Origin of the sequence: Geitlerinema sp. PCC 9228, from assembly GCF_001870905.1 — a bacterium.
Taxonomy (GTDB): Bacteria; Cyanobacteriota; Cyanobacteriia; order Cyanobacteriales; family PCC-9228; genus PCC-9228.
The window spans coordinates 1-57671 of sequence record NZ_LNDC01000101.1; the positions used below are offsets into that span (position 1 = coordinate 1).

The window sequence follows — 57671 nt, forward strand, 5'->3', positions numbered from 1 at the left end:
CGAGAACAATCCCTACCTCCCTCCCATCCTGACCTCGCTACCAACTACAACAATCTCGCAGAGTTGTACCGAACCCAAGGCAAATACGACGATGCCGAACCTCTCCATCTTAAAGCTGTTCAAATCTACGAACAATCCCTACCTCCCTCCCATCCTCACCTCGCTACCAGCTACCACAATCTCGCAGCGTTGTACTATCTCCAAGGCAAACTTGATGATGCCGAACCTCTCTATCTTAAAGCTATTCAAATCTGGGAACAATCCCTACCTCCCTCCCATCACAGCCTCGCTACCAGCTACAACAATCTCGCAGGGTTGTACTATCTCCAAGGCAAATACGACGATGCCGAACCTCTGTTTTTAAAAGCTTGGCAAATTCTAGAAGAAAAATTGGGTGCGGAACATCCCCATACGCTCGCTGCCAAAGGAAATTACGAAATTGTGCAACAACGGCGCAAACAGTAAAAATAACCAACAATCCAGACTGGAAAAACGATCGCACAGCTGCTGTCAATATCCCAACACAAGTGTAAAATCTTCTAAAACCAGAACAGTTCTTTCGTTTGTGGCACAATCGGGGAAAAGCAATGCTTCGGTGCAGCTCAGCACTAACCCAACTTCAAAACAACCATGCAAACAGGCACGCAACCGATTGTTCGCGATTTGGTGATGGTGGGTGGCGGTCACAGCCATGCGATCGCTTTAAAATTGTGGGGAACCCATCCCATACCAGGCGTACGAGTAACTTTACTGACCGATACGTCCCACACCCCCTATTCTGGCATGTTGCCTGGCTATGTCGCTGGCTTTTATACTTACGACGAGTGCCACATCGACCTACACCAACTGGCGAATTTTGCCGGGGCGCACATGATTCGCGATCGCGCTGTTGGTCTGGATTTGCAGGAAAATCGGGTTTTGTGTGCCGAACATCCCCCCATTCGCTTCGATGTTCTGTCGTTGGATATTGACAGCACGCCCCAACAATCTACCATACCCGGTGCTGCGGAATACGCCATTCCGATTAAACCCGTCACGCAATTTTTGCAAGTTTGGCAGCAAATTACCGAAAGCATACAATCTGCCAGCGGCTTTGTCGAAACCTTGCCCTATCCCTTACGCTTGGCAATTGTGGGTGGTGGTGTCGGTGGGGTGGAACTGGCTTTATCCATGGATGCCTGTTTGCGAAGGTTGAAACACCCGGCGGAGGTGCATTTGTTCCAGCGACGGCAGGAATTGGTTCCCCAACAAAACGCTGCTACCCGCCGTCGCTTGCATCGGTGGTTACAACACCGCCGCATTCGAGTACACACATCAGCTACCATCAGCCAAATTACCAAACAAAGAAGAATTTATCAGCTGCAATGTCAGTCTGGGAAGTCCTGGCAGTGCGATCGCGTTTTTTGGGTAACCAATGCCAGCGCTCCCCCTTGGATTGCTGAGTCAGGATTGGATACCGACCGCGAAGGATTTGTTTTGGTGCGGGATACCCTGCAATCCGTTTCCCATCCCCAAGTATTTGCTGCCGGCGATATTGCCACCATGCAACGCTACCCCCGACCCAAAGCCGGTGTCTTTGCGGTACGTCAGGGCAAACCCCTGTTCCAAAACCTCCAGCGAGCTTTGTTAGAAAAACCCCTGCAACCCTTTACCCCCCAAAAGAAATATCTGATTCTTATCGGTACAGGACAAGGAAAAGCCATTGCTTCCCGGGGCAGCTGTGCCTGGGGACCGTCTCCCTGGCTGTGGCATTGGAAAGACCGCATCGACCGCCAGTTTGTGGCCAGGTTCCAGAATCTTGCGGCAACCCAACCGCCTGTCCAATCCTCCAAAGCCTTTCCCTATACCGACAGTGGAAACGATGGCATTTCTCTGTCTTCTGCCTTTATCCAACGAGTGCTGGTGCGGGTAGAACGGGATGCTGCTATTTGGAAACCTCCGACCCAGCAGCAACGAACCATGGATCCTACTGCCGCTCGCAGCTGTAAAGTTTTTCAAGTTTCTTCGGAGTCTTCTATACTAGAAACTATAGATTACTTGTATGCGGTAGTGGGCGATGGGTTTCTTTTCGGGAAAATTGTTGCCCGGCACTGTCTCAGCCAACAGTGGGCAATGGGGGCTACACCGCAGCATGCCATGGCGATCGCGGTAGTTACTCACGGGAATGATTTAGTTACCGCAGAAAGTCTGTATCAACTGGTTAACGGTACCATTCAAGGTTTATCCCCTGTCCCTCTATTTGGCATTCAAGCCAGCAAAAGTCGGCGTATGGCTTTGGGATTAGCCATTCAGGGGAAAATGCCTGGGGAAAATGTTGGGGTATCCAATCGCTTGTACCCAGAACAAACCATATTTGTCACCAAAGCTTTGGGGGTAGGAACGTTGCTGGCTGCCGATTGCCAGTTACAAGCCAAAGGACGGTGGGTGGAAACTGCGATCGCTTCCATGTTGCTTGCCAACGAGAATGCCGCTCTCTGCTTGCGGCAGCACGGGGCAACCGCTTGCGTATCCCTTGGGGAAGAGGGGTTGGCGGGTTATTTGTGGGAGTTGGTGCGGGTATCTCGCGTGGGGGTAGAGCTAATTTTAGGGACACTTCCCAGTTTGGAAGGTGCGATCGCTACTTTAGAAGCAGGCATTGTCAGTCCCCGCCACCAGGAAAATCAGAAAATAGCCCTACATCTGCGCAACGCCGACCGATTTATGGGAGACCCCCAAACGGAACCGCAATATCATTTATTGTTCGATCCCCAAATTTCGGGAGGATTGCTGGCAGCTGTTCCTAACGAACGAGCCAATGCTTGCTTGCAGGCATTGTACGAGTTAGGATATACCGACAGTACCATGGTGGCTCAGGTGGTTGACCAGTCCCAGGGCATTCGATTGAAATAAATCCAAAAAGTTAGGAAATGGAAATGAAAAAGACCCCCGTCACCATTAAAAGAGCGGCACTCATGCGAGTTTTAAATCCCGGTTCTGCAAAAAATAAATGTCCCCAAAGTACGCCCCACAAAACGCTGGTGCGTTTGATAGAAATCACATTGACCACCGTAGTTAAGTTAATAGCACTCATTTGGCAAGTAACGGTGAGCGCGTTAAACATCCCCACGGCAACCAGAAAAAAGCGCTGCGGCCAAATTTGCTGCCAGGAAATTTTTGATTTGAACCAAACAATGGGACTCAAGACCAGGGCAATATATCCGTAGGAAGCGATCGCCCAAAAAAGCGGCGAAGAATTTTGCACCCCCATCTTATCAAAATTGGCTGTCAAACTCCACAACAAAGCCACCCCCAGCATAAACCGCGGTCCGGCTTCCCGCAGCAAAGCTTGAAAAGGCACCAACCATCCTTCCTTTCTAACTTGAAAATTGAGCGTGTAGGTGCCCACCACCAAAAAAACCACACCAACCAGATCGAAAACCTGGGGAGATTCCCCCACAATCAACGGCGAAGTCACCAACAAAAACAGCGGGGTTAATGTTATCATAGGCAAGGATAGGGACATATCCGAACGTTGCAGAGCATGTAGGTACAGCAAGGTTGCCAAAACGTTCAAACTGCCACTAGCAAGCAAAGCCAACCCAAAGCGATCGCCGAGAGGAGGAATGGGAACCACCAAAAGCAAAGGGAGCAAAAAGAAAAACGTCAGCGCGGCAAACATCCAGGAGATAAAATAGCCGTCAAAAATGCGCAAGTTTCTCTTGCTAAAAACATCCTTCAGAGATTCCGAAAAAGCCGTACAATTGGCCAGCAAAAACCAAACCATAATGTAATTTTCTGTTTTTGTAAGTTATTCTACATGGATGAGGGAATTTATCATTTATAAAGGGAAACGGCGATCCATGTAAAGGACGTTTCGTGTCAATACGCAAATATTTTTCCAACCTTGTTCAGGAATTGGGGCAGCAATGATTCTTAATTCGGAAAACAAAGTTTTGATTCAGGGGATTGCCGACCCCCAGGGAACCACTCACGCCGCATTCATGCAAGCCTACGGAACCAACGTGGTGGCTGGTGTTCATCCCGGTCAGGGAGGGCAAACTTTACATAACATTCCCGTTTTTGATATGGTAGAGCAAGCGATCGCGAGAGTGGGGGAACTACACACCAGCATTATTTTCGTCTCCCCCTTCGATGCTGTGGATGCTGCCTTAGAAGCGATCGCGGCTGGGATTCGCCAGTTGGTTTTGGTCACCGAAGGCATTCCCCCATTGGATATGGTGCGCCTGATTCGGCAAGCGGAAGTTACCGAAACCTCCATCATTGGACCCAGTTCCCCCGGCATCATCATTCCCGGTGAAGTTTTGCTGGGAACCCATCCCACCGAATTTTACACCCCCGGCAACATTGGCATCGTCTCCCGCAGCGATACCCTAACCTACGAAATCGCCGGCGAACTCACCCGACAAAAAATGGGGCAATCCATCGGCATCGGCATCGGTAGCGACACCATCGTCGGTTCATCCTTCCACCAATGGTTGCAAATTTTAGACGAAGACGATCGCACCGAAGTAATTATTTTAATTGGCGAAATTGGCGGTACCAGCGAAGAATCCGCAGCACAATACATCCGCGATACCATTGACAAACCCGTAGTCGCCTATATTGCCGGTCGCTACGCACCCCAAGGGAAAACCATCGGTCACGCCGGCGCTGCCATTGCCGCACAAACTACCAGTTCTGACCCCTACGTCAACTTCTTCCCAGACGCCAACCGCGGCACCGCCGACACCAAACTGGCTGCCTTTCAGCAAGCGGAAATTCCCGTCGCCGAAACCCCCTCGCAAATTCCCCACCTGGTGAAAAAATTCCGCAAAAAAGGGGGTCGCCGCCAAAAATAAACTTCCCGGCCCAGCCACTAGCCAAACCAGCAATTTCGTGTTACGATACCTTTCTGGAGCGGTTGGGAAAAACTCGATCGTCAAGGGCATGTAGCTCAGCGGATAGAGCACCAGATTCCGGTTCTGGGTGTCGGGGGTTCAAGTCCTCCCATGCCCGTTTTTGATTGATTTTCTGCAGATCAAAAATTTCAAGCGATCGCAACTTGCCCCATTTTCTGCGATCGCGCTTTCCTCTATAGTAGAAAAACAAATACCGAACTTCCCAACCCAAATCGTGGAACTCGGTAGACCGTTCTTGCCATACAAACCAACTCGGCTACTGGAGACAAAAACGCCAAGATGGAAGCAACCAACTTTAAACCTGGTTTAGAAGGAATTCCCGCAGCCAAATCCGAAATTTGCTACGTAGACGGCGAACAAGGCATTCTCCAATATCGCGGCATTCCCATCGAAGCACTCGCAGAACACAGCAGCTTCCTAGAAACCACTTACTTGCTAATCTGGGGAGACCTTCCCAACCAAAAAGAACTGGCTGACTTCGAATACCAAATTTACCACCACCGGCGGGTCAAATCCAAAATCCGCGACATGATGAAATGGTTTCCCGAAGCCGGTCATCCCATGGATGCCTTGCAAGCCGCCGCCGCCTCCCTGGGATTGTTCCATTCCCGCCGCGTCTTAGACGACCCGGAATACATCCGCAAAGCCGTGGTTCGCCTCATCGCCAAAATCCCCACCATGGTGGCAGCCTTCAAACTCATGCGTAAAGGCAACGACCCCATCACCCCCAGAGACGACCTCAATTACGCCGCCAACTTCCTCTACATGCTAACCGAACAAGAACCCGACCCCCTCGCTGCCAGGGTGTTTGACGTTTGTTTGATTCTCCATGCCGAACATGGCATGAACGCCTCTACCTTCTCTTCCCGGGTTACCGCCTCTACATTAACCGACCCCTATTCCGTCATTGCCTCTGCCGTGGGAACCTTAGCCGGTCCTTTGCATGGCGGCGCTAGCGAAGAAGTGGTGGATATGCTAGAAAAAATTGGCTCTTGCGACAACGTAGAACCCTACATCGAACATCGCATCGCCAACGGTGAAAAAATCATGGGATTCGGTCATCGGGTCTATCGCGTGAAAGACCCCCGCGCCACCATTTTACAGAACCTCGCCGACCAACTGTTTAATAAATTTGGTGCCGACCCAGTGTACGATATCGCCTTGGAAGTAGAACGGGTAACCACCGAAAAACTGGGGAACAAAGGCATTTATCCCAACGTAGAATTTTACTCCGGCATGGTCTTTCGACAATTGGGCATTCCCCGGGATATGTTTAGTACAATATTTGCGATCGCGCGAGTAGCCGGTTGGCTAGCACACTGGAAAGAACAGCTAGCGGTCAATCGCATTTACCGTCCCAAACAAGTATACACCGGCGGTCACCACGACCCGTACCTTCCCCTAGACCAACGATAAGCGTTTATGGCTTGGAAACCACAACCCCTAGCCAACCTGTTAGATAGCGACAGGCAAGCCGCAGCGATTTTCCTATTCCCAGCATTTTTGTTATTGGGAATCTTTGTCTTTTTCCCCATTGTTTACCTGTTCTACCTCAGTTTTACCACCGATAACTTCACCGTTACCGGAACCCGCTGGGTAGGATGGCAAAACTACTGGCGGTTGCTGGTGACCCCAGAATTTGCCAAAGTAGTCGCCAATACGGTTTATTTCACCGTTGCCACAGTAATTCCCAGTTTGGTAATTCCTTTGGGATTGGCAGCATTGCTCGATCGCAAGGTAGCATTACGGGGATGGCTGCGTACCGCCTATTTTATTCCTTCCATCACCTCCATGGTTGCCGTGGGGTTGGGATGGCGCTGGCTGTTTCAAAACGAAGGACCGGTGAATGCCCTGTTAGAATGGATGGGATTGCCATCTGTTTCCTGGTTGGGAAGTACGGTGTGGGCCATGCCGGTTATTATTTTATTAAGCACTTGGAAGCAGTTGGGATTTAATATGGTGGTATTCCTCGCTGGCTTGCAAGTGATTCCCCAACAACGCTACGAAGCCGCCGAACTCGATGGCGCTGGGGAATGGCAAAAGTTCTGGCATGTTACGTTACCGGGGTTGCGACCGACGCTGGTGTTTGCCACCATTACCACTGCTATTTTTACTTTACGCAGTTTCGAGCAAATTTATATTGTCACCGGCGGCGGTCCTTTAAATTCCACCAATATTTTGGTGTACTATGTTTACGAACAGGCATTTGCCCAGTTTGATTTTGGATATGCCGGGGCAGCGGCTACGGTATTATTGCTTGTAACTCTGATATTGGTTTATATCCAACTGCGCGTTTGGCGGGAGTAGAACCTTTATGGTTGCTTTTTTACTGGTTACGGATTTAGACAATACCTTGGTTGGCGACCGAGAAGCAACAAACGAGTTAAACCAAATTTTGCAGCAACATCGCCAAAACCACGGGAGTAAGTTGGTTTATGCCAGCGGTCGTTCCCGCCATCTGTTTCGACAGCTACAACAAGAACAGTCTTTGTTGGAACCGGATATATTTGTGGGTTCGGTGGGAACGGATATGTACTATCCTAGCAGCAACCAAAGCGAACCGGAATGGCAGGAAAAATTGCGCAGCCACTGGCACCGAGATCGAGTTTTATCCATAGCGGCGCATTTTGCAGATTTAACGCCGCAACCCGATAGCGAACAGGGAGAGTTTAAGGTTAGCTACTATATTACCCAACCGGCGGCGCAGGAGGTACTTCCCCGTTTGGAACAATTGCTGCAAGAAGCAGGTTTGGATATACGGTTGGTTTACAGTAGCGATCGCGATTTGGATATTTTACCACGGCAAGGAAATAAAGGCACGGCGATGGCGTTTGTGCGTCGCAAGTTGGGATTTTCCCCAGAGAATACCATTGTTTGCGGCGATTCGGGAAACGATATTGGTTTGTTTGAATCGGGTATCGAACGGGGTATTATTGTCGGCAATGCGCGGGAGGAGTTGTTACAGTGGCATGAGAAAAATCCCAACCCCCATCGCTATTTAGCGAAAGCGGCTTGCGCTGGCGGAATTTTGGAAGGATTGCGCTATTTTGGATTTATTTGAATTGCGGCGATGATTGGTTCGGTTCGGGGATATGTAACCCACATTAGCAAAAGCCAGCAGCGGGTGATGGTGTTGTTGGATGTAGGTGGGGTAGGATATGAAGTGCAAGTTCCTTCCCATTTGGTGGAGGAACTGCCATCGGAAAATACAGAGGTACAGGTTTTTACCCATTTACAGGTTAGCGACGATCGCTTGATTTTGTATGGGTTTGGTTCCCTTTCGGAGAGGGAATTGTTTCGCCAGTTGGTGAAGGTGAATGGGATTGGCGCGCAATTAGCGATCGCGTTGTTGGATACGTTGGGATTTTCCCAATTATTGCAAGCTATTGTAACCGAAAATACGCGCTTGTTGGTACAAACGCCAGGGGTGGGCAAGAAAACTGCCGAACGCATTGCCTTAGAATTAAAAAGTAAGTTGGCGCAGTGGCGAGAAGAGTCGGGGGTTAGCATTTCTCCCACGGCGGGATTGTCGGCGCAGTTGCAGGAAGAGGTGGAAATGACCTTGCTGGCTTTGGGATATACTGCCAACGAGGTGATGGATGCTTTTCAAAATTTGAGCCAAAATAAAGAAGTAGCAGATAGTAGCGATGTGGAAGATTGGATTCGGGCTGCGATCGCCTATTTAAGCTGACCTCCTCGTGCAAAAAATTCCTCCATCCTAGGGAGCAAGCCACCCTTCCTTGCCCTAGGAAATATGCTATGATAGCCAATTGCTGCATTCAAAAACCGACATCTTATGACCCTAACCAAAGAGCGCAAACAAGAGATTATCTCTGAATTCCAAGTACACGAAACCGACACCGGTTCTTCCGACTTGCAAGTCGCGGTTTTGACGGCGAGAATCGAACGTCTCAGCCAACACATGCAACAACATAAAAAAGACTACGCTTCCCGCAGAGGATTGATGAAACTAATCGGTCAGCGCAAGCGTTTGTTGAAATACATTCGTCGCCAAGACCCCCAACACTACCAACAACTCATCCAACGCTTGGGAATCCGCGGTTAAGCAAGAACCTTCTTTCCTTCTTCCCACTTTCCGATTTCCTCAAACCTTCGTTTCAGCGAGCGACTTATGGCTTCCGAACCCAAACGCAACTCCATCCCCTTTGAACCCAGGCAGCGTTCCAAAAAAAATAAGAAAAGCCAACCGGCTAGCGATGGCCAACCCAGCACCAGCAAGCCATCCCAAAAGGATAATAGCACGAACAGCCCCCCAAAAGAGGAAACTGCCAGTTCCCAACCCACCCATACCAATCGCAAAGCCGACCGCGCCATTCCCCAAGTGGTCAGCCGGCGGATGATTCGGCGGATGGGGGTTTTCTCTGGCGTTCCCATGGTGGTTGGTATGCTGGTCCTCATCTCCAGCTACTTCATCACCACCCAGGTGGTAGAATTGCCCCACAGTGCTGTCATTTTGGTTAGCATGGCGTTTCTGGGGATGAGCGTTGTGGGTCTTTCCTACGGCGTCATTTCAGCTTCCTGGGACGAACAAATGGCGGGAAGCTTGCTGGGATGGCAGGAATTTACCACCAATTTCCGGCGACTGCGGCAAGCCTGGCGTTCGCATTCCCAAAATTCCACCCAAAACGATTAGCATACAAATAGCACGCTATGTTCAAAAATAACGATCCAGCGAAGGTGGTCAAACTATGATTGTGGTTACCAGAGTCGGAACGCCAGAAGCAGAAATCAATCGCATTAGCGAAGAATTCCGCAGCTGGGGATTGACTCCAGAAAAAATCGTCGGGCGGTATAAAGTGGTAATTGGGTTGGTAGGCGATACCGCCGATTTAAACCCGGAACGCATGGAAGAAATTAGTCCGTGGATTGAAAGTGTGGTGCGGGTGGAACAACCTTTCAAACGCGCCAGCCGCGAGTTTCGCCACGGAGAAGCCAGCGAGGTCTGGGTGAATACGCCGAATGGCAAGGTTCCTTTTGGCGAAAACCATCCCATTGTAACCGTAGCCGGACCTTGTTCGGTGGAAGATGAAACGTCCATCGTGCAAACGGCGTTGCGGGTGAAAGCGGCAGGAGCGAAATTTTTACGCGGCGGGGCCTACAAACCCCGCACTTCTCCCTATTCGTTTCAAGGTCACGGAGAAAGTGCGTTGGACCTGCTGGCAGAAGCGAGAAGAGCCAGCGGTTTGGGAATTATTACCGAAGTCATGGACTCGGAAGATATTGAGAAGGTAGCACAAGTGGCTGATGTCTTGCAGGTGGGAGCGCGCAACATGCAAAATTTCTCCCTCCTGAAGAAAATTGGCGCTCAATCGAAACCAATTCTGCTCAAGCGCGGCATGTCGGCTACCATTGAAGAATGGTTGATGGCGGCTGAGTATATTTTATCGGCTGGCAACAACCAAATTATTTTATGCGAGCGCGGGATTCGTACCTTCGATCGCAAGTATACACGCAATATGTTGGATTTGGCAGCGGTTCCCGTGTTGCGCAGTTTAACCCACTTACCCATTATGGTAGACCCCAGCCACGGTACGGGATGGTCTTCCTACGTTCCAGCTATGAGCAAAGCTGCAGTAGCCGCAGGAACCGATGCGTTGATGGTGGAAGTGCATCCCAACCCGTCGAAGGCACTTTCCGACGGACCGCAATCGCTGACTCTGGAAGGCTTTGAGCAACTGATGCAGGAACTGGCGGTTTTGGGAAAAACCTTCAATCGCTGGGAAGAGGAAACGCCGGTAACGGCCTAGGGATGGCATTGAGGATTTGAATGTTTGGGATGGGAAATTGATTTTGGCTTTCCTATCCCTTTTCTATATGTTGTTCCTGCTGGCTGCGATCGCTATTTCCTTGGGATTGGTAGCGGATTTCTTGCAATTCTTGAATTTGTGTTTTTACATGCATAAGCAGCTGGTCCAACGCTGGTAGGTTTTCTAGGTCGTTGGGACTGAGGGAAGGGATAGAACGCGCTTGGTTGCGGATTTCTGTAACTTTTAATTGTAGCTGTCGTGCGAGGTTTAATGCGTCTTGACTGAGCTGGTCGAGCTTGCGTTGCTTATGAAATTTTAAGGCAGCTCCCCGTAAAACTTGCAAAGTGGCCCTTTCGCCATACTCGCCTGGGGTCAAGCGTAAAATGAGCAAAATTTGACTTTGGTTGTACGTCCGTTCGATTTCCACCTGTTTGTTTTTGTTGACGGGAATCAACGGTAAGCCGTACATTAATTTCAGTTCCTTGACGATTGCCTGAAATCGGGAGGGGTCTAAATCTTCTAAAATGGATTTGACGACGCCGCTTTCACTCCAGAGGATGCGGCAGTTGGTTTCGTTGCGGTCGAAGTACAACCGACCAATACCTCCCAACAAGACCCTGGCTAGCAACTCCTGCAATAGTTGTTTGGGTTCGAGGGTAGCCAGTAGTTCGATGGGGGTGGATAGGTGGTAGGCTTCGATATGAAGTTTCGGGGGTTGTTGGTCCCGTATGGGTTGCGACATAGGGGATTTCGATGGCTGTTTTGGCGAATGGGATGGTTCAGCCGATTGTTGTTGGTGTTTTTGTTTGCCAGTGACTTTGGCTAGGGAAGCAATGAGCTTCGCCTGTTTGCTGGGGGTTTTTTGCTGGTTGCGGGATTTGAGGTAGGCGGATAGGGTTTCCTGGTGAACTTCCGAGGAAATCGGCCGCGATACCAACGAGCAATGTAGATATCCTAGCATTTTCCGTATGTAGTCTAAAGCCCCTCGATCGGAAACATCTACCATTCCTAAGTTCAAACGGCTACCTTCTAATGATAGGGGTAAGACGCGGTGGTACAAACAGACCTCAAAAGGTAGGACGCTATCAATTAATTCAAACACTTGTTCTTTATTCATGGATATCGAGGAGGATGCTTGTATAGGTGTTTTCATGGAACTTTACGACCGACCGAGAGCATACAAGAGAATATAAATATTTATATAGAGGAATCCCTCTTGATGTCCTTTATAGCATCTCAGTTCTACAACTGACCTATCCATAACTTGATTCCTTCGATCTCGTGGAAACCACGGAAGAAACTGCGATCGTGACAACGAACCTTGTTACCATCCCTAATATATATACAGCGATCGCTGCCTCCAATCGGGAAATTTATCTGTTCGTAGCCACCAAAAATTGATTTTTTCAGCTATAGCGATCGCACAAGATTCGGTCACGCGGAAAGAGAAATGGCAAGCGTTCTCCCTATTTCCCTATTGGCCACAGATTAATAGAACTGATATATGCTTCCAATCGCTCGAGGCATTCCTGATTGCCTGCCAAACAGCGATCGCTCTCAAAACGGCAGATGCCACGCTTGAATAGAAAAACTTTTGCAACTGCGCAATCCCCCCGATGGCACCGTCAAAAAAGCAAGGTCTGATGGCTTCTATTCCCTTATCTAAGGGACAGGCATAATGGCGGCCTGTTTGGGATGGCGGAACCGATTTCCTCTACCTGTTATTGTACTAGAATAACATTTTTTTGCAGGGAGCATGTAGGTATGCAGTTGGGTTGGCAAGCGTCAGAAAAAAAACTCCAGCTACGCAGCTGGAGATCCTATCAGGGAAAAACATAAAAAATATAAGGCTCGAAAAAAGGCAAGAATTTTCTATCCGGCCATGTACTGAATGATATAATCGAAATAAGGTGCTGTCGCTTCGGCATCTTCCACACTTAGAAGTGCCAAAGAAGCTTCCTTGAGAGAACGCATGGCCTCTACCATGCCAGGCATGGGAACGTCGAGGGAATTGTACATTTCCCGTACGCCTACCAAGCCAATTTTTTCAATCACTTCGGTGTCGCCAGCGAGAACGCCGTAGGTCACCAAACGCAGGTACCAGCGAAAATCCCGCAGGCATTGGTTGCGTTCGCGGTTGCCGTAGGCGTTGCCGCCGGGAGAAATAAAATCAGGACGTTTTTGCCAGAGTCTTTTACTAGCTTCGTCTACGATTTTCTTTTCGCTTTCGGCGAGGGTGGAAGCAATGCGCATCCGTTGTTCGCCAGTTTGCAAAAAAGCTCTGATATTATTGAGTTCCCCGCTAGAAGGATAGCGGAGTTCGTCGTCGGCTTTGAGAATTACCTGTTCAACTACACTAGACATAGGAGTAGCCACTCTGCCTAAAAAATAACACTCTGTAGTTTATCGAGTTTGTGGTACACAAAGAAAGGGAGTTTGTGCTTGTCTACAAATTTCTCAATGAAATCCCAGACATGGAACAACCACGACCACCGTTGGCAACCAGGTCAGCAAGTAGAAATACTCATTACCGACGTGGCTGACAGCGGTGATGGGGTTGGTAGGGTCAACCAACAAGTGGTGTTCGTTCCCCAGACCGTAACTGGCGATCGCGTATGGGTCCGTTTGGTCCAAATCAAACGCCAGTACATGCGGGGCAAACTACTACAAATTCTATCACCTTCTCCCCATCGCGTGCGTCCGAGCTGCATTGTGGCGGATAAATGCGGTGGCTGCCAGTGGCAACATATTGCCTATTCCCACCAGCTAGAAATCAAGCAACACCAAGTCGTTCAAACCTTACAACGCATTGGCAAATTGACCGATCCACCGGTTGACCCCATTCTTCCCACCGAACCATCCCTGCACTATCGCAACAAAGCTACCTATCCTTTAGAAATGTCTTCCACCGGACAAATCAAAGCCGGCTACTACCGTCAAGGCAGCCACAAAGTGGTCAATATCAACCAATGTCCCATTCAAGATTCGGGTTTGGACCCCCTATTAGCCGGGATCAAACAAGATATTCAAAAACTGGGATGGCAAATTTACGAGGAAAAGCAGCATCAAGGGGAGATTCGTTACTTATCCGTGCGCGTTGGTAGCCGTACGGGGGAAATCCTATTAACCCTGGTAGTTACCCATACTGCCCTTAAAAATTTAGAAAAACAAGCCAATCTCTGGATGCAGCAATACCCCAACCTGGTTGGCGTGTGCGCAAATATCAACAAAAAACGCACCAATACCATTTTGGGCAAGCATACGGATACAATTGCCGGACGTTCCTACTTACAAGAAATCTTTGCCGGCTACCGCTACAACTTGCGCAGCGATACCTTTTTCCAGGTCAACACCGCCACCGCCGAAGCCTTGCTGCAAGAAATGGAAAAAACCCTGCCTGCTTCTGCCGAGTTGCTGGTGGATGCCTACTGCGGCGTGGGAACCTTTACCCTTCCCCTGTCGCAACGGGTTCAACGCGCGATCGCGATCGAAATGCAACCGGAAGCCATCGAACTCGCCAAACAAAACGCCGCCCAAAACCACTTGACAAATATCGAATTTTATGATTCAAAGGTAGAAGCTTTACTGCCCCAACTGCAGCAAACGCCAGACATTGTCTTGCTAGACCCGCCGCGCAAAGGCTGCGATCGCAGTGTCATCGAAACGCTACGCCAAATCCAACCCACCCACATCGTCTACGTCAGCTGTAAAGTGGCTACCCTAGCGCGAGATTTGCAACTTTTGTGTCAAGATGGAATTTATCGCCTGCAACGGGTACAGCCGGCTGACTTCTTTCCACAAACCTCTCATGTAGAATGCGCGGCTTTTCTCGTCAAAAATACCGCATCGCCATAAACAATCCAAAATTACAGCGATCGCAGGCTTGTCCACTCTAATACTAGCTTGTCACGGGCATCGGGAGAAAAGAAAATTTGTTTGTACGAGCGTTTTCCAACCGAGGGGGATAGAAGAATGCCAACCGGTGTCGTTTTCGGGGTTGTGTTGCTGGCCTTGGCTGGCCTATTATTTTGGTGGCAACAAAAACAAAAACATCAGTTTCACCACCTGCAAGCCGCCAAACCGGTAAGTGTTGCCGAACTAGACAAACTTGCCAAACGCGCTGATGTAGAACCCGGCGAATGGCGTCACTACGTCAAAGTTCGGGGAATGATTCGCTGCCACCAACCCTTGCGTTGCGAACTGAAACAACAAAAGTGCGTTTACTATACCATGACCGTACGTCGGGAGTACGAGGAAACCATCCCCCACAGCCATAGCAACGGCGAAAAAAACGAAAAACTCCAACGCCAATCGGAAATTGTCACTACCCGAGAACAAGCAACCCCCTTTTCCCTGCAAGACAATACCGGCGAAATTGCGGTTGACCCGGAAGGGGCAGAGATCGATCGTGTTAAAATTCTAGAAGAATTCCGTCCCGAACAGGTCAGCGGCATTCTCTCCTTCGGCCAATTTCGCCTCACCGTACCGGAAATTCCCGAAAACCAGCGTACCATTGGCTATCGCTATACAGAATATATTCTCCCTATCTACCGCCAAGTTTTGGTGGTTGGCGAAGCTTGTCAAACGGAAAATGGCTGGCAGCTACGAAAACCCAGCGAACCCGATAAGCAATATTGGATTACCCTCAAAACCGAACCGGAACTAACAGGAGTTGCGGGACAAAATGCTAAAATATTTTTCTATACTGCGATCGCGTGTGCCATAGCCGGCATTGTTTCCATCGTACTGGCATTGATGTTGTAACGCCAACCAACCTATGCAAGCCTTCAACAAGTGGTATCGCCAACTGCTACGCCATCCCAAATACCGCTGGTGGGTGATTTTGGGAACCCTGGTTTATTTTTTTAGTCCGATTGACTTATCTCCAGACTTGCTACCGCTTTTGGGTCAAATCGACGACGTGTTGTTGCTGGTTTTGTTGGGTTCGGGTTTGTGGAATTGGCTGCAAGATAGCCTCAAACATGCCGCTGTCAATCATCATAATGGGGAAGAATCTGCCAGCAACCAAACAGTTTCGGGAAATTCCCAAAATCCCGTTACCATCGATGTGGACGCTACCGAACTCGACCGCTAAAATTGGATCGCTATCAACTTATGGAGAAATCTTGGGTCTATCGCTGGCTGTTTGCTTCCCCAAATTCTCGGGGAGGTATTTTTTGGTTGGGTCTTAGCATTGCCGTGGCAGTGGTTTACGGCATCTTGGGATATACAGAAGCGTTCCCAGATACCTACGTGGTTCAAGACGATGCCAGGCAACACGTATTTTGGATGCAACGCTGGCTAGACCCGGAATTATTTCCCAACGATGTCATTGCCGATTATTTTCAATCGGTGGCACCTTCGGGATATAGTAAATTCTATCAAGGGTTTGTCTATCTTTTCGGCGTTGACCCCTTTCTCCTCAATAAATTATTACCGTTAATCTTAGCAGCGATCGCTACCTTCTATGCCTTTCGCTTCACCTGTGAGATGTTCCCCATTCCTTTAGCGGGATTTTTGGGAACATTACTGCTAAATTTAAGTTTGTGGATGAAAGACGATATTTCCTCCGCCACCCCACGCGCCTTTGTTTATCCACTATTTCTCGCCTTTCTCTATTATTTTAGCCGGAAAGCGTTGTTTCCCTGTCTCATCGCGATCGCGTTAACGGGATTGTTCTACCCACAATATATTTTCGTCGAAGGCGGGATTATTACCCTGGCCATGCTGTTCTACCGGCGATGGTATATATTTTACAGTACGGGATTGGCGGTGGTTTTGCTGGTTATTGCCGCTTACGCCTTCAAAAGCAGCGCATACGACCCCACCATATCTTTAGAATATGCCAAAAGTTTACCAGAATTTTGGGACGACGGACGCAGTGCTTTCTTCGACCGAGATTGGGTGGATTTTTGGATCAAGGATGGACGCAGCGGCTTTTTCCCGGAAGACATGCCAACGATGGTGTGGTTGTCGGTGTTGCTACCGGTTTTGTGGCAGTTTCCCAAATCCTTCCCCTTGGTTCAAAAGATGACAAACAATGTCGCTATCTTGCCGCAGATAATTGTAGCTGGATTTGGATGGTTTTTTTTGGCCCATGCCTTGCTGTTTCGCCTGCATCTTCCCAACCGCTATACGACCCATGGGTTGCGGATTGTGATGGCTTTGGCAGCGGGAATGGCGATCGCTATTTTAATCGATCGCATTTTTCAGTGGCAACGCAACCGACGCGGTGGGTGGCTGGTTGGCAAATATACGGTGGTTTTCTCCCTACTGGCAGCGATTGTGTTTCACTATCCTCTATTTTTGCAAGATTTACCGAAAATGGGATACGAAGTTGGCGAGGCTACCCAAGTTTATCGGTTTTTCCAGCAGCAACCCCGGGATATTACCATTGCTTCTATTGCAGAAGAAGCCAACAATCTCCCGTCGTTTAGCCAGCGGTCAATTTTGGTGGGTAGAGAATATGCTATTCCCTACCAGTTGGGATATTATCAACCATTTCGCCAAAAAGCGATCGCTACGGTGCAAGCGCAATATACAATGGAACTATCTACGCTGCAAACATTTATCCGCGATCGTCAGATTTCCTTTTGGCTGTTGCATCGTTCTGCATTTATCCCTGAATATATCGACGACCACGAATGGTTGCAAGGATTTCTCACGGATGATTTCCCCGACGATGCTTTCGTTCAAACCGTCAAAACGGCGATGGCAAATTTAAAAACCGGGAAAATACCAGCGATCGCGCAGACAATTGATAAATGTTCTCAATTAGAAACCGATAGATTTTTCATTCTGGATGCTGGTTGTATCGCCAATCTAGAAACTGATTAGGAAAAATAGATTTATATTCTATCGCTCCTTAAGTTTATCGTATACCATTTTAGCATTTGCGTCTGTATCTTTATTTTCTGCTGCTACCTTGACAATTTCTTTTTTCATTTCAGCTACCATCGTTGTTTGTGGAAAAGATTGACTTGACGTACAAGTAGCTGCTGCCTTCTCGTAAAAATATAGAACACCTTGCCAATTCTGGCGGTGAAGTTCAATTTATACCATTAACGTTGCACATGTCTATTTTAATTTTGTGGGTCCAGCGATCGCTTCTAATTTTGAAGTAGGATAATACCCACCCTACAAATCCGCAAACAATTGCAAAATATTGTTAATAGTAGGGGAGTTGTCTATTTTAATTTTGTGGGTCAAGCGATCGCTTCTAATTTTATTTTAGTAGGGTGGGCATTGCCCACCCGACAAATTCGCTTCTAATTTTGAAGTAGGATAATACCCACCCTACAAATCTACAAATCCGCAAACAATTGCAAAATATTGTTAATAGTAGGGGAGTTGTCTATTTTAATTTTGTGGGTCCAGCGATCGCTTCTAATTTTATTTTAGTAGGGTGGGCATTGCCCACCCGACAAATTTGCTTTTCATTTAGAATTTCATTTAACCATGGTATTACCCACAAATCCGCAAACAATTGCAAAATATTATCAATAGTTCGCCAACATAACCAACCCCACTTACGAAGCGATCGCTTCTAATTTTATTTTAGTAGGGTGGGCAATGCCCACCCGACAAATTTGCTTTTCATTTAGAAGTTAATTTAACCATGGTATTACCCACAAATCCGCAAACAATTGCAAAATATTATCAATAGTTCGCCAACATAACCAACCCCACTTACGCAAGCAGGGTTGGCAACTTTTGAATTTACGACCAAAGAAGGTAGCCTTCCCGACACAAGGGGAAGTATAATTTTTGACGCTGGGTACGATCGCTTTGTTGTTGAAACACCTGTTCTACCTCGCGATGGTCTTGAATGCCATCAATAGCAATGACTCCCTGACAGTTGGGAGAAACGGCATCTATGGCTTGATCGTATTGTTCGCTGCTAGCTAAATTTCCCAGCATGGCAAAACAATATTTTCCTTTTTGAATGGTTTCCACCGGTAGCTGGTCTGTAGCCACCACTTCCACCACATCTTTGTAGGATGCCATGGTCTGCCAAAATGCCTCGGTAGATGTTTGCAGGGGAACAGCCACCAAACGGCGATCGCTTTGCCCATCAAATCTTTGTAATAGTCTAGCCAAAGCCTGGGTCAATTCGCCACCGTCAGCCCCCAAATACAGCAAATTTCCCGACCATCCCTGCAAGCAATATTCCGCCACCCGGCTAACGCGGCTGGTTTGCGAATCCTGCTGAATCGTGGCAAAAATCCGCTGGCTGATATTCTTCACATGGGCATTATAGTAAGTATATTGGTGTTCCACCTGCGCCTGCAAGCGATCGCGTTCTTGGCGGGTTTGGCGCAACTGTTCCATCGCCTGTTCTAGGGTTTGTTCGGTTTCGTTGAGTTGTTCCTGGGATTGGTTCAAAACCGATTCCGTTTCTTGCAGTTGGGAATGGGTTTTTTCCAAATCTCCCAAAACTTCGTCAAATTGCGCCTGCGTTTGCGCCAACTCTTCCCGCGTCTCGTCGAGTTCCGATTTGGCTTGTTCCCAGTCGCTATGTTTCTTGCGCAACTGTTCCATCGCTTGCTCTAATGTCTCCTCGGTTTCGTGCAACTGTTCTTGCGATTGCATCAAAACCGATTCTGTTTCTTGCAAGCGTTCGCGATCGCGCAATCTTTCCTGATAGTCGAGAGCCGTTTCCAGCTTTTCGCTAATTCGCGGCAGGTCTGGGTTGAGGTGTTGTCCTTGCCTGTAAACTTCTTCTGCTTTTTCGTAGGGATTAAATTCCACCAACGCATCGCCCAACTGAGCGTAGGCAGAAGGAAAATCTGGCGCTAGTTCTTTCGCATAAGCAAAATGCCCGATAGCCGCTTCAAATTTATTGAGTTTTTTCAAAGCTTGCGCCAGGTGAAAATGAACGCTTCCCTGCTGCCAATCCCAACGCAACGCCTCTTGATACGCCGCCACCGTTTCTTCCCAATTTTCTAATTTAGAATGGCATTTGCCCAAATTCTGAAACGAAGAAAAATTCGGCTGCAACTCGCAGGCGCGTTGGTAGGTTTCCACCGCTGCTTCCCACTGCTGCAGGTTTTGCAACGCTTTCCCCAAACGATGGTACGACCAAACGAAATCGGGTTGCAAGCGTGTGGCTTCCCGATAGGCATCGGCGGCAGCTTCCCACTGTTGCAGGTTGGCGAGGGCATCTCCTAAATTGTAATGTGCCCAAACCCACTCGGGTTGCAATTCTACTAATTGTTGGTAAGCTTGCACTGCTTCCTGCCAGTTTTGCTGGTTTTTATAAAATTCTGCTAGTTTTTGATAGGAGCGATGGTCTTTGGGATTTAACGCGATCGCTTGTTGGTAATGGGCAATGGCGTTGTCGGTGTCGCCCTGGGCTGCTAAAATTTCTGCTAAATTGTGGTGGGCTTCTGGGAGATTGGGATTTCTCTGCAAGGCATTTTCAAAACAAATCCGCGCCTTTTCCATATCCTGTTGCTGCAGCAGTTCTATTCCCAGGGTAAAATGGGTTTGCGCCGAGGCTTGCTTGGGTGCCAACAAAATTCCTTGCAGCCAGTATTGCCTTGCCTCTTTCGGCTTTTCCATTTGGTGGTAAATTTTGGCTAAATTGCGATAGGCACCAGCAAAATCCGGCTGCAAATCGATGGCACGGTGGTAACAAGCGATCGCTTGATGCCATAATTGATGTTTGGCGTACCAACTTCCCAAATTGGCGTGGGCAGGTGCGTAGTCTGGCTGGCATTCAATCGCCTTGGTATACCAATGTTTGGCTTCTTCTAGATTATCTTGGGCCGAGACAACGTTCCCCAAGGTTTTGTAGGCTGGGGCAAAATCGGATTGAATTTTCAACGCCTGTTCGCAAGCGGTTCTGGCTTCTTCCAACTTTCCCTGCGACAGGTAAAATTCTGCCCTTTCCTGAAAATAGGTGGCGCTTTCTTGGGGATTGGCTTCTGGCATGGATGATGGGGCTGTGGATACAGTCATAATTTACAATTTTTTTCGTACAAAAACAACAATATAGGTAGATGGGATTTATGGCTGCAAGCCAGACACCTGTAGCATCTGTCGCAGCGTATCTGGTTCTATCAGGATATCTTCTCTGAGGACACTTTGATACATTAACTGTCGCAATTGGGGGCAGCGAAATTCTTTTCCCGGCAGATAGTAATGCTGCAAGCCTAGCTGCTGGCTGATGACCCAGTAGTAATGGCGGATGTAGTTGGGGGATACCAGTTCGATGACTTTGGTTCCCTGCCGGCAAAAAGCCAAATTGGTCAAACCGCCGCCGTGGGGTGCTACAATGGCTTCAGCTTGGGCAAATAGCGTTGCTTGTTCGGCAACCGATCGCCCTTCTAAGGTTATCGAAACAAATCCCAACGGTTTTAAAATTTCCATGACTTCTTTTTCGTTGAGGATTTTGCGGTATTTGGCTTGCTGGCGACTTATGTAGATGCGTTTGGGCATTTTTGGGGTTGGCTGGCTAATAAAGGTACGACGCAAAAAAGCCAGCGATCGCTTGGTTGCCCATCCCAAAGAACTTACGAAAGAGGGAACTAGCAATTCTTGGGCTTGGATGTGTGGGTATCGATCGGCGGTGAGAACTTTTTTTGCCGGGATGCCTACTTTTTCTAGGGTTTCCCGCTGGAAGGGTTGGTTAATTTTATTGGTCAGCAGCCAATCAAAGGACCAACCACTCTGGCGTAGCAGTTCCAAACGCGGTAGAATATCGACCATCCAGTGAAAGTAGGTATGCCCCGACAATCCGGCAACGACGGCAACCGTACCGTTGATGGTTTCTAATGGTGGCAAGCTGTTTTGGCGAAAAATTTCGTGTCGGGTGCGATCGCGTTTTGTACATCCCGGCAGTTCTCCGGGATAGCTGCGGGAAAGGTCGTCTAACAATAAATTATCTGGCGTGATGGTGGCAATGGCTTTACAAACCATCCAGGAGTTTTTTTGTGGTGATATCCAAGTTCGCCCTTGGGGGATTTTAGCGATGAATAAATCGGTTTCTCCCTGCTGTAATTTTTCCGAGGCACTGAGCTTGTAAATGCCGGGAAAAATCTTGGTTCTTCCTAATTCGCGCCCCAAACGCCCCAGACAGGATTGGCAGTTCACCCCCATGCAGGCATCGGTGGTTTTTGATGGCGGTGCGGGGGGATTGACGGTGGCGGTTTGCCAATGCTGGTAGCAGCCTTCGTATCCTTGCTTTTGCAGCCATTCGGCGGTACAGCGGTGAACGGCGAAGGGAATGGCAGGGTCGCGGTGGCTGGCAGATTGGGTGGGTAGGGGAGAGGCAAGGCAGGTTTCGTGGTGCGATCGCAAGTTGCCCTGTTGGTAGGTAGCGATCGCGGCATCGAGAAAGCCTTGGGCTGCTAAAATATGACCCAGGTGGCAGCATAATTGGGGATGGGTGGCATCGTATAGCAATCCCATGCGGTAGGCAGCGATCGCACCAGCCAATCGTTTTTGATATACTAGGGCATCCCCCAACCCCGCGTACAAATCTGGATGGGCTGGTTGCAGTTGCAGTGCGGTTTGGTAGTAGGCTTCCCCAACGGTATACCAGCCGTAGCTGACCATCGCCCGGGCTAGGTGTTGGTAAATTTGAACGAGAATTTCTTGGGCGTTTTCTTGGTTATTTTGCGATTTATCTTGCCAGGAAGCCAGCATTTGCGTGCATTTCCATTTGGCAAATTCCAAATCGTCTTGGGGGATAAGGTTTCGATTGTTATGGCAGTAAGCTTGAATGGTTTTCTTTTCTCGCGCGGCAATTTGTTGCCAGCATTCGAGGGCGCGTTCTGGCTTACCGGTGTTTAACCAAGAAATGGCGCAGTTGTCGTAGGTGGCGATGTCTTCCGGGTCAAGAGCGATCGCTTTTTGAAAGTTGGCAATGGCTTGTTGGTGCCAGCCTTGTCGTTGGAGAATTTTGCCTAAGTTCCGATAGGCGGTTGCTTTTTCTGGTTGCAGTTCGGTAACCCGGCGATAGGCAGCGGCAGCTTCTCCCAAATATCGCGATCGCTGTATCTTATCCGCTGCTGCCCAACTCTCCAGTGCTTTCCCCAAATTTTGATATAAAGATGCGCGTTCGGCTTGACTGGTCGATTCGGCAGGTTGTTTGAATTGTAGTGCTGTTTGGAAAGTGCGAACGGCTTCTGGGTATTTTTCTAACTGAATCCAGGCACAGCCTAAATTATTATAAGCATTTATATGATCTGGTTGCCAGCGAATCACTTGCTGGTAGCTGTGGGTGGCTGCCTCAGTCAAACCGCTATCTTGCAGGCAAACCCCTAGGTTGTAGTGGATAGCGACGTAGAGGGCAACCGGCAACGACTCATGGCTGCCTTTCAGAATTTGGCGGTACTGTTGGCAAGCAGCGGTGATATTTCCTTGCTGCTGTAAAAGATGGGCAATATTGTAGCGAACTTCTTGCCAGTTTGGATATTGTTGGAGTATCTTATTGTAGGTAGAGATGGCGGGGGCAATCTCACCAGCTTCGCCATACAGCCAAGCCAAATCCAGTTGGCAATCCACCCAATCCGGTTGAATTTGCAAAGCCTGTCGGTAAGAAGCAATAGCTGGCGCAATTTTTCCTTCTCCCTCGTAAGCTTTGCCCAACATGCGATACGCACTGGCGATTTCTTCTACATCCACATGCGTGGGAATCTTGTTTTGGCTGTAAAATTGAATAAAATGCTGGCACTGGCGAATGACATCAGCCCATCGATGCTTTTCTAAGTCTATTGCCACTTTTGACAGCATTGCTGACTGTTGCATGAAGGTTTTGATGGTTTGCGTTGTTAATTGTTAATCTTTTTCAACAAGCGATCGACAAAAAAGGGCAGTTTCACTGCTGCCCTTTGCGACAAATCTCTTCTCTTCGACCAACTCCTGTCAAACCTTAGAAGAATTCGAAATCGGTATTTTCGAGGTCTGGTTCGCCTTCTAGGTAAGCAACGTTGCGTAGGTCTCCGGAATCGGCAGTAGGATTGTGGTAAACCTGTCCAGATTCGGTATCGTAGACAATCTTGGCTTCGTTGTCATCGATATCCGCATCGGAAGCACCAGCAACCGTAGCAAATTCTGCAGCCGGCAAGGTGTCGCCAGGGTTGAGGTCGTCATCAGCTTGGGCGTCGATATACAATTTGTCGGTGCCGGAGGTGAAGTCGGTCACGGTATCCACTTCGTCAAAGCGGATTTCATTACCTTCACTATCCGTACTGGTGTAGTATTGGAATGCAAAGGTGTCGGCACCTTGACCACCGGTGATGCTGTCAGCACCCAGGTCGCCAGAAATGAAGTCATTGCCATCTCCACCGCTGATGGTATCGGCTTGTTGACCGCCAAAGATGGTGTCGCTACCGCTACCAGCGTTGATGGTGTCGTTGTCTTGACCGCCAAATACGAGGTCATTACCGCCACCGCTGTTGATGTTGTCGTTTCCTTGGAAAGCAAAAATGGTGTCGTTACCAGCACCCGTGGTCACCGCATCGTCACCGACACCAGCATTGATGAAGTTACTGCCGCTATTATCGGTAATTTGGTCGTTTCCTTGACCGCCCCAAATTGTATCGTTACCGACACCACCATCGACGGTATCGTTACCTTGCCCGGTATTGACGATATCGTTTCCTGCACCGCCAAAAACGGAGTCATCGCCAGTACCGGTAGCCACGGTGTCGCTTCCGTCAGAAGCACCGACAGTGTCTTCGTCGCTGGAACTTAACCCCTGGGGCGTACCACCACCAGAGGCCAATCTATCGCCGCCGGTACTTCCGGCAATTCTCTGGGCACCGGCACCCACTTGAATGTCCAGATCAAAACCGCCCTGGGCGTTTTGCGTACCATCTGTATCTGCAGTTTGCGTTGGATTTGCTGGAAGAATGTCTGACATAGGGCTCTCCTCGCTACTAGGTTGTACGTCTGAGTATACCGCTGCTGCTTTGAAGCTTATTGTTTTAATTGCTATGGGAACGCTTTTTATGCCTGTTTATGCCTGCATGGTTGCTGGTTATCTAGCTTTATAACTGTAACCAGTACGCATACAGATGCACAAGCTAGTTCGTTCGCTCATCTAAACGTTACAGTAGGCGCCACGCGAAGCTTATCACTTTTTTAGGAAACAAACAACCCTGATATGCTAGCAAAATTTAGATTTTGCCGGAAAAAGCGAAGTTTGCGCGTGGTTTTGCCACTACTGAGTTAAGGTAACATACTTTTACCCCAAGTTTGCTGCCCAAATACTTCTTAAGCGGTAATTTGGATTGGCTCTATTATACCCACAGTGTCGCCTAAATCTTACTTTAGGTTCCCCATCTTTTCCCATTTTCTGCAAAAATTGAGATTTAATTTTTTTATCCCCTTGGGTCGGGGATTCTCACTTGATGCTTTTCCCGCCCCATATAGGATTTTGAGGGGGATTGGGGAAGGAAATTATGTAACGAAAAATACAAGAAAAAGGGGATAGCGTATGTCTACCCCCTTGACAAAATGACAATTGTTTGCTCGCAAAACTTGGGTTGGGATGTGGGAAAACCTTAAAGGAATTCAAAGTCCGTATTATTAAGATCGGGTTCTCCTTCTAGATAGGCAACTTCTTCCAAGTCGCCGCTTTGGTTGCTGGGGTTGTAGTAAACCGAACCGGATTCTTGGTCGTAAACCACTTTGGCTTCGTTGGCGTCGATGTCGGCGTCGCTGGCACCGCTGACGGTGGAAAATTCGCTGGCAGGTAGGGTATCGCCAGGATTGAAGCCTGGATCGGCATTGGCGTCAATGGCAATTTTGTCCGTACCGGGTTCAAAATCGGTGATGGTATCCACACCGGCAAAGGCTTCGCTGTCGCCATACCAGTTGAAGGCAAACGTATCGGAACCGGCACCACCGGTGAGGGTACCGCTGCCTCTATCTTCCGATAGAAAGTCGTTGCCAGCACCACCAGAAAGGGAGTCGGCATCGCGACCGCCGTATAGGCTATCGTTGCCGCTGCCACCGTCTAAGGTGTCGTTGCCTTGGTTGCCAAAGGCAATATCGGTGTCTAACCCGCCGCGAATGGAGTCGTTGCCGAAGTTGCCGATGAGAATATTGTTGCCGGCATTATCGCTGATAATGTCGTCCCCTTGACCGCCGAAAATAATATCGTTGCCAAAGCCGTCTTCGAGGGTGTCGCTGCCTTGACCGCCGTTCATTAGGTCGTTGCCGTCACCACCAGCAATGGAGTCGTTGCCGGCACCGGTGGCTACCACGTCGTCGCCTTGGGCGGCAGATACAATATCAATGCTGTTGTTGCTAAAGTTGTTAAAGGAAATGCGATCGCTATTGAAGGTTCCCGCTACGCGATGGGGTCCGGTAGGGGAAGCTTGAATATCCAGTTCGATATCTTTCCCCCCACTGGCATTACTTGTCCCCGTGTTGGGGTCGTTCAAATTGACCAAGACTTCTGACATAAATCCTCCTCGCTGCTGCTATGCTGCTGCTATCGTGTGTCTTTGTTGGTCTTATGGCTGTAGCCAGTTGATGTTGTAGATGGTTGATTTTCAGGGAGAACTCGCTGCTCTGAGTGCGGCGGCTTTTTGGGCGATCGCGTCTTTGGTATACGCCCGGTTGGGACAGCAAATCGCCCCGTTGCTGCTAAATTTGTATAAAGGATTGGTCGCGATCGCTCTGTTGCTGTTCACCCTGATGCTGCGGGGAGTTCCGTTTTGGGATCTATCCCCTTTTCCCTTTCTCTGGCTGTCTCTCAGCGGTGTTGTTGGCATTGGTTTGGGGGATACAGCCTTTTTCAATGCCTTAAATGCCCTCGGACCCAGGCGTGCTTTGCTCCTAGAAACCCTGGCACCACCCCTGAGCGCGATTCTCGCTTTCATTTTTCTAGGAGAAAGGCTAAATATCCGGACTTGGACGGGAATTTTCTTGACCATCCTCGGCGTAGCGTGGGTCATTAGCGAACGCACCCCTAGCAGCCATCAAGCTCCCCATCGGTGGCGGTGGGGGATTGGTTATGGCTTGTTGGCAACGGTGGCACAAGCAGTGGGTGCCGTCCTGTCGCGAATGGCTCTCAACGAAACCGCTGTTTCCCCGCTGGTGAGTGCTTCTATTCGTTTGGTAGCGGGCGTTTTGACGATTTTGCCCCTGCTGTGGCTGGCCCGACCACCTAGCCATTTATTGTGGAAACCCCTACAATCGGTAAAGGCTGGTTTGGCAGTTGTGCTGGCGGCGTTTTTTAGTACCTATTTGGGGATTTGGCTGCAGCAAACTTCCCTGAAACTAGCACCGGCGGGCATTGCCCAAACGTTAAGCGCCACCAGTCCTTTGTTTGTTTTGCCTCTGGCTGCTTGGATGGGCGATCGCGTGAGCCTGCGTGCTATTTTAGGGGCGTTGGTGGCGATCGCAGGAATTGGCTTGTTGTTTGTCAGTCGATCGGGTTGATTCAGAAGAACCTGATTATGGGGGTGACCGTTGCTGCTGGCTATCTTTTCCCAAACTTGCCAACTATACCTCGCACAACCATAACGACTGTTTCCTGGATTGGACACGACAAGGCGTGGTATTATAATAGTTCTTTAGGTTTTTGCAGGACAGTCTGAGATGGGAAGCTGGTTTTGATTGCCCAGGGCAGATACGGTTTCTGGAATGCCCCTGTAAAATCCAACAAGTTCGCAAGACCCATCCAAATCACCCCGAAAACACCAACCATCCTTGCTGAGAAGCCAACCCATGTCCGGGCCAAACCAAAGTTCTAGCTACACGCAAATTCCCAGCGGCATGAATACGACATCTTTGAAGGTTCTTTTACTGGAAGATTGTCCGCATACAGCAGCCACGCTCAACCAGATGCCGCAGCATCTCGTTTCTGTTTCCCTACAGATACACCATGTAGAACGGGGGGAAGCCGCTTTAGAGGCCTGGAAGCACCAGTCCTTTGATGTTCTATTAGCAAACTTGGCTGGATGGTATGCAATGGATCGCGATCGCAGGTTGTCCCTGCCCACGGTTTTGTTGGTGGATCCTCAGGAAGAACCAACGGCTTTGCAGCAGCTACAGCAAGGGGTTCAAGCCTATTTGGTGAAAGAACAACTGCATGCGACGGCGTTGGTACAAACTCTACAACAAGCGGTGGTTCGATTTCGCTACCAGCAACCGCTACAAGCCAGCGAACACCGCTTGCGATCGCTATTTGATGCGTTGTCTCCCTACGTGGCTTTGCTGAAACCCAACGGCGAGATTGTGGAAATGAACCAAACTGCCCTAAATATGGCAGGGCAAACCCCAGAGTCCGTACGGGGAAAACCATTGTGGGAATTACCCAGATGGCAATATGCCGCTGTGACCCAGCAAGAACTACAAAATGCGATCGCTACCGCCAGCCAAGGAAATCCCGTACGCTACGAAGTGGAACTGGACAAAATTACCCAAACGACGATTACTCTAGATGTCACCCTCAAACCCCTGCCAGAACCCAATAGTCAAGTGCAATTTTTGCTGTTAGAAGCACAAGATATTACCGAACGCAAGCAGGCAGAAACCCAAATGCAGGAAGCGTTGAAGCGAGAACGGGAAGTGGGAGAACTAAAAACCCAATTTGTTTCCATGGTTTCCCACGAATTTCGCAATCCCCTCACCAGCATTACCATGTCGGCGAAATTGTTGCGTAGTTATAGCGATCGCGCCACCGAAGAACAAAAACAAAGCTATATCAAACGCATTTTAGACTCTGCCAATCGCATGGGAGAGTTAATCGAAGATATCCTGCTGCTAGGCAAAGCCGAACTGGGTAAAATCGAAAGAAGCCCCGAATATTTGAACCTAGAAAGCTACTGCCAGGAACTGGTAGAAGAAATGCGACTGGCAGACAGCCAAAAACACGAAATTGTCTTCACCTGCAAGCAGCAAGACAGCCAAAACCAACAATTTTATACCGACAAAGCCGCCTTGCGACACATTCTGGTAAACTTGCTTTCCAACGCTCTCAAATATTCCCAAGAAGGTTCTACCATTTTCTTGGATTTACAAATCCAGGCGCAACAGGCAGTTTTCCAAGTGCGAGATTTTGGCATTGGCATTCCCCCCGAAGCCCAATCTCGCCTGTTTGAGCGTTTTTACCGCGCCAACAACGTCGGCAAGCTTCCCGGTACTGGTTTGGGACTCGCGATCGCGCAACGATATGTAGAACTTTTACGAGGACAAATTCAAGTATACAGCGAAGTGAACGTCGGTACCACCTTTTCCGTGGTCATTCCTTCTATCTCCCAGGAAAAATAGTCAAACCAGGCGTGGGGAGGAGGGGGAGGAGTGGGAGGAGGGGGAGGAGTGGGAGGAGGGGGAGGAGTGGGAGGAGTGGGAGGAGTGGGAGGAGGGAAAAAACATCAAGAAGTTTTCGCCTTAGCCTGGGGGATTTATCGGGTTTTTGCAGTACGGATTTGGTATGAAATCTGCTTGAATAGAATTCGATTGCCCTCAACCCCCCAGCTGCGATGTCCTGAACTCCGACCTTGGGTCGCCGCGCACTGAATTTGCGGGGGACTACAGGGGATTCTTCCCCATAAGTCTATAGCCGAATTTCATATCATCCGCACTGCGAAGACCCCCTCTTCCCCCTCTTCCCCCTCCTCCCACTCCTCCCCCTCCTCTACCTAAAATGTGGTCTAGACACATCGGATTTGCTATCACTTCGGACCGCAATTCTCTTGGTCCAACGCTTGTAGAGCCGCCTGCAAATCTTTGTTGATTTGTTTAGATGCTGATTTAAGACGATCGCTTTGATAGTAACTAGCCACATCGATGGGATCGCCAACTTTTACGCGAACCCCGCAACGCCAGCGAACTGGCAAACAGCCGTAACGAATGCTGATGGGATAAATTTTGGTGTTGAGGGTGGGGTCTAAATCTTGTGCGTATAAGGCAAGCCGACCCAAACCGGGTTTGATGGGGTGAACTTGGTTGTCGTGAAAAATGCCCCCTTCGCCAAAAATCACCATCATTTGCCTGTCGCACAGTAGGTCAATACCGTGACGCAGGCTGGAAATTCTGGGGCGCAAAACGTCTACAGAAAATCCTCCCAATCGTCTGACGAACCAACCTTGAATCCCCGTTACTTCGGTGGCAGTAACCATAAACCGCAAATCCCGTCCGCTGACACCGCGTCCAGCCGCTAGGGATACCAATAAAGGATCCCAACGGGAACGATGGGTAGGTGCTAAAATTGCGGCACCATCAGTAGGAATCTTGTCTTTGCCGACAACTTCAATAGAACCGAAATAAGAAGGTAAAACAATATGTTCTCCCAGGGGATACAGCATCGACATCAACCAAGGAGAAACTTGGGATGTTACGTTTTGAGAAGCGATCGCGTGGGATTGAGAAAGTAGTAAATTCATGATTATAGATTTTGGTTTGATTTTCCACAATTCTACTGGCTATTTATTAGCTTACTAGGTCGTTTCTGGTTGGTAACGATTTAGCAGACAGTTTGTTAAGCGTCCTCGTGGCGGCGGATAGACTGGACAACAGAGGATGGGAAAATCAAGCGTGTGGCTAGAGAACAATTTTTCTTGGGTGAATTGCGTAATTTTACCTAAGTATATTACTTATATCACCCAAAATACGTAGGTATTAGCATGGATCTTTTTATAGGCTATACGGATGGCGAAAAAATATAATTTTTTTTATAATAGCAGCCATATCGCAATGAAGAAAAACGAATAAAAACCTATAGATTCTAGCGATCTACCCATGTCTAGCATACCGTTCGCAGAAGTTGATATAGAACCAGCTATTCTCCGCAATCCCCTCGTTGTGAGTAGCCATACATCTGTGGGGGAAGTTCTGACCTATATGACTCAGAACCGGAGCCGTTGTGCCATACCCACAATCCTAAATGCTGGTAACAGCAGCGATTCTCTGTTGCTAACCAACGACCAAGATACTTGCGTGTTGGTGATGGCAGGCGATCGCTTGGCAGGTATTTTCAGCGAACGAGATGCTATTCGCCTCAGTGCTCAAGGGGAGCTACAGCCAGATATTCCCATTTCCCAAGTTATGTCATCCCCTGTGGTTACCATTCGGGAATCAGAGCTGAGTAACTGGCTGACAGCGATTGACTATTTACAAAAGCACCAAATTCGCCATTTACCGATCGTTGACCGTAACGAAAACTTGGTAGGATTGCTCACCCAACAGAGTTTGCAGCAGCTCATCCGTCCCATTGATTTGCTGCGGTGGCGTACGGCGGGGGAAATCATGAACGTAGACATGGTGTGCGCCACTCCAGAAAAGTCGCTTTTGCATCTAGTGCAGTTAATGGCACAACATCGGGTAAGCTGCATAGTCATCGTCGCTCCTTATAAAGAAAAACAAGATAAAAAATATCCTATAGGTATTGTTACAGAAGGAGATATCGTTCAATTTCAAGTTTTGGGATTGGATTTAGCAACTGTCTTCGCGCAGACGGTGATGAGTACGCCAGTTTTTACCGGACAGGCATCAGAGGATTTGTGGTCGGTTTGTAAGACCATGCAACAACGTCGGATTCGTCGCCTGGTTGTTGTGGGAGAGTTGGGGGAACTGCAGGGAATTGTTACTTATACAAATTTATTGCAAATTGTCAATCCCCTAGAACTATACAAGATGGTGGATTGGCTGCAGCAACGGGTATCGAATTTGGAGGCGGAAAACCTGAAGCTGCTAGAAAACCGCAATGCCGAGTTACAGGAGCAAGTTAAAGAACGAACGACCCAATTGCAAGCTCAGGCTATCCGAGAATCTGCGATCGCTTCCATTTCCAAACGCATTCAAGGGTCGGTAAACTTACAAGAGATATTGGCAAGTACCCTAACTGAGGTTCGTACTAGTTTGTCCTGCGATCGCGTGTTGGTGTACCGCTTGCATAGCGATGGTACGGGAACCACCCTCGCCAGTTCGGTAACCACATCCCAACAACCGTTTTCCCCAGCCGATTTCCATCCTCCCCTACAAGACAGCTACTGGCAAGGACGGTATTGGTCCGTTGGCAGTGGGGAAATAGCGGACTTATCTACCGCCACGCGGGAACATTTCCAAAAATGGCAGATTGAAGCCAATGTGGTTCTCCCGATTTTGCTCCATCCCCAGGATACTTATGAAAACAGTCCGTTTTTGTGGGGATTGCTGGTAGTACATCAGTGCGAACGAAATCGCGAGTGGCAACAAGAAGAAGTTCTCTTTTTGGAAGAAGTTGCCAGCCAGCTAGCGGTGGCGATTCGCCAAGCCAATACCTACCAAGAATTGCACCAGGAACTTGCTATTCGCCAGCAAACGGAACGACAATTGCGACAGGAAAATGCCGAACGCCGACGTACGGAACAACTTTTAGAAGAATTACTCGAAAGTCAAGAAAAGCTGGTTGGCAAGGAGTTTGAGGAAACTCTGGCAGGGCAACCGCAATTGGTGAAAAAGTTATATACCAGTTACCTGCAATCTCAAGCTGTTTTGGCATCGGTTACCGATGTTTTGCTGGTGGTGGAAAAACATGGTGATGTGTGGAACCTAACCATTCCCCTAACCGAGGTCAACAATGAATGCACCAATTCTTGGACCAACGCCACTATCGATACCATTTATGGCGATGACGAACGCTTTTGGGAGTCTATTGAAGCAACGTTCCACGATCGCCGAGTTCATGTATTGGAGTATTCTATAGAACCAGACTCCAGTGGGGAACCGGTTTGGCTGGAAGCACGGATTGCTCCGGTATTTGGCAATCAAGTTTTGTGGGTAGCTAGAGATATTACCCAACGCAAACAAGCGCAACTGTCCCTACAACAAGAACGCGATCGCTTGCAAGCTAGGGAAATTGAACTGCAAGGGATTTTCGATCTGGCATCGGTGGGAATTATCAAAGCCGATGCCGCCAGTGGATGCTTGCTCAAAGTCAATCAGAAGTTTTGCGAATTTTTAGATTTCATGGGATTGCAGGTGCTGCAAAATAAATTGAGAGAGATTTTTGCCGTGCAAAATTGCGATCGCGATCGCCAGGACAATTCAACAGACCAACAAATCTTAGAACTCGCTTTCGACCGCAACCAGGAAACCGAACAAAGCCATCCCCTGTGGATTCAAATGACGGTGTCTACCATTCACAAGTCCGATGGCACCCCCGATTACCATATTGCTATTTTGCAGGATATTAGCGATCGCAAACAGGCCCAAACCGAACTGCAAGCCTCCCGAGACATGCTGCAATTGGTTCTCGACACCATTCCCCAACGGGTCTTTTGGAAAAATTGCCAATCGCGGATACTGGGATGCAACCGGAACTTAGTCGAAGATTTGGGTTTACCGCCAGAAGAGATTGTAGGGAAACGCGATCGCGATTTGATTCCCAACCACCAAATTGCCGAGGGATACGTTCGAGACGACCGGGAGGTCATTGCCACCGGAGAACCAAAGTACCGGCGTCAGGAAACCTTGGAAACCTCTGATGGTCGCGTCATTTATCTAGAAACCAACAAAGTCCCCATGCGAGATTTGCAAGGGCAGATCGTGGGATTGTTGGGAACCTACGAAGATGTGACCGACCGGGTACAAGCAGAAATTGCCCTGAAAAACAGCGAAGCCAACCTGAAAGATTTTCTCGACCAAGCAAAAGATTTGATTCAAATGGTATCCATTGACGGTCAAAACTTCCTATACGTTAATCCAGCTTGGCAGAAAACCATGGGGTATACCCAAGCAGAAGCGACAACCATGACCTTTTTGGATGTGGTCCATCCCAAACATGCTTCTTTGTGCCGTCAAATTTTTGAGAGTTTTCAGCAAGGTCACTGCCAATCGATTCCCTACGTAGAAGTAACCTTTGTGACCAAAGAAGGCAGAGAAATCTTACTAGAAGGAAGCATTAACGTGCGTTGGGAAAACGGCCAACCAGCCGTCACCCGTGCCATTTTCCGGGATGTGACGGAACGACGTGCCGCCGAAAAGGCTCTCTCTAAGCTTTCCGAACGCTTGCAACTGGCGGTGAAATCGGCTGGGATTGGGATTTGGGAATGGGATTTGACTAGCGATCGCCTTTCCTGGGACCAGTATATGTTTGAATTGTACGATATTTCCCCATCCAGCCAACATCTTTGCTACCAAACTTGGGCCAATAGCCTCCATCCCGAAGACCGCCAGCGAGCAGAAAACGAACTCCAACAGGCTTTGCAAGGCGAACGGGAGTTCGACACCGAGTTTCGGATCGTTCAAAACAGCGGTGAGGTTCGTTTTATCAAAGCTCACGCACTCGTGCAGTTCGGAAAATCCAATGTGCCCCAACGTATAATTGGTGTGAATTTTGATATTAGCGATCGCAAACGAGCCGAAGCCAATCTCCAACAATCGGAACAAGACCTGCGGACAATTTTTAACTACGCTTACGATGCCATTTTAATCCAAGACTTCGACGGTACCATATTGGATGTCAACGATCGCGGTTTGGAAATTTTTGGCAGTACCCGCGATCGCTTGATTAATTCTCATGTCAAGGATATATCGGCACCGGATATGCCATTGACAGACGTTCCAGCTATCCTGCAAAAAGTGCAAGCGGGAGCCTCTTTACGTTTTGAATGGAAAGACAAACGCTTGGATAACCATCGGCATTTTCATGTGGAGGTAGCTTTACGCAAGGCAAACTTAGGCGGTCGCGACCTGTGTATTGCTGCAGTTCGAGATATTAGCGATCGCAAACTTTGGGAAGCCACCCTCAAACGTCAGTTGGCTGCCATGGAAGCCGCTGTAGACGGCATTGCCATCTTAGATAACGAAACCTACACCTATCTCAATCAAGCACATGTAGAACTTTTTGGTTACGAACGTGCCCAAGAGCTCATTGGCAAAACCTGGAAAGCCTTGTATCCCCCAGCAGAAATTGAACGTATCGAACAAGAAGTCATACCAGAGTTGATACAAAATAGAGTGTGGCAGGGAGAAACATTGGGTTTGCGTCGGGATGGAAGTATATTCCATTTAGGTATTTCCCTAACCCTACTGGACGACCAAACCAGAATTTGCGTGTGTCAGGATATCAGCGATCGCAAACGCTACGAAGAAAACTTGCGAAAAAGCAATCAGGAACTCGAACGTGCCACCCGCCTCAAAGACGAATTTCTCGCCAACATGAGCCACGAACTGCGAACCCCCTTAAATTCTATCTTAGGCATGGCAGAAGGATTGCAAGAGCAAATCTTTGGTTCCCTCAACGAACGCCAAATGAACGCCATAGCCACCATTGAAAAAAGTGGTCGCTATCTTTTAGAACTGATTAACGACATTCTAGATCTGTCCAAAATCGAATCCGGCAAACTGGAACTACATCTCGAAGAAGTTTCAATTGCCAATATCTGCGATACCAGCTTGGTTTTTGTGGGACAAATGTCTCATAAGAAAAACATTCAACTCCATAAAAACATACCCGATAATTTGGGTACCATCAATGCAGACAATCGCCGATTGCGACAAATTTTAATCAATCTACTAACCAATGCGGTGAAATTTACCCCGGAAGGCGGCAGCGTCACCCTAGAAGTGAGCCAAATTGGTCCCCAAGAGCAGAATCAACCAGGCAAACTTACCTTTTCTATCGTCGATACCGGCATTGGCATTTCCCCAGAAGACCAAAATAGATTGTTTGAAGAATTCCTACAAATCGACAGCCGTCTCAACCGCAAACACAACGGTACCGGTTTGGGATTGTCTCTGGTACGTCGTCTGACAGAGTTGCATGGGGGAAATATTAGCGTCGATAGCGAAGTTGGCAAGGGTAGCCGCTTTACCGTCACCTTGCCTTACGAACAGCCAGCAACCAATTTCCAGCCAACTTCCCCAACAACCATGCCGAAACCATCTACAACCGCCGCCGAACCCCCTGCATCCAGTGAGACAACAGAGGTTCCAGCCAAAGCATTCGTTTTACTGGCAGAAGACAACGAAGCCAATATCAGCACCATGTCTAGCTATTTAAACTTGCGTGGCTATCAGGTTTTGGTAGCCAAAAACGGTCAACAAGCCGTAGAAATGGCGATCGCACAGCAGCCAGACTGTATTTTGATGGATATTCAAATGCCAGAGATGGATGGTTTGGAAGCCATGCGGCAAATTCGTAGCTACCCGCAACTAGTCCAAACGCCGATTATAGCACTGACTGCTCTGGCTATGGCAGGCGATCGCGAAAAATGCCTGGAAGCCGGTGCCAACGAATACATAGCCAAACCGGTACAACTCAAACAGCTAACCAATACCATCGATTGGTATTTGCAGAAAATCCCATAAAGTTTAAGTTTTAGAGTATTTTAATAAAACGAAATATATTTGTAATTTATCTTAACAAAATAAGGCATCTTGTTTGGGAACTCCTATGTACCGCCGTCGCTTTCCATTCCAAAATACAATTTTATGGCAACGTCCCTGGCGTTCTATTTTGATCCTATCCCTGCTCACCCTAGCCGCCTTTGCTGGTAATTATTTGAGCGTTCCCCTCTTTTTTGGCGTGGATTTGCTGTTTGGCAGCATTTTTGTGTTTCTGGTCGCCGCCATTTACGGAATTGGCTGGGGAAGCTTGGTAGCATTGATTGCCAGCAGCTATACATGGCAGTTGTGGGGACATCCCTACGCCATCATTATTTTCACCCTAGAAGCCGTATGTGTGGGATGGTGTTGGCAACGGGGTCGCCGCAACTTAGCCTTGGTGGATGCTTTGTACTGGTTGCTACTGGGAATGCCGCTGGTGTGGTTGTTTTATAGCGTGGTTATGGGAATGGAGACCACAGCAGCGTTGTTAATTTTGCTCAAACAGCCAGTTAACGGTATTTTTAACGCCTTAATTGCCACTCAGATATTATATGCCATTCCCTCTCATTGGAGAGCGATCGCAGCTTTTGACAATCGCAACAACAATCGCTATTGGCAGAGTCGAGAAATCTCCTTTCAGGAAATCTTTTCCAGTGTCTTGGTTACCTCCGTCGTCTTAACAGTATTTTGTATCACCGTCTGGCAAGGACGTGCCACCCTCCCCAAAATAGAACAAAACGTCTACAATCGCCTGAGCCAGGTTTCCACCGACCTCCTAGAAACCGTCCGTTTGTGGCACCAACCCCACCAGCAACTCCTACAGGCAATCGCCGATACCGCAGCCTCCCACCGAATCAATAGCACACCAGTTCGGTCGCAAGTTCAACTATCCCACCAAGCATTTCCCGATTTTCTGAAAATCTATGTCACCGACGCCAACGGCAGAGCAACCATCTCAGTACCAGCTACCAACGAACGTGGGGAAACCATCATCGGTCAAAACTTTTCTGGTGAGAGCTCTTTCCAACAAGTCCGACAAACCAAAACCCCACAAATCAGCGAAGTTCATCAAGATGCTGCCAACCAAACCCCCCATTTTGGGACAGCGATTCCCATCGTAACAAGCGATCGCTTTGCAGGAATGGTCTACGGTTCCATCAGTATAGACACCTTAGAAGAAATTCTCAAAAACGTAACCCAAAACCAGAACAACCAAAGAACAACCAGTTCCACATCGCCGCAACTACACAACATAGAAATCCTATTGTTAGGAAAAGAAAACCAACCCCTAGCCAGCAACAGCTCCCAAGAACCCTTACAACCTTGGCAACCCACCAGAAAACAGCGACAAGTCCACCGAGAACTTTACCAACAGTTCCCCGAACAAGACAATTTACCAGCCATGAAACAGTGGCGGCAATCTCGGTATATTTTACAAACACCAACAGTGGAAACGTTGCCTTGGAAATTCGTAGTACAAACGCCAGCATCTTCCGCCGTTGAAAACCTGCAAATCGTGTACATTCAACACCTAGCAGTCGTATTGGTGTGTGCAGCCGTCTCCTTACTCATAGCACCTTTAGCCAGCCGCAAACTAGTAGCTTCCTTAGACCAACTAGCAGAACTTACCCAAGATTTGCCAGAAAAACTATTTCAACAGAGAACTATTTACTGGGACCAGTCCGACATTCGGGAAGTGAACTCCCTAATAGCCAACTTTCGACAAACGTCGGCGAGTTTGAGCAGTAAAATTTGGGAGATAGAACGAGCCAAAGTCACCTTAGAAGAACGAGTTACAGAACGCACCCAAGAACTATCCCACCTAAACGAACGCCTGCAGGATCGCATTCAAGAAGTGCAAGAATCAAAGGCTGCCTTGTTGGAAAGCGAAAAACGGTTTCGGCTGGTTGTGGAATACGCACCCATTGGCGTTGCGATGGTGGATAACACAGGAACCCCTTTATTTGTCAATACTTGTTTGAGCAAAATGTTGGGCTATAGCAAAGAAGAATTGTGCCAAATGGATTTCACCCAGTTTACCTATAAAGAAGACATTGACTTGGATGTCCAACTTTATCAAGGGTTAATGGGTGGTCTGCGCGATAGCTATACCTTAGACAAACGATTTATCAACAAAACAGGGGAACTCATTTGGGGGGATTTGACTGTAGCTGCCGTACGTCGGGAAGAAGAAAATGCCACCTTTGCCGTAGCGATGGTGCGAGATGTAACCGAACGTCACCTGGCGGAACAAAAACTGCGGGAACTTTCCGACCGTCTGGAGTTGGCTTTGCAAGCCGGTAAAATTGGTGTTTGGGAGTGGGATGTTACCAATGACATATTGTTTTGGGACGATCGCATGTACGAATTGTTTGATATTCCCCCTTCGGTGCAACCGTTGAGCTATCAAACGTTTATCTCCCGGGTGCATCCCGACGACCGTTCCTACGTAGAGACCACCTTACAAAACGCGATCGCTAATAGAGAAAAATTTGACTGCGAGTTTCGCATTGTACTCGACGACGGCACAATTCGTTTTATCAAAGGCGACAGCATCGTTCGCTATGGGGAAAACCACAACGAACCCACCAGAACAATTGGGATTAACTGGGATTTAAGCGATCGCAAACACACCGAAGAACAACTGCGGCAGACCAACCGGGAACTCGAACGTGCCACCCGCCTCAAAGATGAGTTTCTGGCAAATATGAGCCACGAACTGCGAACTCCCCTCAACTCCATTTTGGGGATGTGCGAAGGATTACAAGAAGAGGTCTTTGGCACCCTCACCGACAAACAGCATAAATCTCTAACCACCATCGAACGCAGCGGCAAACATCTACTGGACTTAATTAACGAAATTTTAGATTTATCCAAAATCGAATCGGGAAAACTAGAACTAGAGATTCAGGAGGTATCCTTATACGACATTTGCCAAAGCAGCTTAACCTTTGTACGCCAGATGGCATACAAAAAAATATCCATCTGAGCCAGCAAGTTCCCCAAAACATTGGCACCATCAGCGTTGACGAACGCCGGTTGCGGCAAATCTTGATTAACCTACTTACCAACGCCGTGAAATTTACCCCCAACGGTGGCAGCGTTACCCTAGAAGTCATGCGACAACCACCCACCAACAGCGATTCCTGCGGCTACGTTTCCCTGTCGGTGGTTGATACCGGCATTGGCATTCACCCAAACAACCTTAACAAGCTTTTTCAGGAGTTTGTACAAATTGACAGCAACCTCAACCGTCGCTACGGCGGTACGGGTTTGGGATTGTCGCTGGTACGTCGCCTGACGGAATTACACGGGGGAACGGTAACTGTAGACAGCGAACTCGGGGAAGGTACTCGCTTTACAGTACATTTGCCTTACGGAAACTGTTCGCTGGAACTGTCACCCACAACAGAAGAACCAGAAGCTGGCAAAGCAATTTCTACTCCCAACAACCGCCAAGTGTTACTGGTAGAAGATTCTACCCCGGCAGCCGACCACTTAACCCGCTATTTGCGGGAGATGGAATTGCAAGTGCATCGCTTGTCGGGAACCGAAGATGTGCTACAAGTGGCATTGCAGGTGCAACCCAGTTTGATTGTTTTGGATATTCAACTGCCGCAGCGATCGGGTTGGGAAATTTTACAGCAGCTCAAAGATAGCGAGGAAACCCAGAAAATCCCGGTTTTGGTGGTTTCGGTGGTAGACGATCGCTGCTGGGGATTGGCTTTGGGAGCTTCGGAATATTTGGTGAAGCCAGTGAACCGCAACCAATTCCAAACTGCATTGGCGAAGTTACGATTTTACAAACCTACTGCTCAAACGAATGGAAATGCGGCTGTTGCTACACCAGAAACACCTGACGAATCTCAATCATCCCAACCGGTGATTTTGCTGGCGGAAGATGATTATGCCAACGTGAGTACGATTTCTAGTTATTTGGAGTTTCGCGGTTACCAACTGCTGGTGGCTAGCGATGGCAAGGAGGCGTTGGCGATGGCTGCCGAACGCCACCCGGATTTGATTTTGATGGATGTGCAAATGCCTGATATGGATGGTTTGGAGGCAACCCGTCGCATTCGAGCAAATCCCACCATTGCTTCCATTCCTATTGTGGCTTTGACGGCACTGGCTATGTCTGGCGATCGCGAAAAATGTCTGGAAGCTGGTGCCAATGAATATATAGCCAAACCAGTTCGTTTAAAACAACTCTCGGAAACCATTCGGATGTTGCTGGCAAAATCTGCTGATTCTCGCTAGTGATATCAAATCCGATGCGTACAAATTACATTTGAGGGGGAGGAGTGGGAGGAGGGGGAGGAGTGGGAGGAGTGGGAGGAGGGGGAGGAGGGGGAAACTATAAGAAGTTTTCGCCTTAGCCTGGGGGTTTATCTGGTCTTTGCAGTACGGATTTGGTATGAGGATCCATAGCAGGGAGCCAACTCTGGAATTGGTTCTTCCAAAGCAAGGAAGTTTGTTATAGATTTTCAAATATTCCTTGATTTTTACAAATTAACGATAAAATTTATTGGGGAGGTGGGAAAACTTTTATTATGTAGAGTATCCTTTCTGAGTAGACACGTTCAAATTGGCAGAGTTCTTTTCCCATACGGGGAACTGCGATCGCTAGATTTTTTTAGCAGGAAACAATTTCCTCGTAAAAAAATTGTTGTTTCCATGAAAATGCTTCTCACCAACCAACCAGGCAAGTATATCTAGATAGCCATTGGGAGATTAAGGTGACTCATGCAACCATCTGTTTTAATTGTTGATGACGAACCAGACAATTTTGATATTATCGAAACGCTATTGCACGAGCAAGATTACCAACTCTATTATGCACCGAGCGGTGAAAAAACTCTGGCTCTTTTAGAAAATTTTCAGCCGGATACGATTTTGTTGGATATCATGATGCCGGATATGGATGGCATGGAAATTTGCCAAAAAATTAGAGCCAATCCCAAATGGGAAGCCATTCCGGTGATTGTGGTAACGGCTTTGAGTGCTAAAGAAGATTTGGCTCGTTGTTTTGCTGCCGGTGCGGATGATTTTATTAGCAAACCGGTGAATGGCATCGAACTGCGAGCCAGGGTGGCTTCCATGTTGCGTATCAAACAACAACGCGATCGCTTGCAAGGATTGCTAGAATTTCTGCAACAAAATTTACAATATTTACGCAGTTGTATTGCTTACAGTTTGCCCCATGAATTTAACACGCCGATGAATGGGATTTTGGGTTCTGTTGATTTGTTAATTGATGGTTATGAAGATATCGACACAGAAGAACGTCAAGAGTTACTCCAACTCATGAAAGGTTCGGCGGAGCGCATGAATGGGTTAATTCAAAATTTCCTGACCTACGCACGTTTGGAGCTAACCAAAACCGATTTGGAGCAATTAGAAAAGACTCGTAAAACACGCTACGAAACACCAACCCTATCAGCGATCGCAGGGGTAGCAAAACATGAAGCCAAACAAGCCAATCGTGGGGAAGATTTGGTTTGCGAAGTAGAAGAAGCCACCCTATCGATCGCAGCTTTTGACTTGCAGAAATTTACAGAAACATTGGTCAGCAATGCCTTGAAATTTTCCTCACCGGGAACGCCAGTACGGGTTATCGGTCAATTCATGAATGGTATGTTTCAAATTTCAGTAATCGACCGAGGAACTGGTATGACCCCCGAACAAATCAAAAGCATTGGTGCCTATGTCAAGTTCGATCGCTCCCGCAACCAACAACAGGGAATGGGATTGGGATTGGCTATAGCCAAAACCATTGCCGAAATTTACGGCAAAGACTTTCAAATTCACAGCGACCCCAACGGAGGAACCACTGTGCAGGTTTTGTTCCCTTTCGTTAACATTTAAGGGATTTCCACATTGAGAAAATATTCAAAAATCAACATTATGAGCGAACAACCAACCAATCCAGCTTCTATTTTAGTCGTAGATGATGAAGTAAATGGTTTTGATGTTATCGAAACTTTACTATTTGACCAAGGCTATCAATTATACTACGCACCCAGCGGCGAAAAGGCACTAGAATTTCTGCAAACCTGTCAGCCGGATGTCATTTTATTGGATGTCATGATGCCAGAAATGGATGGGATGGAAGTTTGTCGGCGGGTTAAAGCGGGTTACGACGGACAGTACATTCCCATTATTATGGTAACGGCTTTAACAGCGAAAGAAAATTTAGCTCAATGTTTGCAAGCCGGTGCTGATGATTTTGTTGGCAAGCCAATCAATGGTTTGGAATTGCGTGCCAGAGTTGCTTCCATGCTGCGGATTCGCCAGCAACATAAAAATATCGAGCAATTGTGCTTGCAATTACAGAGTAACAATCAAAACTTAGAAGCAGAAGTTGCCGAACGCACCAAACAATTACAGCAACGCATTCACTACGATCCCCTCACGGGATTTCCCAGTCGCACTTCTTTACTAGAAACCTTGGAAAGGGAACTCAGCCATTGTCAAAAATATAATCAGTCTTTGGCGTTGCTGTATATTGACTGCGACGAGTTTAATTTAATTAATAGTTCTTTGGGATATGAAATCGGCGATCGCATTTTGGTAGCTATTAGCGAGCGTTTATCCAGCTATCTAAAATCGGAAGATCGGTTGTTCCGGACCGGGGAAGATGAATTTTGCATTTTACTCAAATCCATAAAAGATACCAAGGAACTCTCAGAAACAGCCGCCGATATTCTGCAACTTTTTGAAGAATCTTTTGTGGTAGAGAGCTACGAAACCTTTATTAGCGTTTCCATAGGCATTTCCCTTACCAATGCCGAGTATCAAAATCCCCAAGACATGGTGCGGGATGCCGATACTGCCATGTACAAAGCCAAAACCAAAGGACCGGGAACCTATCGGATTTTTGACCAAGAATTAAAAAACGCGATCGGCAAACGTTTGTCTTTAGAAAACGACCTCCGCCGAGCTTTAGAAAGGAAAGAATTTATTGTCTACTACCAACCAATTATTAACTTAAAAACCGAACAAATTTGCGGTTTTGAAGCACTAATTCGCTGGCAACATCCGCAGCGAGGAATGGTATCTCCAGGAGAATTTATTCCCTGTTTGGAAGATACGGGATTCATCGTACCCGTTGGTTTGGAAGTCATGCAACAAGCCTGCCAGCAACTAAAAACATGGCAGGAACAAGGTGCCACCGACTTGGAAATGAGCGTAAATTTATCCGTACGGCAATTTTCCCACCCTACTTTGCTAGAAGACCTACATCGGATTATTCAAACCAACAATATCCATCCTTCGGATTTAAAACTAGAAATCACCGAAAGTGCGATCGTAGATAATCCCGATGCTACGGTAACTTCTATTCAAAAAATGCGCCAAGCACAAATCAAACTTGCCATCGATGATTTTGGAACGGGATATTCTTCTTTGAGCTACTTGCAGAAATTTCCGGTAGACAATTTAAAAGTCGATCGCAGCTTCGTCAAGAGTATCAGCGAAAACCACAGAAATTACTACATCCTGCAAGAAATTGTAAAATTGGGACAAGCCTTGGGAATGACGGTAACGGCAGAAGGCATAGAAACGGAAACCCAAATGAGGCAACTACAAAATTTAGGCTGCGAATACGCTCAAGGATATTTCTTCGCCAAACCCATGAGTGGAGAAGAAGCTACGCAGTTGCTGAGAGAAAAAATAGCAGTTTAGAAAAGGTATCTTATCCCCATTCCTGAAAAGCATGCAATTGATAGTCGAGGTATTTATGTAGGGACGTTTGGCGAAACGCCCCTACCAGGGAAATTGGAAAATCCCAAACAATCGTCATTTTTCAGAAATGGGATGATGCGGTACCTGTCAATTCTATCGTTCGCTGCGGCGGCGAGTTAGAAACCACGTACCTGCCACCAAAGCCAAACCAGCCATGGATGTGGGTTCCGGTACCGGTTCTATAGGCTCGACAGCACCAACCATCGCCACCATGTCGTTGTAGTCGCGGTCGGAGTTTTCTACCAGCAAATCTTCAAAGGCTACGATAAATTGGTTATCGTTGAACAAACCAGCTTCGTAGTTGGGAAGTTGCATTTGGGTTTGATTGTTGCCTTGATAGATAACCGCTTGCGGCGAACCGTTGGGATTGAGGGAATCGTCGGAGTAGTAGGTGGCGTTTTCTGCGGCTACATTTAGGAAAAATCCAAATTGATTGCCGAATCCTTTTTTGGTGGTGATTTCTACCTCGGAGTTGGAGGAGACGGCATCCCAAATCTTCAGATCGCCGTTTTCCAAAAAGCTAAAGAAAGACTGACTGCTTGAGGTGGCGTTGCCGTCAAACAAAACGGCTTTTTCCCCAGTTTTGGCACTGTAAATACCAAATTGGTTTGTAGAAGCGTAGTCGGCAACTTCTGCCATCAAAGTAGAACTAGAATTGCCAATGGCGGTACTGGTAAAGAGATCGTATGGGGTTTGGTCTTGTTTGGTATCAATATTGGGACCAGAAACGGTCATGCCATCTAAGATGTTTTGTAGGGAGTGTTCTTCTCCATCCCAGGAATGGCCGAAACTGACCGGACGCATGTTGGCTGCCAAACTGGGGTCCATGCCGACAGACAAACTGCCGAAAAACGCGATCGCCATCCCTGCGGTAGGGAAGAGACGTTTGCGAAACTTGCGAAAATTGGTTGCGAACATAAGCGATATACCTCGTATGGATAATTTCTCGTTGTCAAAAGCAGCAGCGAGCAACCTTTCAATTTGGTTTGGTGGTAATTTTTTATGGCAGTTGCTCCACCGATAGCTGCTTTTCTAAGGTTCTCTCTGGGGGAAAAAGCCAAAATTACGTGAATTTACGGATTTTTTTACAAATCTTCATAGTTTTCCGGTAAGGGTTCTACCACCATTTCTATTCCCGAACGACCAATGCCGATGACTCTTTGCCCTACTTGCATCACCACATTTTGGCAACAACGTGCCGGATACCAAGAACCGCGAAAGTAGACCCTGCCTGGCTTGCCGAGGGCGATCGCTTCTTCCACAATGGCTTCTCCTTGATAGCGATCGTCCGCTTTGATTTGACCGTTGGGTAAGTATACCGGCGGGGAGGTTGGCGAAGAAAACCAACGGAACCAACATTGCTTGAACCACTTCATTGTCTTGCCTCCAAACCATAGCGATCGCGAAAATTGTCTGGGTTGGCGAAAAGCCGTACAGGATTTGCTAGAATCGAGTTAGCAAACCCACCCAGTTAGCGAGTTTTCATCGTTCCCTTTACCCCTCTATCTAGGAAAATAGCCTAACTTTTACGGAGCGATGGGCGAAATTTTAAAAAAATTGAGATTTGATAACTCGGGGAAATTCTTCTTCATGGGTGGTTACAAACTTGGGAAGCCAGATTATTTGGCAATCGAAAAATAATTCGGGTTCCATGTAAATGGCAATGCAAGTAGATACGCGATCGCAGTGTGGTTTTTTTGATTGCCGGTTGGCAGTTCCAGCAGGAGCAGCCAAAGTTCTGTCATTTCCTGCCATCACGGATTCTCCCGGAAGAGTTTTAAATTAAATTTTTAAATTTTCCGTAAAAATCTGCTTGGGCACCTGATAGATAAGTAAAGGCGATGGTAAAAACCTGAGGGGAAGCACCCCCTGGTTGGTTTGCTCGCTTGCAAAAGTTACGTTGGTCGCACTCGCTGTGAGGAGCCGAAAACCCAGATATGCAGAGCCGTCAAAACCGTTTCCTTGATGAGGAACTCCAACAACTCGCGATCGCAGCTCAAAACCACCCACCCAAAAGTCCCCAGCGACGAAAATATTTGAGACACTTGATTGAAAAAACTCAAATGTCGGGTCGGCTGCGACGGCGTTTTCCCTATCAGGATGTTCCCTTCGCAGAAGAGATCTACCACGAAGCTTTGCAAGACCTGTGGACCTTTGTCTCTCAGAACATCGAACAATATGACCCCCAACGAGGTCCGTTGATTCGATGGTTCAACTACCTTTTAGCAAAACGCTTTTTCCCCAGAGCTATTTCCCGCGTGATAGAACGCAACCAACAGAAAATCGGTCAGCTAACCATTTACTTTGAATCTTTGGAAACAGTTAGTTATAACGGGGAAGACAACTATGGAGATGAACTTCAACCCAGCAAGAAAAGTAAGCGACTCCTGGAGGCGATCCAAAAGAACCGACCCTTACTATCCGAGATGGTGAAAGAATGCCTGTATGTAGATCCCGATCGCATCTTTACCGACAAACACGTAAAGCACTGTCCCCAAGCCAATTTCCGCAACATTGCCCTGTGGCGATTGGAAGGGAGAAAGTGGCAGGAAATCGCCAACGAACTGGGAATTCAGATATCCACCCTCAGCGATTTTTACCAACGTGCCATGCCGAAAATGTCCTTTCGCATCCGGCAGTATTTGCAAAACTGGGATTTTTATAGCGATTGGCATAAGTAATTTTGTATCCATGGTTCCTCGAAAAAGTGTACTTGTTGAAAATGAATAATGAGAGTTTTCCTATGAAACCATTACCAGAATCTCTACCCTTTACCGTACATTTAACCAGCCAAATGCACCAGCAGGCTTGGCAATTAGCAGCAGAAGTTTCGGATGCAGAAAAACGCCAACAAATATATTTCAATTTGTTAGCCGTACAAGCAGTCAATTTCTACTGCAAGTGCATCGATATTCCCACCGCTCAAAATTCCCGAGACAGCCAAGATGCCATCTGCCAAATCTTACTTGATGTTGCCGATTTACAGCTAGAAAATCTGGGAAAAATTGAATGCCGTCCGATTTTACCCAACGAGGCAGCAGTGCGCGTTCCGGCAGAGGTTTGGGAAAATCGAATTGGTTACATTGCCGTCCGTTTGGATGCCTCTTTACGGGAAGCCAGTTTGATTGGTTTCTTGCCAAATGCCGATCGCGAGGAAATTCCGATCGAACAGTGGGAATCTTTGGATGATTTTTTAGATTGTCTGGAAGAGTTGGAACGGCAAGCAGAGATGCAGCCAGAAGATAGTTCACCCAGCAAACCACCAGTAAAATTAAGTAAATGGCTGCAAAATATTTTTGATGTTGGTTGGGAAACGGTAGAAAATTTGTTGGACCCGCAAGTTTTAGAGCCTTCTTTCCAATTTCGCCATGCCAAAACTGAGGTGGAAACGGAAACCTCTGTGGTAGATCGTTCCGCATCTGGGATTGTGCGTGGTAAAGTGTTACAGCTCGATGCTGGCAGCGACGCGACCAACATTGCTTTGCTGGTTTGGTTGCAGGCAACCTCAGACCATCGCATGGATGTGCGCGTGGAAATTCACGGAACCCAAGGAAATTTTTATTTGCCGAAAGATTTGCATGTTAGTATTTTAGATGAGAGTTTGGCGACGGTGATGCAGGCAGAAGCAAGAAGTACGCGCAAACTGGAATTTGAATTTACTGGTGATTTTGGAGATCGATTTTACGTACGTACTGCTTGGAAAGGAGCAGCTGCTGTGGAAGCCTTTATCATTTAAGATAGTTTCTTTCGGTTTTGTGAGGGCTTTTTTATGCACAATACAGAAAAATTGGTGGTTTTGGAACTGTTTGGCGATTTGCCACAGCGGGGATTTGAGGTAACCTTGGAAATTAGCAACGAAGGCGATCGCGCCAGTGCCAAATTTTTCGGCAAGCTACCTGCCAATCACAACTTAGCTGATTTCATCTACTACCACTGGGAACAAGAATATCGACCTTTGGGAATTCCTGGGAACTATCGGGTTTTAGAAGCCAAAAAAATCCGCCACTACGGTTCCATTCAAAGCTGTAAAGAATCGGCCCATCGATTGCGCGATCGCTTTTTAAGCTGGTTGCAAGCAGAAGAATTTCAACATCTAGACACGCGACTGCGGGAATTTTTATCGCCAGAAGATAGCATTCGATTTTTAATCCGCAGTAACGATGCTAGTTTGTACAAATTGCCTTGGCAAGAGTGGGATTTTTTCCAACGCTATCCCTATGCAGGATATTCGTTTAGCGATACGCAATTTAGCAATAGTCAAAAATCGCCAGCCGCATCGACAGCAGCCAAAGTTCGCATTTTAGTAATTCTCGGTCACGACGAGGGAATTGATATCAAACGCGATCGGCAATTGTTTGACGAACTTCCCAACGCGGATGTTACTTTTCTAAGGCAACCCAAACGCCAAGAAATCGGCGATCGCTTGTGGGAACAACCCTGGGATATTATCTTTTTTGCCGGTCACGGTAGCAGCGAAGGAGACACCGGCAAAATTTATATCAATCCCGAGGATAGTTTGGACATTGCCGAACTGTGGCATGGTTTGCGAAAAGCGGTCAAGCAAGGATTGCAAGTGGCTATTTTTAATTCTTGCGACGGGTTGGCTTTACCGCAACAACTCGACGACCCAAGTATTCCGCAAATGATTGTCATGCGGGATATGATTCCCGACCAAGTGGCCCATCAATTTTTAAAATATTTTCTCCAATCATTTTCAGAAGGCAATTCGTTCTATTTGGCAACGCGGGAAGCAAAAGAAAGGCTCAAAGGTTTAGAAGATGAGTTACCCTGTGCCAGTTGGTTGCCGGTAATTTTCCAAAATCCCACCGCCACACCACCCACCTGGGAAAGTTTGGTCGGTTCTTCATCTACAAAATCGACTCCCATCGCACCTCCCAAGCCAAATAAGCGAAACAAGCGAATTTTGGGATCTATTTTGGGGGGAGTTGGTTTGCTTGTTGGAACTATTACTGCCTCTATGGGGTTGTCTTATGTGTTTCAAGTGAAAGCAATTCAAAAATATGAAGCAGACGAGAAAAAAACTGCCAAAACATATCTAAAACTGGCCTTATTTTTTAATCCAAGAAACGATGCTGCCCAAGGCTTAAGAGGGAATTTATATGAAGATTACGCCTATGCTGTAGATCGAGCGATTAGAAAATATCAAGAAGTGTTAGACCAGAGCGATAACCCGGTTGCTTGTAATAATTTGGCTAGGTTATATATTAGAAAAGGTTCTTTTCAACAAGCTGAACATCTCCTGTACGCTTATTGCATGCATTTAACAGACAAAGATTCTCCTGGTCGCCTTTACATTCACAAAAATTTAGGTTGGTCTTTTTGGGAACAGGGAGAATACCAGCAAGCGGAAAATCAACTTCGACAAGCCATGCATATCGATCGGGAACATGTGGAAGATAGCAATGCGGGAGTATACTGTTTGTTAGCTCAAATCATGGAAAAAGAAGGGAAGACTTCTCAGGAAACCATGGATTTTTGGCACCTTTGCCAAGAATATGCCGACCCAGATATTCCAGAAGAAAGAAAATGGCAACAACAAGCTCGCGAAATACTTGCTTGGGAGGATTCTAATGATAAATGATAAATTATTTCTTCGTTGTGGGTATAGTGCGGTTTTCCTTTGGGGAATTTTACTCAATTTCTCTCCAAGTGCGATCGCAGAAACTCGCTTGTTTCCAGAATCCATACAAACCGCATCGCTCAACCAATGGTTAATAGCAGAAACTTGCGATAAAGATGAAGGATGCTATCGCGACCCACCGGAAAGTGCGGATGTTCCCCATATTATTGCTCCTACCTTTAGAACCAGCGTTTACAGCTTGCAACCAACTCTGTTATGGCGACCGGTTCTTGGGGTGAGCTACTATACTTTATATATTGAAGGCATTTCTTCAGATTTTCAATGGGAAGACGTCGTTGGTGGTCAAGATTATTGGAAAGCGTATGACGGATCTCCTTTGCAACCAGGAAATCGATACCGATTCTATATTGAAGCTAGCAACGGCAAATCTTCTCGCAAAATTCAATTTTTTGTCTTATCGGAAGAAAAAAGACAGCAAATAGAAACGGATATCGAACAGGTCAAACAAAACGTAACTGGAGAAGTCGAACAAACCATCGCGATCGCGCAAATGTTGGTCGATCGATACCAATTAAAATTTGAGGCAATCGATCGCTTAGAAGGCTTACTTGCTAGCGGTATTAACAATCCCCAAGCTTGTAACTTATTAGGAAATTTATATCAAGAAATGGGACTCACAGATATGGCTGGTAGTGTTTGCGATCGCACCAATTAAAAGTATAGAATCTTAGGAGATTTGTTTCTATAGGGGGCAATTCTTGTATTGCCCCTAGTACCATTTTCTGAAAATTTTACCAGAAATAATCGGGATATTTTTTGTAGGGGCGATCGCGCGTTGCGCCTTCCCGAAGGATACTACCAGAGAAACTGGAAAATCCCAAAAAATCATTGTTTTTCAGAAATGATACCATTTCCTTCATAGTCTGCAAGAGATAATAGGGGCATTTTTGTAGGGGCGCAACGCGTGAGCGCCCCTACCAGTGCAATTGGGACATTCCAGACAATCATTGTTTTTTAGAAATGGTATGATATCAGGAATTTAGTAAACCAAAAACCTCCCTACAACCAATTGCCAACCAAAACAAAGGGTGCCCAAAAGTGGGGTCTGGTATATTCTTCTCCATATTCTCCTTTTAGTAAAGCCACTTGAGCTTGTTGTAAAAGCCTAGCCTTGCTTGTACTTTCATTTTCCTGCAATGTCGTTTTTAAAGAACGATAAAAGTGTTCCATAAGATTAACCGTGGACCTATCATTAACCACCCAAGAACTAGCAATAATACTACGTGCTCTTGCTTGCAATGCCGTTCCCGCCATGCCTAGCGTAGTGCGATCGTTTCCTTGAGCTGTTTGACAAGCACTGAGAACAAGCAACTCAATGTCGTTCAATCGAGTGGGGTCATTGATGCGTAGGAGGCGACCCAAATCTTCAATTTTGATTTTCCCATCCCAGGCAAAAATAAACGTATTCTCTGCTTGAGAAGAAAACTTACCGTGGGTGGCTATGTGTACAATCGGGAAAAAGGAATTATTCACCTTCTCATTCAGATTGTTGGTGGTAAAATCCTGATTGAGCAAGGGCTCTGTTTGTCTGGGAAACTGGGACTCTATATTTTGTATTTCTTCTTTTACGTAAGGCAAATCGTTCCAATTATCATTTTCTAAATTGGAAAAGTTACTGCGACCGTTGCCTAAAATATGTAAATTATCCCAAGTAATTCGCTGGGGTTCTAACAACCTCAAACTGGGAGTAACAGAAATGGGGTATTTTTCAATAAAATATTTTTCTCCATCGTGAAGAGCTGCCACTGGCAAATCTTGCAATACACTATCCAAAACAAAAACAAGCGTTTTTACTTTTGTCTGGCTGGCAGCAATTTTTTCATCGGCTTCTTGGAAAAACCATTGATAAGTTCCTTGCAAAATACTCTGTGCTTGTTCGTTGAAAGTACCGCCTTTTCTGGGAGGTTGTGCCAAAAATCCCTTGAGAAATTCTATATCATCAAGCAAACTCGATGGCGATCGCTCGTAGTGGTACAAAGGTTCTTCGGGTAAATCCAGAATAACCTCTACCCGTTGCGGTGATTCTCGATTGGGTAAAACCATTGCATAGAAAACACCGGCATGGGGGTCTATCTTCTCTAACTCAACCTCTTTGAGTTCGGCACATCGGTCTCGAAAGAAATCATTTAACTCGGCAACTTGCAAAGCATCAATGACTTGGCGAGCTTGTTCGAGGCGTTTTTCCCCGGGAGATTCTTCCTTTAACAGCAAATCGACCAATTCTCGGTAAACCGGTTCGATTTCTTCGCGAAAATTAAATTGAACGTCTTCATTGAGAATCGCCAAATCTTGACGAATATCCTGTAGAGAATTATAAGCAGCTGTATAAGCTTCGATCGCTTTTTTGCGATTACCTTGTAGAATTTGCAATCTCCCCTGTTGCCACTGCCAATGATAAGCAATATCCCAAGCTTGCCTTGACTGAGCAAGACTCATGGCTCGATTGGTTAACTCTTCAGCATCAGACCATTGCTTCTGAAGTTCGTAAAGTTGCCCTAAATATCCCAAAGCATAGGAAAACAACCGAGGATTTCTAATTTCTTTACCATGACCTTTAGCATTTTGAGCAGCGATGGATATTAATTTGGCAATTTCTTGCCAGGATGCCAACACATCGTTTTTTTGAAACTGGGATTGGGAGTGACTGCAACGGCGAACAATGGGAGGTTGGTAGATATTGCCTTCTTCACCAACAGCCACTGTATTATCCGTTTGCAGTTTCAAACAAGTGAGGGTGCGAGCAAAATCGATTCTAGCTGCGATCGCGCGATCGCTTGTAGGAGATAACGCTTCCAACTGATTGCGAACCGTTTGTTGCAAGTTTTTCACTTGGCTGGAAGTTATCGCGTTTTGCCTATCAAATTCCGTCGGTTTTTCAGCAAAGAGATTCAACAGATTGAGTCTGGCTTGTAGGTAAATTAGATGATTTTTCTGGGTTGCCGTTTCTTGCAAAGCCTGCTGGTAATTGGCAACTGCCTGTTGATAGGTATTTTGTGCGTCATCAATGTTCTCTAAAGAAAGTTCTCGAAAAGCGATCGCGCGTCGTGTATTTCCCAAACTTACCCAATTGGCAGCAATTTCTTTTTGCCAATCCATGGTTTGGCTTTTTCCCAAACTGTATTGCAAAATTTGTTCTGAATTATTCAACGCACCAGTGACTCGTAAAAGGTCGCCTAAAGTTCTCCAAGCTTCCAGTTCCGTTCGCGATAGATTTTTAGTAAAATAATTTGGAAGTTGTTCGCTAGCTTCGTCGCGTAAAATTGCATTAAAAAGGTCAAAGTCAATTTGCAAAGCCGCCATCAGTTTTTTGGTTGCATAATGGTAGTGACCTCTGGCTTGCAAATCTCGTACTTCTTGCAATGTTGGTTGGGTAGAATTTTCCCGATCGGCGATCGCGGTTATCACTGAATTGTTAAACTGAGGAAGATGCGCGATCGCTTGCGATGAACCATATCGAACCGCAGGTGGCACACAAATACACAACAGTGCCGTCACGAAACTCAAAACCAGCCATTTCCCGCGATGCATCCATTTTGGCTTTGCCATTGGCTTCTCCTTTCATTAGCGATCGGAATTTTCTTCGCTGTCAGTGCTGCAATCTGGTCGTTCCAAGCGCAACCAATACCCGTAAGGAATTATATGACGGGGATTTATCACCAGTTCTACCGTACCATCGTCCCGTCGCACCCAACCTTGTGCCTCTTGGATTTTGGCTGAAGTTGTCGCTGCCATCTCCTGGTTGATGCTTTCTCTGGGAGTCGGCGGCAAACCACCCCGTCTGGCATTGACAAACTCCGTTTCCTGACCGGCGATTTTGCAAGGATTTGCTGGCACGTCTGGCAGTGGCGGTACGGTGGGTAGGACCAACCCTTGCGTGGGATCGAACTCTGGCGTATTAATTTCCACAATACCGCTAAATTTGGGTCCAAGTTCGGAGGAAGCAGTAATATCGCTTTGGGGAGTTTGTTGGTTGCGAAATTCCGTACCGTAAATTCCTTGGGTATTGATAACGACCCGACCACCAAAATTATTCACAGCATCGGCAGTAATATCGCTGTTTTCCAACGCTACTAACGTATCGGTATCTACTTCAATGTTGCCGCCTTGAGAATCCCCTTGAGCGTCGGTGTTGATACGGCTAATTTCTCGCAAGCGCAAGTCGCTACTGTCGAGCATAATATTACCGCGATCGCCAGATATGGTTGTGGCTTCCAAAATCCCTTGTTCTAAATGCAGTTCGTCGGCGTTGACAATCAAATTTCCAGCATTGCCAATGTTCGATGCTTCTATTGCCGGGATTTCTGCATTTTCTCGCGGTTGCGTACCGCTTACCGAAACTTTACCGCCATTGCGAATGCTCAAACGTTCGGTTGCAATTTCTAGATTTCCTGCCGGACCTACATTTTGCGTTTGAGTAAACAAACCGCTAGAAGTATTTTGCAGATTGGTTCCTTCAACCTCTAAAAGTTCCTCAACGCGAATGAAGGCTTTTCCTCCCTCTCCTTCGCTAGCAGCGATCGCAGAAACTTGTCCTCCTCCCAGAATACTCATACGTTCTGCATTAATTTCTAGAGTACCGCCTTTTCCCGAACCTAAGGTAGCACTGGATAGCAAAGCACTATTTGTGACGAGCAGTTGTTCTGTGTCAATAGTCAAATTGCCACTCTTTCCAGAAGCTTCTGTTTGAGTAAAAATACCACTAGGAACATCGCGATCGCTTCTCCCCGATACTTGTACGAGTTCAGAAGCACGAACGTGAAGGTCACCAGCATTGCCACTTGCAAGAGTTATCGTACTAACCTGAGCGCCACCTTGTGCCAACATCCGCTGGGTGTGGATAGTAATATTACCGCCATTGCCTTTAGAGTTGGCTTCAGCATTAGAAAATAAGCCGCTAGAAAACCGCGACTGTATAGCGGTTCCAGTTAGTTCTATAGAGTTCGCATCTATGGTAATATCGCCGCTTTCCCCTAAACCAGAAGTTGCCGTTGTTATTTGCGCACCTTCGCGCAAAATCAACCGATTGGCACGAACGTTAATATGGCCACCACCACTTACATTATTTGTATTAGCAAAAAAACCACTTCCGGAAGCCAAAGCTTCACTTATTAAATAACCTTGTAGTGCAATCGTACCTTCAGCACGTACAGTTATATTACCTGCTTGTCCTTGGCTGTTACCTAAAGCAGAAACTGATACTTGTCCGCCATTTTGAAAGGTGAGGTTGTTAACTTCTATCTCAACATCACCGGCATTTCCCGATCCTTCTGTTTCAGCCAGAATGCCGCTAGGAAACTGACCGTTGGCAGTGGTGCCGCGCAATTCTAGCGTTTCCGTAGCATCCACTGTTACAGTTCCACCCGATCCGGGACCACGATTCGTCGCTTGAATCAGAGAACCATCAGTTATTTCTAAATTACGACCTGATAGGTGAATGGCACCGCCATCCGCACCACTGGTTTCAATTGCGCTCCCTTGAGCAATATTGATATCGAGAAAGCCGTTTGTGCGTTCGTAGCTAACTCCCCACCCATTAGCCAGCCTATCCAAACCAACCGTCGTTTGACTGGCTACACTACCCAACTCAATACGCCCTTCTGGTGCTACTATAGCTGTGCCGGCTTCTAGGGAAATATTTCCTCCCAACAAACCAATTGTTTGCGTAGGAGACACTTGTAATAAAGAACTTTGAGCTTGAATGTTGCCTGGATTCTTGCCGTATTGCAAACCAACGGGTACGCTTACTGTTAGCAATGGTTTTGAATGCGTTTCCTGAGCGCGAAACTGAGTACCATCTGCAAAATGAATGCTTTCTGCAGTGCTAGCCAAAAAAGAACCGCCAATATTGAGGCGAGCGTTTGGACCAAAGGAAATGCCATTGGGATTGAGCAAAACCAGACTGGCGGCATGGTTGGCACTTAAAACACCATTAATATTAGAAACAGAGTCGCCGGTAATACGGCTAAAAATTGTGCGTATTTGTGGTTGGTTTTGAAAAATGGCTGTGGTTCCAGCTGGAACGGAGAACGTTTCAAAACTGTGAAATAAATGTTGGCCTGCTTGCGTTCCTCCTTCAATAGAGATGGTATTCTCTTGTGTAGTTACGGTAGACGGTTGAGATAAAGTTGTATCTGGAACCACTTGTGCGATGCTACAAGTTGGAAAGAAACCAATTACAGTGACAGCGCTACAAGATAACCCTGCAATCAAAGAGGTTCTATATGTATGTAGCCGATCGCTGATGGTCGTAAAAAGCATTCTGGGATATCGATGTCTATACGAAAATGTTATTTGTGTTTGTAGGAACACAGATGCTTGGCTGGCACCAAACCACATTAAGGATAAATGAATTAAGCAAATAAATCAAGAACCGCAATTTATATCTATATAGAGGCGATTCGCGAATCGCCTCTACAGCTTAGGACATGGTTTCTCGAAAGCGAGATTTGATAAAGCATCCCATCGCGATCGCGCCTAACACGAAAACTCCTAGTAGAGAAGAGGATTCGGGGATATCTTGAGAAGAAGCAGGTTCCGAGTTTTGGAAATTGACACTTTCAATACTGGTTATTTCATATTCGCTATTCGCAAACAAACCATGTAAAACACTATCATCGTAAACCGGATTGTCACTTTCAAAACGTGAAACCAATCCTACTCGCTCGAATAGAGAAGAAAATTCCTCGTGCGGTTCTAAAGCTAATGTAACGTAGCTGCTAGAATTAACTTCACTGGAATCGACCGGAACTAAAACCGGACCACTATTATCGCTCTCTGATGAAAGCAGCTTGAACCAATTCAGATCCTCGGGGTCTTGTTCCATAAACCAGTTAAAGCTTTCATCGACGTCGATGCCCCACCAACCGGTAGCAGGAGTAGCTACCCATCCCCAAATGCCATCAAGAGAGGTGGTTTCGTTGTTACTTGTAGAAGCTAGAGACAGCGAAAAACCTCGCATGGAATGAATCTCTGATTGGTGAACTCTTAGTTCGCGGGTGTTGACTCTTGCTAAGCTGTGTAGTTGTGCCATTTGAGTTGAACCTCCAATAACAAATAACAAAAAGAACAAAAATCGTTTGGTTTGCTAGTTTTTTAGCGGAAATACATCGTCCAGGCATCATTTTTGCCTTGATGCGTTCCACCAAAATTACTCAACGTATCTCCTGCCAAGAAAAGACCAGCACTACTCATAGCCAAATCTTGTGCTTTCTCGGTATTGGCAGTGCCGGCTTGTTCCCACCATTGCAAAGCACCATCGTGGTTGTATCGAGCGATAAACACATCTTCTTTCCCGGCGGGTGTATCGGCAACTTGACCTCGGGTATGACCGGTTAAGTAAACATTACCCAACTCATCCGCCGCTACACCGGTAGCGCGATCGCTTTCTGGGGTACCCAAAATACGCCTCCAATTTAAATTGCCATCAGCCTGAAACTGAGCGACCCATGCATCGCCTTTACCAAAATAAGTTCCTCCTAAATCCGAGCGATCGCCATGAATAGCCCCCCACCAAGCGTCATAGTCGGCCATCCAATCGTCATTATCGCCATCAAAGGTTTCTCCCATCCAGCCTTTGGTACTACCTGACAGGTAGATATCGCTATGAGCGTTGGCACTAATGCTTTGCGACTCATCCCAAGCCACAGTTCCTAATTGCTTGGTCCATTGTTGGTTGCCATTGATATCGTACTTGGAAATCCAAGCATCCGTATCATCTGCCTGGCTATCGGCTAGTTGCTTTTTCTCATTGGCAAGGGATGCCAACTGACCTTCCGTTTGTCCGGTGAGGTAGACAGAACCATTGCCATCTAAAGTAATGTCATTGGCTTCATCCCAAGCCTTGCTGCCTAACTGCCGTACCCAAGTTTGGTTGCCGTTGGTGTCGTATTTTGCCAGCCAAGCATCCGCCGAACTACCTGGATTTTCCGCCGCTAGATTGCCATAGGTATAGCCACTGATGTAAGCTTGACCGCTGGCATCCACTGCAATGCTATTGCTAGAGAGTTCGTATAGGGAACCAGACTTATCGTAAATCGACGTATCTAACTCTCGTTTCCACTGGAGATTCCCCCCATTGTCGTACTTAGCAATCCAAGCGTGGCGTCCGGAACTGTCAGCTGCCAAGTTGCCATCCGTCCAACCAGTAGCATAAATATTGCCAGCAGCATCTACATCAACATCTGTGGCTTCGTCAAAACCAGAACTTCCCAACTGTTGTTGCCATTGCAAGTTTTGATTGGCATCGTACTTAGCCACAAACGCATCCCAACTACCGGCATTATTCCCGGCTAGGTCGCCAGAGGTACGACCAGCTACGTAGGA

The 57671-nt window shown here is 47.2% G+C and carries 39 protein-coding genes and 1 tRNA gene (1 of these 40 running past the window's edge); 26 read left to right on the forward strand and 14 right to left on the reverse strand.

Features of this window, described 5'->3' with window-relative positions:
* On the forward strand, positions 1 to 465 hold a 465-nt coding region (locus tag AS151_RS10050), incomplete at its 5' end, for a tetratricopeptide repeat protein (RefSeq protein WP_071516921.1).
* 165 nt (positions 466 to 630) lie between these two features.
* On the forward strand, positions 631 to 2889 hold the full coding sequence (selD, locus tag AS151_RS10055; RefSeq protein ID WP_071516922.1) for a selenide, water dikinase SelD: 2259 nt from the start codon (positions 631 to 633) through the stop codon (positions 2887 to 2889).
* Positions 2890 to 2899: 10 nt separating this feature from the next.
* Here the strand turns inward: selD and AS151_RS10060 are convergent, their stop codons facing one another.
* The gene (locus AS151_RS10060; protein WP_071516923.1) at positions 2900 to 3763 is read right to left on the reverse strand and encodes a DMT family transporter; all 864 of its coding nucleotides are present in this window, start codon (positions 3761 to 3763) and stop codon (positions 2900 to 2902) included.
* Positions 3764 to 3905: 142 nt separating this feature from the next.
* Between AS151_RS10060 and AS151_RS10065 the strand changes: the two genes are divergently transcribed.
* From AS151_RS10065 to aroF, 9 genes are all read left to right on the forward strand, one after another.
* Positions 3906 to 4838 carry a succinate--CoA ligase subunit alpha gene (locus AS151_RS10065; protein WP_071516924.1) on the forward strand — a complete coding sequence of 311 codons (933 nt, stop codon included), beginning with the start codon at positions 3906 to 3908 and terminating at the stop codon, positions 4836 to 4838.
* An 84-nt stretch (positions 4839 to 4922) separates the two neighbouring features.
* Positions 4923 to 4995, forward strand: a tRNA-Arg gene (locus AS151_RS10070).
* A 182-nt stretch (positions 4996 to 5177) separates the two neighbouring features.
* Positions 5178 to 6314 carry a citrate synthase gene (locus AS151_RS10075; protein WP_071516925.1) on the forward strand — a complete coding sequence of 379 codons (1137 nt, stop codon included), beginning with the start codon at positions 5178 to 5180 and terminating at the stop codon, positions 6312 to 6314.
* A gap of 6 nt (positions 6315 to 6320) precedes the next feature.
* Positions 6321 to 7205, forward strand: a complete 885-nt coding sequence (locus AS151_RS10080; RefSeq protein ID WP_071516926.1) for a sugar ABC transporter permease — start codon at positions 6321 to 6323, stop codon at positions 7203 to 7205.
* A gap of 7 nt (positions 7206 to 7212) precedes the next feature.
* The gene (locus AS151_RS10085) at positions 7213 to 7959 is read left to right on the forward strand and encodes a sucrose-phosphate phosphatase (protein WP_071516927.1); all 747 of its coding nucleotides are present in this window, start codon (positions 7213 to 7215) and stop codon (positions 7957 to 7959) included.
* A 9-nt stretch (positions 7960 to 7968) separates the two neighbouring features.
* The gene (gene ruvA, locus AS151_RS10090; protein ID WP_071516928.1) at positions 7969 to 8589 is read left to right on the forward strand and encodes a Holliday junction branch migration protein RuvA; all 621 of its coding nucleotides are present in this window, start codon (positions 7969 to 7971) and stop codon (positions 8587 to 8589) included.
* Positions 8590 to 8694: 105 nt separating this feature from the next.
* Positions 8695 to 8964, forward strand: a complete 270-nt coding sequence (rpsO, locus tag AS151_RS10095) for a 30S ribosomal protein S15 (RefSeq protein ID WP_071516929.1) — start codon at positions 8695 to 8697, stop codon at positions 8962 to 8964.
* 66 nt (positions 8965 to 9030) lie between these two features.
* Entirely contained in the window at positions 9031 to 9552 is a 522-nt protein-coding gene (locus tag AS151_RS10100) for a PAM68 family protein (RefSeq protein WP_071516930.1), read from the forward strand.
* Positions 9553 to 9607: 55 nt separating this feature from the next.
* A complete protein-coding gene (gene aroF / locus AS151_RS10105) occupies positions 9608 to 10666 on the forward strand; it encodes a 3-deoxy-7-phosphoheptulonate synthase (RefSeq protein WP_071516931.1) in 1059 nt (352 codons plus the stop codon).
* A 52-nt stretch (positions 10667 to 10718) separates the two neighbouring features.
* On the opposite strand, the gene AS151_RS10110 is transcribed toward aroF, so the two are convergent.
* A complete protein-coding gene (locus AS151_RS10110) occupies positions 10719 to 11783 on the reverse strand; it encodes a hypothetical protein (protein WP_071516932.1) in 1065 nt (354 codons plus the stop codon).
* A 755-nt stretch (positions 11784 to 12538) separates the two neighbouring features.
* Positions 12539 to 13030 carry an allophycocyanin subunit alpha-B gene (apcD, locus tag AS151_RS10120; protein WP_071516934.1) on the reverse strand — a complete coding sequence of 164 codons (492 nt, stop codon included), beginning with the start codon at positions 13028 to 13030 and terminating at the stop codon, positions 12539 to 12541.
* A gap of 96 nt (positions 13031 to 13126) precedes the next feature.
* Here apcD and rlmD point away from each other — a divergent pair, with 96 nt between their 5' ends.
* From rlmD to AS151_RS10140, 4 genes are all read left to right on the forward strand, one after another.
* Complete coding sequence (rlmD, locus tag AS151_RS10125; protein WP_071516935.1) at positions 13127 to 14521, forward strand: 23S rRNA (uracil(1939)-C(5))-methyltransferase RlmD; 1395 nt, start codon at positions 13127 to 13129, stop codon at positions 14519 to 14521.
* Between the two features lie 117 nt (positions 14522 to 14638).
* Positions 14639 to 15430 carry an E3 ubiquitin ligase family protein gene (locus tag AS151_RS10130; protein ID WP_071516936.1) on the forward strand — a complete coding sequence of 264 codons (792 nt, stop codon included), beginning with the start codon at positions 14639 to 14641 and terminating at the stop codon, positions 15428 to 15430.
* A gap of 13 nt (positions 15431 to 15443) precedes the next feature.
* Positions 15444 to 15761: a DUF1232 domain-containing protein gene (locus AS151_RS10135; protein ID WP_071516937.1), complete on the forward strand. Its 318-nt coding sequence runs from the start codon at positions 15444 to 15446 to the stop codon at positions 15759 to 15761.
* Positions 15762 to 15781: 20 nt separating this feature from the next.
* Positions 15782 to 17503 (forward strand): hypothetical protein, encoded by a 1722-nt coding sequence (locus tag AS151_RS10140; protein ID WP_071516968.1) that lies wholly within the window; start codon positions 15782 to 15784, stop codon positions 17501 to 17503.
* Between the two features lie 882 nt (positions 17504 to 18385).
* On the opposite strand, the gene AS151_RS10145 is transcribed toward AS151_RS10140, so the two are convergent.
* From AS151_RS10145 to AS151_RS10160, 4 genes are all read right to left on the reverse strand, one after another.
* Positions 18386 to 20629, reverse strand: a complete 2244-nt coding sequence (locus AS151_RS10145) for a tetratricopeptide repeat protein (protein ID WP_071516938.1) — start codon at positions 20627 to 20629, stop codon at positions 18386 to 18388.
* Positions 20630 to 20677: 48 nt separating this feature from the next.
* A complete protein-coding gene (locus tag AS151_RS10150; protein WP_084639497.1) occupies positions 20678 to 23422 on the reverse strand; it encodes a tetratricopeptide repeat protein in 2745 nt (914 codons plus the stop codon).
* 124 nt (positions 23423 to 23546) lie between these two features.
* Positions 23547 to 24539 (reverse strand): calcium-binding protein, encoded by a 993-nt coding sequence (locus AS151_RS10155; RefSeq protein WP_084639498.1) that lies wholly within the window; start codon positions 24537 to 24539, stop codon positions 23547 to 23549.
* 643 nt (positions 24540 to 25182) lie between these two features.
* Entirely contained in the window at positions 25183 to 26088 is a 906-nt protein-coding gene (locus AS151_RS10160; RefSeq protein WP_071516940.1) for a calcium-binding protein, read from the reverse strand.
* A gap of 79 nt (positions 26089 to 26167) precedes the next feature.
* Here AS151_RS10160 and AS151_RS10165 point away from each other — a divergent pair, with 79 nt between their 5' ends.
* Both AS151_RS10165 and AS151_RS10170 read left to right on the forward strand, forming a co-directional pair.
* A complete protein-coding gene (locus tag AS151_RS10165) occupies positions 26168 to 27070 on the forward strand; it encodes a DMT family transporter (protein WP_071516941.1) in 903 nt (300 codons plus the stop codon).
* A 288-nt stretch (positions 27071 to 27358) separates the two neighbouring features.
* Positions 27359 to 28903 carry an ATP-binding protein gene (locus tag AS151_RS10170; RefSeq protein ID WP_084639499.1) on the forward strand — a complete coding sequence of 515 codons (1545 nt, stop codon included), beginning with the start codon at positions 27359 to 27361 and terminating at the stop codon, positions 28901 to 28903.
* Between the two features lie 404 nt (positions 28904 to 29307).
* Here AS151_RS10170 and AS151_RS10175 read toward each other — a convergent pair whose 3' ends face one another.
* The gene (locus tag AS151_RS10175) at positions 29308 to 30018 is read right to left on the reverse strand and encodes a 1-acyl-sn-glycerol-3-phosphate acyltransferase (protein WP_071516942.1); all 711 of its coding nucleotides are present in this window, start codon (positions 30016 to 30018) and stop codon (positions 29308 to 29310) included.
* Between the two features lie 355 nt (positions 30019 to 30373).
* On the opposite strand from AS151_RS10175, the gene AS151_RS10180 reads away from it, so the two are divergent.
* The 5 genes from AS151_RS10180 to AS151_RS10200 all read left to right on the forward strand — a co-directional run bounded on the left by AS151_RS10180 (position 30374) and on the right by AS151_RS10200 (position 43627).
* The gene (locus tag AS151_RS10180; RefSeq protein WP_084639501.1) at positions 30374 to 35926 is read left to right on the forward strand and encodes a PAS domain S-box protein; all 5553 of its coding nucleotides are present in this window, start codon (positions 30374 to 30376) and stop codon (positions 35924 to 35926) included.
* 85 nt (positions 35927 to 36011) lie between these two features.
* Positions 36012 to 38933, forward strand: a complete 2922-nt coding sequence (locus AS151_RS10185; protein WP_071516944.1) for a PAS domain S-box protein — start codon at positions 36012 to 36014, stop codon at positions 38931 to 38933.
* Positions 38876 to 40201: a response regulator gene (locus AS151_RS10190; protein ID WP_071516945.1), complete on the forward strand. Its 1326-nt coding sequence runs from the start codon at positions 38876 to 38878 to the stop codon at positions 40199 to 40201. Before AS151_RS10185 ends, AS151_RS10190 begins: the two co-directional genes overlap by 58 nt.
* A gap of 486 nt (positions 40202 to 40687) precedes the next feature.
* Positions 40688 to 41809: a hybrid sensor histidine kinase/response regulator gene (locus AS151_RS10195; RefSeq protein ID WP_071516946.1), complete on the forward strand. Its 1122-nt coding sequence runs from the start codon at positions 40688 to 40690 to the stop codon at positions 41807 to 41809.
* Positions 41810 to 41848: 39 nt separating this feature from the next.
* On the forward strand, positions 41849 to 43627 hold the full coding sequence (locus tag AS151_RS10200; protein WP_071516947.1) for an EAL domain-containing protein: 1779 nt from the start codon (positions 41849 to 41851) through the stop codon (positions 43625 to 43627).
* A gap of 153 nt (positions 43628 to 43780) precedes the next feature.
* Here the strand turns inward: AS151_RS10200 and AS151_RS10205 are convergent, their stop codons facing one another.
* Positions 43781 to 44605, reverse strand: a complete 825-nt coding sequence (locus tag AS151_RS10205; RefSeq protein ID WP_071516948.1) for a DUF4114 domain-containing protein — start codon at positions 44603 to 44605, stop codon at positions 43781 to 43783.
* Positions 44606 to 44772: 167 nt separating this feature from the next.
* Positions 44773 to 45063, reverse strand: coding sequence for an NfeD family protein (locus tag AS151_RS10210; RefSeq protein ID WP_071516949.1), 291 nt, complete (start codon positions 45061 to 45063; stop codon positions 44773 to 44775).
* A 561-nt stretch (positions 45064 to 45624) separates the two neighbouring features.
* Here AS151_RS10210 and AS151_RS10225 point away from each other — a divergent pair.
* From AS151_RS10225 to AS151_RS10240, 4 genes are all read left to right on the forward strand, one after another.
* A complete protein-coding gene (locus tag AS151_RS10225; protein ID WP_139240601.1) occupies positions 45625 to 46368 on the forward strand; it encodes a hypothetical protein in 744 nt (247 codons plus the stop codon).
* 62 nt (positions 46369 to 46430) lie between these two features.
* Positions 46431 to 47423, forward strand: coding sequence for a DUF1822 family protein (locus tag AS151_RS10230; RefSeq protein WP_071516953.1), 993 nt, complete (start codon positions 46431 to 46433; stop codon positions 47421 to 47423).
* A gap of 33 nt (positions 47424 to 47456) precedes the next feature.
* Positions 47457 to 49289 (forward strand): CHAT domain-containing protein, encoded by a 1833-nt coding sequence (locus AS151_RS10235; protein ID WP_071516954.1) that lies wholly within the window; start codon positions 47457 to 47459, stop codon positions 49287 to 49289.
* Positions 49279 to 50004 (forward strand): hypothetical protein, encoded by a 726-nt coding sequence (locus AS151_RS10240; RefSeq protein WP_071516955.1) that lies wholly within the window; start codon positions 49279 to 49281, stop codon positions 50002 to 50004. The genes AS151_RS10235 and AS151_RS10240 overlap by 11 nt, the downstream gene beginning before the upstream one ends.
* Before the next feature lie 344 nt (positions 50005 to 50348).
* On the opposite strand, the gene AS151_RS10245 is transcribed toward AS151_RS10240, so the two are convergent.
* The 4 genes from AS151_RS10245 to AS151_RS10260 all read right to left on the reverse strand — a co-directional run.
* Positions 50349 to 52895, reverse strand: a complete 2547-nt coding sequence (locus AS151_RS10245; RefSeq protein WP_084639503.1) for a CHAT domain-containing protein — start codon at positions 52893 to 52895, stop codon at positions 50349 to 50351.
* 15 nt (positions 52896 to 52910) lie between these two features.
* On the reverse strand, positions 52911 to 55490 hold the full coding sequence (locus AS151_RS10250; RefSeq protein WP_170861364.1) for an S-layer family protein: 2580 nt from the start codon (positions 55488 to 55490) through the stop codon (positions 52911 to 52913).
* 277 nt (positions 55491 to 55767) lie between these two features.
* Positions 55768 to 56379, reverse strand: a complete 612-nt coding sequence (locus tag AS151_RS10255; protein ID WP_139240603.1) for a hypothetical protein — start codon at positions 56377 to 56379, stop codon at positions 55768 to 55770.
* Positions 56380 to 56441: 62 nt separating this feature from the next.
* Positions 56442 to 57671 carry the 3' end of a S8 family serine peptidase gene (locus AS151_RS10260; protein WP_071516959.1) on the reverse strand. 5625 nt of this gene lie beyond the right edge of the window, so 1230 of the gene's 6855 nt are visible here — the last part of the coding sequence; its start codon lies off the right edge, out of view; the stop codon is at positions 56442 to 56444.

Excerpts from the sequence above, each read along its gene's own strand:
- rlmD (WP_071516935.1), top strand. The coding sequence starts at position 13,127 with ATGAAATCCCAGACATGGAACAACCACGACCACCGTTGGCAACCAGGT.
- AS151_RS10085 (WP_071516927.1), top strand. The coding sequence starts at position 7,213 with ATGGTTGCTTTTTTACTGGTTACGGATTTAGACAATACCTTGGTTGGC.
- AS151_RS10205 (WP_071516948.1), bottom strand. The coding sequence starts at position 44,605 with ATGTTCGCAACCAATTTTCGCAAGTTTCGCAAACGTCTCTTCCCTACC.
- ruvA (WP_071516928.1), top strand. The coding sequence starts at position 7,969 with ATGATTGGTTCGGTTCGGGGATATGTAACCCACATTAGCAAAAGCCAG.
- AS151_RS10175 (WP_071516942.1), bottom strand. The coding sequence starts at position 30,018 with ATGAATTTACTACTTTCTCAATCCCACGCGATCGCTTCTCAAAACGTA.
- aroF (WP_071516931.1), top strand. The coding sequence starts at position 9,608 with ATGATTGTGGTTACCAGAGTCGGAACGCCAGAAGCAGAAATCAATCGC.
- AS151_RS10210 (WP_071516949.1), bottom strand. The coding sequence starts at position 45,063 with ATGAAGTGGTTCAAGCAATGTTGGTTCCGTTGGTTTTCTTCGCCAACC.
- rpsO (WP_071516929.1), top strand. The coding sequence starts at position 8,695 with ATGACCCTAACCAAAGAGCGCAAACAAGAGATTATCTCTGAATTCCAA.
- AS151_RS10110 (WP_071516932.1), bottom strand. The coding sequence starts at position 11,783 with ATGAATAAAGAACAAGTGTTTGAATTAATTGATAGCGTCCTACCTTTT.
- apcD (WP_071516934.1), bottom strand. The coding sequence starts at position 13,030 with ATGTCTAGTGTAGTTGAACAGGTAATTCTCAAAGCCGACGACGAACTC.
- AS151_RS10140 (WP_071516968.1), top strand. The coding sequence starts at position 15,782 with ATGGAGAAATCTTGGGTCTATCGCTGGCTGTTTGCTTCCCCAAATTCT.
- AS151_RS10235 (WP_071516954.1), top strand. The coding sequence starts at position 47,457 with ATGCACAATACAGAAAAATTGGTGGTTTTGGAACTGTTTGGCGATTTG.
- AS151_RS10255 (WP_139240603.1), bottom strand. The coding sequence starts at position 56,379 with ATGGCACAACTACACAGCTTAGCAAGAGTCAACACCCGCGAACTAAGA.
- AS151_RS10160 (WP_071516940.1), bottom strand. The coding sequence starts at position 26,088 with ATGTCAGAAGTCTTGGTCAATTTGAACGACCCCAACACGGGGACAAGT.
- AS151_RS10130 (WP_071516936.1), top strand. The coding sequence starts at position 14,639 with ATGCCAACCGGTGTCGTTTTCGGGGTTGTGTTGCTGGCCTTGGCTGGC.
- AS151_RS10150 (WP_084639497.1), bottom strand. The coding sequence starts at position 23,422 with ATGCAACAGTCAGCAATGCTGTCAAAAGTGGCAATAGACTTAGAAAAG.
- AS151_RS10245 (WP_084639503.1), bottom strand. The coding sequence starts at position 52,895 with ATGGCAAAGCCAAAATGGATGCATCGCGGGAAATGGCTGGTTTTGAGT.
- AS151_RS10240 (WP_071516955.1), top strand. The coding sequence starts at position 49,279 with ATGATAAATGATAAATTATTTCTTCGTTGTGGGTATAGTGCGGTTTTC.
- AS151_RS10065 (WP_071516924.1), top strand. The coding sequence starts at position 3,906 with ATGATTCTTAATTCGGAAAACAAAGTTTTGATTCAGGGGATTGCCGAC.
- AS151_RS10080 (WP_071516926.1), top strand. The coding sequence starts at position 6,321 with ATGGCTTGGAAACCACAACCCCTAGCCAACCTGTTAGATAGCGACAGG.
- AS151_RS10230 (WP_071516953.1), top strand. The coding sequence starts at position 46,431 with ATGAAACCATTACCAGAATCTCTACCCTTTACCGTACATTTAACCAGC.
- AS151_RS10165 (WP_071516941.1), top strand. The coding sequence starts at position 26,168 with ATGGTTGATTTTCAGGGAGAACTCGCTGCTCTGAGTGCGGCGGCTTTT.
- AS151_RS10180 (WP_084639501.1), top strand. The coding sequence starts at position 30,374 with ATGTCTAGCATACCGTTCGCAGAAGTTGATATAGAACCAGCTATTCTC.
- AS151_RS10060 (WP_071516923.1), bottom strand. The coding sequence starts at position 3,763 with ATGGTTTGGTTTTTGCTGGCCAATTGTACGGCTTTTTCGGAATCTCTG.
- AS151_RS10185 (WP_071516944.1), top strand. The coding sequence starts at position 36,012 with ATGTACCGCCGTCGCTTTCCATTCCAAAATACAATTTTATGGCAACGT.
- AS151_RS10195 (WP_071516946.1), top strand. The coding sequence starts at position 40,688 with ATGCAACCATCTGTTTTAATTGTTGATGACGAACCAGACAATTTTGAT.
- AS151_RS10100 (WP_071516930.1), top strand. The coding sequence starts at position 9,031 with ATGGCTTCCGAACCCAAACGCAACTCCATCCCCTTTGAACCCAGGCAG.
- AS151_RS10155 (WP_084639498.1), bottom strand. The coding sequence starts at position 24,539 with ATGTCAGACATTCTTCCAGCAAATCCAACGCAAACTGCAGATACAGAT.
- AS151_RS10225 (WP_139240601.1), top strand. The coding sequence starts at position 45,625 with ATGCAGAGCCGTCAAAACCGTTTCCTTGATGAGGAACTCCAACAACTC.
- AS151_RS10200 (WP_071516947.1), top strand. The coding sequence starts at position 41,849 with ATGAGCGAACAACCAACCAATCCAGCTTCTATTTTAGTCGTAGATGAT.
- AS151_RS10170 (WP_084639499.1), top strand. The coding sequence starts at position 27,359 with ATGTCCGGGCCAAACCAAAGTTCTAGCTACACGCAAATTCCCAGCGGC.
- AS151_RS10135 (WP_071516937.1), top strand. The coding sequence starts at position 15,444 with ATGCAAGCCTTCAACAAGTGGTATCGCCAACTGCTACGCCATCCCAAA.
- AS151_RS10075 (WP_071516925.1), top strand. The coding sequence starts at position 5,178 with ATGGAAGCAACCAACTTTAAACCTGGTTTAGAAGGAATTCCCGCAGCC.
- AS151_RS10145 (WP_071516938.1), bottom strand. The coding sequence starts at position 20,629 with ATGACTGTATCCACAGCCCCATCATCCATGCCAGAAGCCAATCCCCAA.
- selD (WP_071516922.1), top strand. The coding sequence starts at position 631 with ATGCAAACAGGCACGCAACCGATTGTTCGCGATTTGGTGATGGTGGGT.